The following is a 57671-nucleotide window of genomic DNA, read 5'->3' on the forward strand; positions in this document are numbered from 1 at the left end:
TCATGAACAATATGGGGAGGTACGGTAATGAGATTAAAGAATACGCTATCTTTCATCTTATGTTTTGTTCTCATTTTTTCAGGAATGACGTTGAGTGTGTCGGCCGATGAAGCCATTACAGCGAAAGCTGCAAACGGCAACACCATCAGCATTACAGCAGTGAATCGAGCCATCGGAGCTTCAGATGAAATGATTTTGTTTACGCGAGAAAACAGTAGTAAGCTCACAGATTCGAACCCTTACGCGGCTGCCGCAGTCGTGGACTATCATGAAGGTACTTACAGCGTTACGGACGTCACTTATCGTGAAGGTGCTGTACAAATACCGACGAATGGCTTTGTACTGTTTGGTCACGGATCGAGTGAACAGTGGATTAAAGACAATATGAGTCCGGGATACCCGGTTGAGATTGTTGGCTACACGCTACCTGATCCAATAGTCGGAGGCCCACAGCTCATCACAGAGCAGGGTATCATACCGATCGACGTTGTAGATCAGGATCAACCGACCAATACCATCGCGGTTTATACACGTCATTTTGGTAAGATGACAAGACCGTTCTCTGAAGATACCGTTCAATATATCATCACTAATGATGTAGTGGTTGTGAAAAGCACATATGATAATCATGGCCAAAGTGGAACCTACATTCCTGCGAACGGTTATGTCATATCGGCTTCTGGCAACGCTGCGTCATCCTTGAATTTGGTGGTGGGGCAATCTGTACAAGCGATTAACGTAGATATTCCTATTCTGCCTAGCAAATATTTGAAAGTGAATGGTATCGCGGTAGGTATTGATAAAATAAATGGACCGCGTGGAACGGGAGAAGTGGTGTTGTACCAGCCTACTTATGGCGCAACCACTAATCAGAATGCTTGGGGAATGGAGCTTACAGTTGTTGGCAATAAGGTGACCAACATCGTGGCGATTGCAAACGATCCCAACACAGGGGGCTATCTTGATAACAACTCCTCCATTCCAGCGGATGGATATGTGCTGTCGATTCAAGCGTCAAGTCCATACTATGATCAACTAGCGGGCAAAGTGAGTATCGGTACAGAGGTTGAGCTCGTGACGGATAGTTTAATTTACCAAGCGGCTAGAACCTCGTTTGATGCATTTAATCCGAAAGTAAAAGAAGATAATCCAGGAGGCTGGGACAATGTTGGCAATGTGCCTTATCCGGGCTTCCGTGGATCGGATCAGTTGATCGTCTATGATCGTAATTATGGCGAGGAGACTGGCACGAACCCATGGGGCAATGAAGTCATTGTTAATGCGGATGGATATGTGACGAACAATGGCGGGAACAACAGTAAAATTCCTGAAGGCGGCTATGTATTATCCGGTCATGGGGTTAAAAATACATGGTTAAAGAACAACGCACTGGTCGGAGCTAAATTGAGTCTGGATTTTGCTAAAAAAGAAGTGTTGGTGATTTTTACGCCGGAATCTTACTTAGATAAAGCATCGATAAGTATCGATAGCGCAGAGAAGGCGCTTCAGTCATCCAAGAATCAATTTATGGATGTGCCTTATGCCGATATTGAACAGAAGATTGTAGAAGCGAAGGCCGTTTATGAGTTGGCCAAACAACGATTAAATGAAAGCGGTACCAACGGGTTGATGGATTTATTGAATGACTTAGATCAGAAAGTGACGGAAGCAAGTTATATGAATTTTGAGTCTCCGAAAGTACAGACTCGAGGTCTCTGGATGAGGCCGAAGGAAAAGAACCTGGAGCAGGTTCGAGATCATGTGAAGAAAATCAAAGAGACCGGTATCAATGCCATCTATCTGGAAACGTGGTGGAATGGATATACCACTTGGCCAACGTCTTTGCCAGACACTGAATTAAATCCTTTGTATGAAGGCTTTGATGTACTTGGAGCATTCATTGAGGAAGGTAAGAAACAGGGGATTGAAATTCATGCCTGGGTGGAGAACTTCTTTGTCGGCGGACCGGTTGTGGTGAATCATCCCGATTGGCGTTTGATCAGCAGACAAGGTATTGATTATGAAGTGGGCATTAACAATGCCAAGTGGTATTGGCTTAATCCAGCGCTCCCGCAGGCTAGAGATTTCGTTGCTTCTGTATATAATGAGCTCATCACAAAATATGACATTGCATCACTGCATTTGGATTATGCGAGGTATCCAGATTCCAAGGATTACACGAATGACTTTGGTTATGACACGTATACCCGCAATTTGTTCAGCGAGAAATATGGCGTTGATCCGCTTGACCTTCATCCAGGAGATCGCTACTGGGATGAATGGCTACAATTCCGTGCGGACATTATCAATACCTGGGTCGTCCGGGTAGTGGACGAAGCGCATCAAATCAAACCAAAGCTACAAATTACAACTGCGGTATGGCCGAATTATGAGGAAGCACCGAAATCGCACGCACAAGAAGCGAAATACTGGTTAGATCATAATTTAATCGATCACTTGTACCATATGTCTTATGCTCCGGGTTCGGAATTAACGGTAGCTGACTTGAGAAACTCCATGGCATTAGCAGGGGACAATGCATTCGTCTCATCGGGTCTAGACACGTTCCAAGGCAATCCTACATCGGCTGTTGTGGATCAAATTACCGAAGCAACAAAGAATGATGGAGCTGGAGCTGCATTATTTGAATTCGAAGGACTATTTAATTATAAGTATGACAAGGTGCTGAAGATTGGGGTGTATCGTAATGAGGCAATTTTGCCTCAATATGATACGACCAAGCCTCTAGCGACCGTGATGGAAGAGATGATCCGTAAAATCAATGAGATTTACGTTCCTTTCCAAGGGATGAGCAGACAAGAAGGTGATACTCTTATCCGCAAAATTCAACCGGCAGTTCAGGCGTTGAATACGAATGCAGATATGAGAGCCGATACAGCAACATTCGCTAAGCAACAGATCGAAGCCCTAAGAAGCGAACTTGATGCCAACAGCTCGATTAATCCCGAAGTGAAGAACCGAATGACACTTGACCTAGATTATGGGCTCAAAATGGTCAACATCTATTTCTCCAAAGCCGCATCGAAAGCGCAATTGAGCACTCTGACGGTAAGTAAGGGGAAGCTGACCCCTTCCTTCAACCCGTCGATCTATACCTATCAGGTTGATGTAGATAATGCGGTTACTGCATTGGACATTACGGCGAGTACAAGCAACAAGACAGCTAAGATTTTTGTTGACGGGAAGAGCTACGCGAATGACTCGGCGATTCCTGTGCAGCTCAAAGTTGGATTGAATTCGGTGATCCTTCAAGTGATGTCTGAAGACGGTTTGACGATAAATTATAATCTGTCGATATACCGTGCCTCTAAGGAAGATCCGGGAAGTAGCAGTGGCAATGGAGGCAGTGGTAGTAATATCACAACACCTCCTCAAGATACTTCGACAAATGTGAAGCCCGATAGCAGTATGTTATCGCTTAAGTCGGAAAAGAAATCAAACGGACAAACGATGCTAACTGCTAAAGTGAGCGCGGATGAATTGAACAAAGCTTTCCAAAGGTTGAAGGGGAGTAAAGAGTCGCCCGGTTCTGTCACGATTGAATTGATGGGTGAAGATGATATCCAACAAGTCGGGATTCCGGCACAATCGCTCATCGATGCGTTGGCGATCGCACCGAACGCAACAATCGTAATCCAAGGAAATCACGCTGTCTTTGAAGTGCCGGTATCATTACCTAATTTGTCCACATACATCAAAGAGCTTGGGGCGGATGCCAAGGATACGGTCGTATATGTCACGATCGAACAAGTGAAAGGTAAAGATTTAGAGCAGATTCGGAGTCAAGCCAAACGGGAAAACGCCACACTAATAGATGATCGGGTGATTGATTTCTCTGTTCGAGTCGAGGCGAATGGGAAAACGAAGACCTTCTCGAATTTAGGAAATAAGTATATGAAGCGCAGTATCGTTCTAGATCAATCTATACCGTCGGATACAGCAACAGCGATTTATATCGATCCAAATAGAGGCAGGTTCTCCTTCGTACCTTCCATATTTACGACACAAGGCGGTCAGACGGTCGTGATGATAAAGCAAAATGGGACCGGTCAATACGCTGCAATTCAATCCTTCCGAACATTTAAGGATTTGAAGAATCATTGGGCAAAATCTGATATTGAGCTGCTTGCATCCAAGCGTGTGATCGAAGGGATGAGCACAGATCAATTTGCTCCGGATCAAAAGGTTACACGTGCTGAATTTGTGAGCCTATTGGTTCGTTCGTTAGACTTAAACTCGGACACAAGCCTAACGAAGTTTCATGATGTGTCTACCTCCGATTGGTTCGCTGGCGCCGTAGGTGCTGCGGCAAATGCAGGCATCGCGAAAGGCAATGAGGATGGTTCCTTCAGGCCTAATGATTCAATTACGAGAGAGCAGATGGCAGTCATGATTAGTAGAGCACTATCTTTTGTCGGCAAATCAGTACAGGCTCCTACTCCGCTTGACATGACCGTCTATCATGATGAGGGATCGATTAGTGCTTGGGCGCAAGCAGCAGTCGCGGAGACACGTGATGCGGGTATTTTGAAAGGGGTAACAAGTACGACGTTTGAACCGGATATTCATACAACACGTGCGCAAGCAGCCGTGGCTGTGAAGCGTATGCTGCAATATTTAGGCTTTATCAATTCCTAATGAATTCACGGGGTGCTGCAGATCAATTTGGCACCCCGAATGTTAAAAATCATATAGTTGAGGTGACCAAATATGAGTCTATCTATCGAAAAAGGTGCAAATGTATTGTGGGTTGATTTTATCGCGAATGGGGTTCGATTAGCGGATCGTTCAGAGATGCAGCGCCTTGTGAACAGTGCGAAGCAAGCTGGAGTAACCCACTTGGTGGTGGATGCCAAGATCCCCTATGGACATACGACATTCCCAAGTTCTTATGCGTATCATGTAAGCCGTTGGTCGGACGGACGTTATCAAGCATGGGAAGGAAGAGACTTTCTTGCAGAAATGATAGAGGAAGCGAGTGTTGTCGGGCTTCAAGTCATTGCCAATGTAGATGTATTCGCAGAAGGGACGACCCGTTCTAGAGATGGTATTGCTTATGACAAGAAGGATTGGCAGGTCATGCTGTATAATCCGAGTCTTGCTTCGGAATCGGTTGCCGCCGAAAACGCGGATGATGATACGATTTTTGTGAATCCGATTCATGAAGAAGTTCAACAGCACGAACTTGGGATTCTGAAGGAGATTGCCTCAAACTATAAAATTAGTGGTATTGTGCTAGACCGCTGCCGCTATCCGAATGTTTATGGTGATTTTAGCGAATTAAGTAGGAGTGCATTCGAACAATATATTGGGCAGCCGGTAGCACAATGGCCACAGGACATTTTTACCTTACAAGAAGGTACGAAACAACTCGAGTATGGGCACTGGTTCGCGAAATGGACGGAATGGCGTGCGCTGAACATTAAACATTTCGTGCAATCGGCTAAGCATGTGGTTAAATCCACAAATCCAAGTCTGTCCTTCAGCATTTATGTCGGATCGTGGTATCCGTTATATTACAACGAAGGTGTCAATTGGGCCAGTGAAACATATCGTTCGAACTTGCCATGGGCATCAGAAGAATATCATATTTCCGCGTATGCCGATGAATTGGATTTCATTATGACCGGTTGTTATTATCCCGAAGTGCGAATTGAAGAAGCCGTACAAAACGGCAGACCTGCAGAATGGTACAGCGTAGAAGGAGCGATCCAAATGAGCCTAGAGGCAATTAACGGGCAGATTCCAGTCATCGCGAGCTTATATTTGAAGGATTATGAAGGAAACATTGATCAATTTGAAAAAGCTGTTCGGATGTGCCAAGAACGTACGCATGGTGTCATGTTGTTCGATGTGAGCCATTTGGAAGACTATAGCTGGTGGGCGCAGTTGGATTCTGTATTATCTGTGAAGTCTTGATGAGTGGGTTTCATACCCTAAACAACGATTTTCTGTTACATCAAACAGGTCGATTATGGTCAGATACCACCATGATTGACCTGTTTTTTTCTGGAGAAAATCTGTTTCCTGACATAGGTCTGTCAGTTTAATGACCGTGACGCTGCCCGCGAAAAGTACATTCGCAGTATATGATGAAGAAGGAACGTGCATCAACTTTAGCTTTGTGAGCGGTAACAACAAAGTACAACTGCCGAAAAACGGAACGATTGTATTTGCTGGCGTGCCGAACACGGAATTTGTAATCACGTTGAAGTAGAAGTAATTCTAGGTGGATATTAACAAGAACAAGTAGGGCGCCTGAGAGGGACCACAGTCTAGACTATAGAGAACGATAACAAACGCTACATCCGGGCGATAAAAGACTTTGCCTGAAGGCGTTATACGCAACCACGCCGCATGTCGAAGGTGAAAACTATGGTTGTCGCCTGTTAAATAATACTGTAAATTATTAGGTGAAAGTGTCGTACGATTCATACTAAATAAGGTGGTGGTTAATATTAAGATTAGTGAAATTTTTAACCTAGAGAAAAGCCAGAGGGAACTGGATTTTATTGACATTGATACAGATAATGATTTGCCACTATTCGTTGATCCATATTTCTTATCGCATCGAAAAGACCCTTGGTCTGTATCTACCAATCGAACGATTCAAAGTTTTTTTCACCATGTAATAGAACTATTAGATTCAGGTTTCAAAAAAGAAGCAAGAATCCTATTTGAGAACTTAAGTGAGCCAAATGAAACGTGTCTTGGGGTATCATCTGATAGACCGAGAGGTAGAGGTGTTGGAAAAGACGAGGCAATAAAAATATTTGATAGCTTAATGGATAGTAAAGCCATAGAATCAGGCCTAATTGGTCATTTTGAAGATTTTGTGTTGTTTGTCGACGGAGTAGGCAAAGATAAGATATCAGACTTAACTACTAATCTTATTAGAGAACATCTTATTGAGTATACCCAAACCCAATGTAAACTCCATGGTATTGAGTTGACGAAAGATGTGCCATCAGGATTTTATTGGAATGATACTGAGTTAAAATGGGATACTCGCCTAACAGATATGCTTATAATAGATGGAAGAAAAATAATACTTGTCCCTAAAGGTGCGGTATCATTTAGTTATTACTATATTCCGGATAAGTATTGTCAGCACTTTGTACTTAATTTTCTTCAACATGAGCATATTCGTCTTAATTCCTCCCTTGTTAGGGTTAGAAAACAAAAGAAAGGGCCAGATATAATACTCCCGCCCTATAAGAAAACATTGATCGAGATGGAAGAGCCCTTTCGGAAGGAGTATCTTCGTGATTTTACAAAAAAGCACCCTTCTGTCTTCAGTGAGTTCAGACAAAAGGCTAAAGACCAAATGCAACCCTTAACCAATGAACAGTTAGATGGTGAGATAGACATTAACTACTTCGTTGACTATCTAATAAATAGACTTACTAATATTAATACCGGAGCAGGTAAGCAGGCAACGAAATATCATCGACATATTGTTGGAATTATGGAATTCCTGCTATATCCAAATTTGACTCGACCAGTCGTCGAAAATGATATACATGATGGTAGAAAACGTTTGGATATTTCTTTCGACAACGCTGCCACCAAAGGTTTTTTTCATCAACTTCACGACATCAAGAAGATACCTAGTCAATATGTCGTCGTAGAGTGTAAAAACTATGCTTCTGAGGTGGCAAATCCGGAGTTAGATCAACTTTCTGGTCGATTTTCTCCTAATAGAGGCATGTTTGGAATTCTTACTTGTAGATCAATAGATAACATGGAATTATTCCTGAGAAGATGTAATGACACATACCGAGACGGTAGAGGAGCTATAATTCCAATTACTGACGAGGACTTCAACACCCTTCTCAATTCACTTAAAGACGACGGCAATAACATTATTGAAGAGTTTCTATCAGAACGATTGCGAAAAGTTATTATGAACTAGTAAATTACATCTCTTCAGAAAACTTTATAAGGAGAGCGGAGCGATGGATTACGTATCGTTTACTAATTTAATTTGTTAATCGGTGGGGTAGTCTCGCTTCACTTTGGGCTACTCTCACGGGTTTCGCTTCTCTCGGCGGGCTGAATACTAACGATATCGAACTTGTTTAAGTCTTCGACGACTTACTACCAAAGAAATCAAGCAAGTATTGTTCATAAAGATTCAATAGGAATACAAGGCCTGTTCCATCGCTGGAAGCCTAAAGTAAGGCATACTGCCTCACGATGGGGTGGTGGGGATGAAAGTTTTGATCGTTCGAGCGTTTAGTTCGACCCTTCAATGTAGTCCTCAATAAATAAAAGTAGCCGCCCAGTCTGGGCTTATTGATCATTTTATAAGAATGTGAGGAATTAGGGTATGAGTAGCATTTTCTTTTCAAACTCCATTAAAAGAAATGACTTCCTAAGAAATGAAATGAATCAGTATGGAATGAACATGGAGGTAATGATTGCTGTTGCCTTCTTTACCGACGAAAAGTTTATTCAAAGATTAGTTGAAAATGGATGTATGGTAAAGCTGATTGTACGTTTAGGATTTCCAACGGATTATCGAAGTTTAGAATCAATTATTGCGAAGAAAAATGTGAATATCCGATATTTCACATCAACAAAGTTTCATCCTAAGCTGTACATATATGGGAATGACATTGCATTTTTGGGTTCATCAAATTTAACAGATGGTGGACTAATGGGAAATCAAGAATTAAATGTTTCTATTGATTCTGAAAATCCAGAATTTGATGAATTGAAGGAAATATTTTATGACTATTGGAAGGAAGCTTCGGTTTTAACAGAAGAAGTATTGCGAAAGTATAGAGAAATAACTATTGGTATTAAAAGAGACTTAGATAATATAGATAGAAAGATAATGGATATTATCGGAAAAGTAGAATATGCTAACGTCACTATTATAGATAAGAATAAGAAAAAGAATAATGTAAATGAGCGTGAGCAGGATCTACTGAAGGATTATCAAACATTCCTATCCAGCTTTGAGCAGCTTGAGGAAATATATAAATTAACTAAAAAGAGAATTGTTACAGAAGAATTACCTATACGTATTGAAATACATAGATTCTTGAATTGGGTAAGAGATTGGAAGGCAAATGGTGAGTTATATTTAAAAGCCCCATTGAGAAGCGGAGATGAATTAACTGAATTTTTAAGAGAGAACATTCAACAATATCATAGTCAATGTGAAGCGAACCAGTTTCTAAATGTAATAAATAGATATAGGATACTAAATCAGCAATTAGGCTCAAGTGAGAGAATTAAGTTGTTAAGCAAAGATGATTTGTTAGAAACTCTATCATCAGTCACTGCATTTTATGAACATACTCGACACAGCAAAGCTTTTCAATGGAAGCAAGATTTCCTAAAGAAGAATGGAGAGGAAAGAATAAAAAATACTCTTACGTATTTACTCTACGGAAAAGATGACTTTAGAAAACGAATAGCTAGATGTATTTGTGATATGGATTATTCGTTAGTCCATTTTGGAGAGAGCTGCATTAAAGAGTTATACGGGTGGGTCAATAGAGAAAATATTCCGATTTATAACGGTAGAGTTCAAAAGAGCATGCAATGGTTAGGTTTTGGAAGATTGTGAATTTATCGCAATTCATATGATCTAATGACTCTCAACTGAAATCTGATAAGAAGTTTACTTTATCTCGGCGTTCAATAATCTATATTGATACAATTATAGGTTTTTACAAAGGCGATCCCGAAATAAGAATTGCCACATCAGCAATTAATCACGTTGACGGAATTAGATCAGATGACTCGCAATCGAAGTTAACTTATTAAAAGGTAAAGTTGGATGACGGTGAAATCGGGGTTATACATGAAATCTTAATTTTATGAACGTTAGTCAAAATGGAAATTAACAAATATCTTACTTCCTTATCATGGATAAATTAGGGTATACTCTTCTTTAGAGTTCTTGTATTAATACCTAAATAGAGAGGGTCTTTTTAATATGTTATCAAATACAGAAATCCTTCCAACAGAAGATGAGGTAAATACATTAAAACATGCATTAAGAGTTCTAAATGAAAATGAAATAATAGAGGCTATCCAAGAAAAAATTGATATTCCTTCAAGTGTGAATAAAGCGCAACTATTAAAACAATTTATAATTAGTAATTATCAAAAGGGTGGATTGGAAAAGGAAATATTCGATATTTTAAGAGTAAAAGCCTTCAATCCTGAATTAGATTTAACTGATGGTTTTTATCTCAGTTTAAATCAAGATGCTGTAAAATTAACCGAAATTGAAATACATAAGATAGTAAAAGAATGGAATGAAAAAGAAGATGTTGAATATGAATCTAAAATTGAAATACTTGGTTTTAATGACAAATTGATTTCATTTCTAGTTACTAAAAAAATCGAAAAATTTGTTTATGACAGTCAGTGCCAATATAGTACCAAATACACGGATGACCATCAGGTAGTCATAGAATATCATTATAATCATGACATAGTCTTTTTCCAAACTACAAATACTGTTAAATACTCTTCTGTAAAAACGGTGATGCAAGATTTTTTTAAATTCTTACTCAATGACGAGGAAATTAAACTGAGTATTCCTAAGTTTACACCCAGAATTGAATATAAACTAAAAAAAGATGGATGGACAGTTACATCATCACCACTACATAATATTAGTCCAACTACATTAAAACTACTTGATTTATTCTCTGAATTAGATAAAGAAGAAAACAATTTTTCTCATTTCGAATGTATTGATATAAAATTTGATCATGAGAATACTGGAGATTCCTCATTATTAGCAAAAGTTAATAGTCAAAGTTATGATGGAGGAGATTTGTTAGCAACTGATGATGTTAAACAAATAATATTAAACAATAGGGTTATTCTTTTTGCTGAATTTAAGATTACATATATTGAAGAGAAAGGTGAAGATATAGTCCGATATCATTCTGTATTAGCTGGTATTCAGTACGATAGAAAAAAAAGACTAAGAATTTACATTAAAAATAATGACTTAGGGTTAAAAAGAATTGTAAAACAAGCATATTCTGATCTGAAAAAAGTTTTTATTCAAAACTATAGTGATGATAATTTGAAAAATGAAGAAAAAATCGAATCTCTTTTGGGGATACAAGATGAAAACAAAGAGGAATGAAGATGAGATTTTTATTAGAGATGTTTATCTCTACACAGTGAAGGATTTTGGTGATTTGAAAGAATGTTTTCCTGAACTAACTAATAGGGGTTCCAATGTTGCACCTCTTAGACTCGATGATTTTTTATATGCTTATTATCATATTAATCTTTTCGTTATATTTGCTAAAAGATCGAATTTATTAAGAGAACATATTAATATATTCGAAAACAAATATAAAGCTATTCTTGATCCACTTAAATTGACCCAAAAGAAATTCATAAATTATTTATTTGAAAATGATTTTAGTGAAAATTTAATGGAAATAGAAATTGAAAGAGAGGATTTATATGATTTTTTTGATACGGATTTCTTTATTGGAAGCTGTATTAACTACACATCGACCTATAAAAAAATACTGAATGATGAAGAAATTAATATTAAATTTCTAAAAATGCAACCACTAAATTCAAAATTTACTATTTCATTGATTAATTCAAATCTTATTCATTTTAGCAACGATATAGAAAAAAGTGAGGCAATTAAATTAATGGATCAGTTTCAATTACAAGTTGAGAATTATGGAGGTTTCAATGAGAACAATATTGATTTATGAAAATGCGGGTGAGCTTGAATATTCCTTTAATGGAAATGAAGATTGGCATGAGACAGATGGTATAAGTATTGATTTTTTATTTAAAAAAGGGACTCTACATAGAGAACTAATAGATAAAGTGATTAATTTATCAAAAAATATCGATTGGATTAAGATTGAAGGAAGAGATTTTTTCTTTGATTTAAAGAAGCTTAAAGCTACTTCTGAAATATTTAGTGATTGCTTATGGTTGGATGGCACAATTCACTTGTCATACACATTTGATAAAAGTATGAATGATGAAGAAATCGTTTGTTTCACATCTAGTAAAGAGGAGATTGAAATTAACATGCCGAAAAAAATATTTTTAAGCCACAGAGGTCTTGATAAACCATTGGTACGAGAATATCATAAATTACTGCTTGAATTAGGATATGAACCTTGGCTTGATGAAGAAGATATGGCTGCTGGTGCGAAGTTGCATAGAGGAATATTGCAGGGAATGAAAGACTCATGTGCGGCTGTTTTCTTTGTAACACCTAATTACATTGACGACGGTTACCTAGAAATTGAAATTGATCAAGCAGTAAATCAGAAAGTCAAGAAAAAGAATAGATTTGCAATTATTACATTGTCTCTTCCTGATGAAAATGGTAAAAGAGGTGTTGTTCCTGATCTATTGCAGGATTTTGTATGGAAGCAACCATCATCACATTTAGTAGCCTTTACGGAAATTATAAAAGCACTTCCGTTAATTAACGGAATTAAAATGTGGAAAGATTAGTTTGACTAAATATACTTTCTGAGTTCCCTTAAACATGGGAACTCTATTTTTTATCAGAAGTTTCAATCCAACGAAAACGGAATTTGTACGTTTAGTATTGTGTGAAAATATACTTGAAAAATCCGAACCGCCATCAGCCGATTTATAAAGTGTGTGAACCAAAATCCAAAGGAATCCATTGATCGGCTGTGTATAAACGTGTAATTCCTCGGTACATATCAATGAAACTTCTCATATGATTTACTAGCAAAATTGGAGAATTGTTGAAGCCGTCAGACTTGTTGTTGTTAAAGGCTTAGTGATTTAAGTGTGATAGGAATTCTAGATGTTTTTTATTGCATAGTTGGGGGATGTTAAACATGAATAAGAAGATATTACAGACTGATGCAGATTTACAGAATAGTATTTACTTTCAATGGGAGGTGGAGGTGTGGATCGGAAGGGAATTTGAAATGATTTGTATGATATCAGGTTATGATGAAAATGTAATCAAAGTAGTTGGAGGAGGGTTTTACTTGAGAGAAAATGTGTTATTAAAAATAAATTAAAATTGAAATTTGTATTATTACTATTGTATTTTGTGCATTGTAGCTAGATCAACTGATTTTTAGATAGGAAAATCAATAAATAGCTTAATCGTTCAATTTCACAAAATCTTTGTTACATAAGGCTCCGGCTCTATCTACACGATCAACATCAGCAAGTTCAGGTCGACGAACTCCAAGTTTCATTCCTATCGTGTCGGATAAACAAAGAACGAAATTGCGCCAAAGAGGATGAACAATGCGTTAAGGTATACATAATGGATTTATAAATTAGAAAGCTTATTTTACTAGAATAATAGTTAAACGAGTTTGTTAAAAGGAGGGGCCACCAAAGGCTCCTCCTTTTAGCAGGGGAAAGTTTAAAGTCAAATCCTTTATTTCAATTTGTCATTCAATTCTAGATTTAAAAAATCTTTCTGTATCCTTATCCATAAAGTAAATATAGCAACCTTTCATGCCACGTGTCAGAAGCACCCTGTACGTGTTTTTCACTAAATCAACAAACTGTTCCTTAGAACGCTTCACAACTGTATCATGAGAATGTTCCTTATGCCCTTCCCAAGATTGAGTATCAAGGTCATAGGTAAGATCTTTTCCAAATATAATGCCTACATAATCAAATTCAAATCCTTGCGCAGTATATATACATCCAACTTGGTTGATTCCATTAGGATCATATGCCCACAAGGAAGATTCGGGAATATTTCTATTCAATCGTCTGGCATTAGGTTTAGCATTCCAAGGTCTTTTAAAGTCACCTACAATTACATCTTCAACTAACGTTCCATCTGAATTTGCTTCGGACCATTTCCAGCAAAATCCTGCTGTTAATCTTGCAGAGTGACCCTCGCCAACCTTTTCTTTAATCGCATTGTCTAGATCTACTGGAGAATTAAATATCTTAAACTCAAAATCATCATTTGAATCCCAAATAACATTCGCAGTTTTTTTAATAGACAGTGTATTATTAATCCAATTTATGAATCCATCTGAACCATTACATCTGAATTGTGCATCTAGTTCTTCCATATAAATTTTGCAATTGTTTTCTAATGCATACTTAGTTATGTATGAAACAGAACCAATTTCGTCTGGTCGAACTACTTGATCATCATCAATAAAAAAAACGGATACTTTTGAAGCGTTGATGATTTCTGCAATTTGAGGTAAGTCAGTCCGCTGTTCCTTCTTCATAAATCTATTGTTACTAGTCTTTCTGATTCGATGCGCTTCATCACAAATTAAAACATCGATGTCATTAAGTTTTGCATCCATATAGCTATTAAAATATTTAAATTGAACCCCGCCGCGTCTTCCGATTATTTCACGTAATGTCTCAGTAAATGCTTTAGAACCAGTGGCATAGTGGGCATTATATCCTTTTAATAAGAGATCCGCCATTAGGTTGAGAGCAATTACGGATTTACCCGTTCCTGGACCGCCTTTAATTATAACAACTTGTTTCTGTTTGTCATGAAAACCATCTCGAGCAAAGGCAAAGATTTTATCATAGATAATTTGTTGCTTATCTAACAGGATATACTCAGAATTACCTTTTATGGTGTTACCTACATGGTCCATTAATTTCTTGCTAGGTCTGTATTTACTGTTTTCAATCTTATTGAGAATTTCCATACCATTGCCGGAGCCTACCTTAGAACTAAGATAATCCTTAAGCTTATTAACATCGTCTCCTGTAAACAAAGGGTATTTGTTTAATGATTCACTAAACTTGTCGGCGAAAATTACATCATCAGAGTAGTAGTTATAATTATGTAAATAGGCACAGGCATATAAATCAATAGGATTATCCTCATAAAAGGCAGTGAGAGTGTCTTGTAAATATAATTGGTATCGACCAACTTGTACTGAAGGATGAAGAAGATCCTTTTTTGAGCCAGCCACCCATGTAACAACCTCATTTTGTCCATCTGATTCTTCACATTGATCCCATTGCTTAAGCTCGATGATTACGGCATTCTCTGTTCCATCGGCATTTTTTCCGGTAATCATGCAGTCTAATCTTTGGGAATTAATAGGCAATTGATACTCAAGGAAAATGCCATTGTCGTTAGTTAAAGCTGAATATTGAAAAATTTGAGAAATTGCTCTCAAGGAATTCTTCCAGGATTTAACCTCAGAGTCTGAGGGGAAATATCTGAAATGAAGAAAGAAGCTAGCCTTTAGTTTTTCAGCTATTTGGTTCTGAATTGTGTCCTCAATAAACTGAGCAGATGTTCCAGAATAAAGTTTCATTTTGATGCACCTCGAATATTGTTTTTAGGCGTATAGATTATAGTATATTCGCACTAAATCCTTCTTTCGACAAAAGTTCGTATTAATCCTCCATCCATGTTTATAAGTAGTAAATTCATTGGTATGCTATAGATAAATAGTGCATCTTTAGTTGGACTTGAAGTAAGTAGATCTAATGATTTCTATTAATTATTTTTATATTCAATACCTTTGGAGGGTTCGTTAATGGATGAGCTTACATCAAAAATACTTAGTTTTAGGGATCAAAGAAACTGGGGACAGTTTCATGACGCTAAGGATTTAGCGATTTCACTATCACTTGAAGCGAGCGAACTGTTAGAGCTATTTCAATGGAAGCGAAGTGACGATGTTGTTAAGGAAAAATGGAAGATATTAAAGATGAATTTTATGTTTACTTATTCTTAATACTAAGTTGCTCAATTATGTGAGAAAGAAGATTAGAAAAAATATTATGGACAAGTTGAATTTTTTGATTTAATGATTTTTTCTGGTAACTCAAAAAAAGCTGATCGGAATCCGATCAGCTTTTTTAACTATTTCCATCGATTCGCCTAAAAATTTCAATTAGTATGTTTCGGACCATCTCAATATCTTTTGGATCACGTTGTCTCAGTAAAGAGATAACATCTTTCAAAGTCGATTCCTCTGGCAGTTCTTCCTGTTCCTTCAAATATGTAAAAAGTTCATAAACTCCAACATCTAAGGCATTAGCAATCTTCTCCAGATTTTTCATGGAAACATTACGTTCGGCTCGTTCAATAAAACCTATATAACTTATATTGAAGCCAGCCTTCTCTGCCAAGGCTTCTTGAGACAGTCCCCTTAATTTACGAAGATCCTTTATACGTGTTCCTACTAATTTTAGAATATCTGACATCGTTACACCTCTCTTTATTAGAAGTGTAGGGAATATTTTGAATTGAAATAATACATAGATAATAAGTTATTTGAAATAAATACTACTATGTAGTAATATTATTTATGTATCGTATGTTAAAATTAGATATCTATTCATCTTAAGTATTGTTTTTTTGATTCTGTTTGAAGACTGTGATACATCTATTTCTAATGCATCTGCAATTTTGGTAAGGTCAATTAAGCGAAACAATCGCAGTTGAGGAATCGCCAATAACTGCAATAGGAGCTGAAGCTTGTGAATCATTCAACCTCCATCGACGAATGCAGAGATAACATGAATAAGCTGTTAACCATTCAGGAACGAAGCCCGATTCAAGCCAAATGCATGATCAAGATGCAGCAGCTCGCGCAGATCCACATGAACTCTGCAGCCCGGATGATGCATCCGACCTCCGCCTATGTATGCATTTTGTTTAGCGATCGAGCATTAGAGTACATGCTCAAGGCATTGTATATGGAGGAGAACAACTACATGTTTCCTCCACCTTCGTTTACGCTTCAGGATGTCATCCATCTAACGGCACAGGACTCCGTCCCGGATTTGGATAGAGTGATGTTTATGCATACCATTCATTTTCTGGCCGGCTGCAATGATGTTTCCTTTCTTCGGCTGATGCGCTCCTCGCAGCTTCAGAAGATACTGAACCAAGTGGACGAAGTGTTGCTTCACCTGTCGAACAGAATCGCATCCCATCCTTCTGAGTCGTATCGCTCTATTTTTCCTAATTAAAATGTGAGCTAGTCAGTGAAGCCGAGCAAGAGGGAGACACGTCTGAGTGTTTGATTCTAGAGAAGGCAGCCGAAGGGCTGTTTCTTGGAGCGAAGTCGGCGATGGAAAGCTCGGAATGGCTGAAGTGCCATTTACCGTTTTGCAAGGAGGCGTTCCGCCATTGGCGGATCAAATCCGTGCTATCTCGCCTCTGGCAAACGATGACGAGGCTAACAGAGAACCTATATATGGGGTGATTAGTCAGGGAAAATTAAGTCTTCGCCGAATTTTAGATTGGAAAAGGAAATGAAGGTTGTTGATTTCGCAAGGGTCAAGAAAAGTGGAATAGAAAATATTGCTTATCTAACGAAAAGACCTCATTTGCTTGTTCCAGACGAGAAAAATGGCTTCATTCATGCTAACGGCCAAAAGTTATCTCCCAGCCATGCCTTGGAAACGAAACGAAGCATCTAGTATGACACATTGGAGAATCGTTTTGTTCGGTGGGTTTTGCAGCGCGTTTCTACCAAGCTAAATCAGCTTAAAGCCAAGCTATCGGACAAAAACCGTATGCAAGATCCGCTTCTCCTGAAGCGGTTGAACTTTATGCAAACACAGCTGCAGCGGCTGCTGCGATTGGATTTTCTGAACGTGGGAGAAATGAAGCAACTGTCTGTATCATTAGTATTGCAAATGGCGCCGGGATACCGAGAAGTTTATCGTAACTATCTGATGCTTATGAAGGGCTTGTCGATCCAGAGCGATTTGTTCAGGCTGTCGATGAAAGATTTGGCTCAGCTGTATGAGTATTGGTGCTTCTTGAAGATCCATGACCTGCTAAGCCGCAAATATGAATTGATTAAGCAAGACATCATCAAGGTGAATCGGACAGGCGTATTCGTGACGCTGGATAAATCGCAGAAGTCACGAATGGTATACCGCAACCGAAGTAATGGGGAAGTTTTTACGCTGTACTATAACTCGTTACCTAGAGGCGATCGCAGTGCGACGCTCGGGCAGAAGCCTGATAATGTACTCACTTTGAAGAAAAATGAAGCCGCAGTGGAATATAAGTATATTTTTGATGCCAAGTATCGATTAAATCCCGCATATGAAGGCACGTCGTATTGCTCTAAATACAAACAGCCTGGTCTGGAAGAGGACGATATCAATACGATGCACCGATACCGTGATGCGATTGTTTATGAGGATGGACAAGGACAACAAGAGTTAGAGCGAAGTATGTTCGGAGCTTTTGTTCTGTTCCCTTATCATAACGAGGAGAAATTCCGAGAGCATCGTTTTTACAAAAGCATCGAGTTAGTGAATGTGGGGGCCTTTCCATTTCTACCAGGATCGACTTCACTTATGGAAGCTTTTTTAGATGAGATTATCATGGATAGCCCAGAAAAAGCATATGAGCGTTCCATTAGGCCACGTGGCACTAAGCGTTATTACCAGGACAAATTGACCGGTAAAAACATGCTAGTAGGCTCACTAAAAGGTCCGACACAATTAAAACAAGCACTTGAATTTAGCTTTTATCATATGCTATTAAAAAATATATCCAATCACCAAATTCTTACGCAGATTGAATACATTGCACTCTATCAATCTAAGGGAAGATTCTCTGCCACAGGAGAGACAGGGGTCTACTGGTATGGTCGTATATCCGATTGGAAGGTGCTTCGCCGCAAGGAAATCACCGAACGACTGGCAACCCCAGGAACTGAAGAACAATTATATGTGAAATTTACGATCGAGAAATGGATGAAGAGAGATAAATCTATAGTTCCAGGGGGACGTGGAATCCATACCGTACTATGTACATCTAAATATATGTTTGATAGAGCGGTTGAAATAGCTGAGTTTAAATTAGAGGTTGAAGAAGATCTTATCAAGTGGCGGGAACAAAGGCGATTGGGTACTGTTAAAGTGGAATTGGATCATGAAGAGGTAGATTTAGCGAAGAGAGTATTGAGTATTCATGGTGAAAGTTTTGAGGGAGAAGTGGAAGGAGATTCAACACATTAGGATATAGAATGACGAATTCCTTTTGTGAACTTGCCGTTTTGGACAGCACGGAGAATCGTATCATAAGTAGTTCTAATTAGGATGCATTGCTTTCGTGTAAATCTATTCTATTAGATACAAATGATAATCTACGCTACTACAACAAATAACTGTTAAAATATTAATGTTGAAAGGAGTATTAATAATGAATGAAGAGATCATCAGAAAGGTTCTTTCCTTTCGTCAAAAACGTAATTGGGAGCAATTCCATAATCCAAAGGACTTGGCCATATCAATAAGCATAGAGTCATCTGAACTCCTAGAGAATTTTCAATGGAAATCATCAGAGGAAGCCTTTAGTTTGAATAAAGATAATATTGCAGACGAGTTGGCGGATGTACTCATTTATTCGATATATATGGCGGAGAGTTTAAACTTAAGCATTGAAGAGTTGATTCAAAACAAGCTAAAGAAGAATGAATTAAAGTACCCTGTAGAGAAGGCATATGGAACGAAGGATAAATATACTAACTTGTAGAGGTGCAGACAATGATTATTTATAGCAGCAGTGCTCTTGAATTTCGTGAGAAAGTTGATAGTAACTTACTTACTCTATCGATCGAAGAGGCATTTATCAGAAAGATGGGAAGCGCCCGAGTCGAGGTGAAATAAGGGTATGGAATAATTCAATGCAATTTATGGAGCGTGTCATTCGCAATTCAAGGATAGCTGACGATTGTGGAATTATGATTGAATATAATATTCCAGTTACGAGCAAGAGGGTTGATTTTATCGTAACCGGGCAAGACGATGCCGGATATAATAATTTTATTATCGTAGAGTTGAAGCAATGGGATTTCAGCAAAAGCAACAGACCGTGAGGATGTAGTGCTTGCTTATGTTGGAGGAAAAGAAAGAGAAATGACACATCCGTCCTATCAGGCATGGTCTTATCGACAGCACTTAGAGGATATGAATGAGGCTATCCAAAGTCAAAATATTCATAGTTATTCGTGTTCATACCTACATAATTATAGAACTCCACAACCAGATCCACTTCAGAGCCAACAATATCATTCAATCATCAAGAAATCACCATTATTTCTGTCAGAAGATACAATTAAGCTTACAGGAGTTTATCCACAAGCATACCGGCAAAGGAAATGGGATAAATCTACTCTATTTAATTGAAAACGGGAAAATTCGCCCTTCCAAGAAGCTAATTGAACATATTGACGGATTATTTAAAGGTAATTCTGAATTCATCTTGCTAGATGAGCAGAAAATTGCATATGAATCGATTATAAGTGAAGCTAAGGAAATAACAAGTAAGAAGACATTGATCGTAAAAGGTGGACCTGGAACAGGGAAGTCTGTCATTTCGATGAATGCATTAGGTGGTCTTTTAAAGAAAAAGCTGAATGTAAAGTTTGTTGCTCCCAATGCCTCATTCAGGACAGCTATGGTTGAGACTTTAGTTAAACAACAAACTGAAAATAAATCAAGAGCTAGAGGACTATTTGCTGGCTCAGGCCAATTTTACAATTCTCCTGCTGATTTCTTTGACGTCCTAATCGTTGATGAAGCTCATCGACTTAAGGGGAAGGGCGCATATATGTATCAAGGTGTGAATCAAATCGAGGATATTATTAAATCATCCAAAGTGAATGTATTTTTTATTGATGATAATCAGCGTATTAGACCCGATGACATTGGTACAGTTGATGAAATTAAGCGAATCGCAGAAATGAATCATTCACAAGTCTTTGAGTACACCTTGTCTGCTCAATTTAGATGTTCGGGGGCAGAAGGATTTCTGAATTGGATTGATCATATTTTCCAGATTAGAGAGACAGGAAACTTTGATGGATGGGATCAAGATGCGTTTCAGTTCTTATTGATGGATGATCCTAATTCTGTTTATGAACTAATTAAAGAGAAAGTAAGTGAAGGCTACAAAGCTCGAATGCTAGCGGGGTACGCTTGGGAATGGACGAATGCCAAAGATGGTAATCCAAATGGAGAAATCGAGGATGATATTCCAGAACATGATTTTAAGATGCCTTGGAATGGACGTGCGCTTTCTACTTGGGCGATTGACGAAAGAGGATTAGAACAAATTGGTTGTGTTCACACCTCGCAGGGGTTGGAATTTGATTATGTTGGTGTCATCATCGGTAATGATTTGAAATATGATCCTCGATCGATGCGTATTTATGCTGACTTTGAAGAGTATAAGGACAAACAAGGGAAAAAGGGACTTAAAAAGGACAATGATCAACTGACAAAGCTAATTAAAAATATATATAAGGTGTTAATCTCTAGAGGAATGAAAGGCTGTTACCTGTATTGCCGAAACCCGGAGCTGCGAAACTACATTGTGGGGCAGTTAGGTAAGGTAATATTGGTAGAAACAACTAAGGAGTATGATGCCATTGTGTCGTCTTATACGGGTTGGAACGATTAGTTTATACGAAACAATTGCTCTAAGATAGTTCTGTGGTTCAGAGTTATCTTCATTTCTTGCATTGAATAGACCATCCTATGTACAGGAAGAGTTAGAAGACGAGAGAAGAAGGTTATACTTTTCTTTGAAATCATTCATGTACTGGACCAGCATGTCCTTTTCCAGCACATCGTACTTGTATAGCTTGTTTTGCTTCTGCTGATTTAAGATTTTGAGTTAAAAAAAGCCCCAGGAATTATAATCCTTGGGCTTTTCGTATGGCTATTTTAGCAAAGACCTTATTCAACATCATAACAAATCACCAAGAAACAGTCTATACTTTTTTTGTCAAATTGCCTATATTGATCATGCAAGAAACTCAATAGAAGGAGGGCGGAACATGGACGATTGGAGTCATTTATTGCAGGGAAAGCTTAGGGTTTGGGTAGAACATATTTTTGGAAGGGGTTATTATCCGGAGGAGGCTGTGCAGTTGCGCGGCGGAGCGCAGAAAGTTGTTTATAAGGTTCGTTGTTCGAACGGCTTTTACTTTATTCTGTATATTTGGGATTTGCGGATGAACTATTTTCGGGAAGAGCTGGAGCAGGAGGAACAATCCGAATCCATATCCGGTTTCGGGGGAAAACAATTTCAAACGGTTAACGCATATCTGAGCAAGCTTCAGGTTCGTACACCGGAGATCTATCACTTTGAACCGGGAGAACTCGAGGGTAAAGCGGATTTCGCATTTGTCGAGTACATAGAAGGAAAGGAAGCCTCGGATTTCTTTCAAGCCGCACCTGAGATTCAAGATCAAGTATTCGAATCTCTTTCGGGGATGTTGTACCGAATGCATCAACAGACAAGAGCATACTGGGGGAAACTACATGAACCGATACCGGACGAGCCTTCCGGGTGCCACTTACCCATGTTAGCAAAAGTAAACCGACAACTGGAGTATTTGTCTGCATATGTTCCGGAATTTCGGAATCATCACGACAATTTTGTTCAAGTAATAGATGATTTAGCTGCAAAAATCGAAACGAGATCGTGTTACAGCTTTATCCATGCAGAGCTGGGACCGAACCATGTTCTGATAGATAATCAGTTGCGTCCGTGGTTGATCGATATCGAAGGTGCATTGTTCTTCGATCCTGAGTACGAGCACAGCTTCATGGAGTTCCGGTTCGACAACTATGGGCGCTACCTGAAGAATAGTAGACTTGACCCCAATCGGATGACTTTCTATAAGTTGTACCATCATATTTCATTCAGTGCGGGCCCCCATCGGCTGCTCCAAAGAGGATATCCTGACGCAGAAATAGTTAAACAAATCATGGTGTTTAATACGCAGAGTGCCTTTCGGATTCTTGAAGATTATTTATAAATACAACAAGATATTAGGTGATCTTAGAACGGGCCATCCATTCGGAGGGTCTCTAAACTTGCCGTTATAGATAGCGCGATGAATCAAATCACAAATAAAAGGAAACCTTTGGTATCGCAGTTCGGATGCGATAGAGGATATTATCTTTGAACAGGAATTACCAGTGTGGTCGAGTTCATATACTTATAGTGACTTGTATTCTCGAACCGCCGCCCCCGCCTACAAACCGGGGAGCGGCGGTTTTTTGCCTGCACAAACCAATTGATGTCATATTGCCGCATTTACCGCGGAAGGGATCACAAGATTGCTGCATTGAATCGGGAAGGCGTGTGCCGCTACAATACAAGTATAGCAAGTTTATCTTGCTTGGCAGTCTTTTAGATAATCGGCATTCCAAAAGTCAGCATGAAGGGAAAGGACGGAGATGGAGATGCTTACTATGCGCGAATATTTGGTGCTTCAGAAGTTGCAGGAAAGTCGGCATCCGTTGACGGTTTCCTTTTTGGCCAGTTCATTCGATGTGAACGAGCGAACGATCCGCAACGATCTTCAAGGGTTGGACGCGTGGTGCAGGAAGCAAGGGATGCAGCTTTGCCGCAAACCGAATGTGGGCGTTTGGCTCGAAACGAAAGGGCGCATCATCCATCCCGAAACGCCTCCTTCGTCTCAGGATTTCCACCGGCAAATTGTCTACAGTCCCGATGATCGTCAGAAATTGATGGCGTTCGAATTGCTGCTTCGCAACGAAGCCGTTCTGGTCAAAGAGTTCGAATTCTTGCTAGGGATCAGCAAATCGACAGCGTTGCGGGATTTGGAGACATTGGAACGAACATGGAGCAATACACCGCTTCAGTTGGTGAAACGGCCCAATTTCGGCGTTTTGGCAGTAGGTGAAGAGCGGGAAATCCGCAATGCGCTGTTCCGATTGTTGACCGACGAGTCCTTGATGAAAATTCCGGTTGCACAGAAGTATAACGATGCCGTCTACCGTTGCCTAAAAGTTGAAGGGAAACAATCCGGCGCACCGGAATCCGGAAAGCAACGAATGTTGGATGTATGGCTCGGCTTGCGCAGAGAACTGGATCGGCACGGAATGCGTCTCACGGATGAAGCTTTAGCCACTTATGCGCTGCATATGGCGATCGCTGCTTACAGGATTCGGCTGGGAGAGCAGATCTCGCTCACTGATAAGCAGAAGGAACGCATTCGCCGTCAAAATTTCCACCCATGGCTGGTTCAGCTCCTGGAGCGAATGATGCCATCACAAGATCCGTCATGGCCGGAGGAAGAAGTGCTGAATATGGCCGTACATTTGGCGGCTTCGAGCATGAGTGAATGGTTGGAGAACTCACAGGTACTTTCTGAAGGAGAGACTTCCTTGCTAGCTGCGGCGGTGCACAACATGGTCGAAATTACGGAACGGTTCCTCGGGTTGTCCTTTCAAGGGGACGGGGAGTTGTATCGGGGGCTCGCGAATCATTTGGCGCCGATGATACATCGCTTACGTTACGGAATCGCGTCAAAGCCAGCTTGCGCTCCGGCGGAAATAGACGTCAAACATGCTTATCAGTGGATTTTCTATGCCGCCCGTTCTGGAGCGAAAGTGGTAGAAGAACTGTTTGATCTCTCTGTTCCCGATTCTGAAGTAGCTCATCTTTCCCTTTACATTGGGGCGGCTGTCGAACGGAAAAAGGGAAGCGCTTCCTCCAGTGGGGTCCGGGCAGTCATCGTGTGCGGGAGCGGGGTAGGAACTTCGCAAATGCTTGAAGTTCGTTTAATGCAGGAATTTCCGGAAATTCGCGTTCGGGCCACCTGTTCCGTGTTTGCCATAGAGAAGTGGCTCGACGGGAAGACTGATTTGTTTCTTGCGACGGTGCCGTTTCAGTTGGAGGGAGCGACGGTCATCGAATGCAGCCCTTTCCTCGATTCAAAAGACGTATTCGCCATTCGCGCTTGGCTGACTGGGGGGAGTTCCTCGTTCGCTAACTTGAGAGACAAATTAACAGAGGAAATCGTCGCCGCGGCGGCGCAGTTGGGATTGCGACATCCTCGATTGTCTAAGGAGGTGAGCCAGACTATCGCGTCCTATTTCGCCAATAGCGAAAAAACGATGACACATTACTGGAAAAGGAGCGATCAAGGAAAAATGTTGGACGATTTACTAACAAAACAAACCGTTCTTTGCCATCCCGATTGTTCAACCTGGGAAGATGCTGTGAAGACGGCGGGACAGCTTATGGAACAAACCGGAGCAGTGGATGCGGAATATACAGAGGCAATGATGAATGGGTTACGCAAACATGGGCCTTACATGGTTGTGGCTCCTGGGGTGGCATTATTGCACGCTAGACCGCAAGACGGAGTCAAAGAAGTGGGAATGAGTTTGCAGATCGTACCTGATGGTGTAACTTTCGGGCATCCGAGCAGAGATCCGGTTCGTTTGGTCTTCGCTTTTGGAACGACCGATTCCCAATCGCATTTGCAGGCTTTGTCCCGGTTGATGTCATTATTCAATGACGAAGAGCGGCTATCCGCATTAATGAAGTCGTCGAGCGTGGATGAGGCGCTCACTTTATTGCATGACTGAGTCAACCTAACTTTACAAATATACAGCTAATTTTCATGTGAGAGGGGACAGGATTAACATGTTAGCGGAAGCTTATGTCAATCGAATTATGGAACTGATACAGATTGCGAAGGAAACTCAGATGGAAGCAGTTCGACAAGGGGCTAAACTGGTGGCCGATGCCGTTTCGCAAGACGGAGTGCTACATGTGTTCGGCTGCGGTCACTCGCAGATGTATGCAGAAGAAGTGTTTTACCGAGCGGGGGGATTGGTACCAGTAAACGCTATTCTGGAGCCAGCATTGTCCTTGCGTCCGGAAGCGCCGAAGAGTACCTGGTTCGAGCGAATCGAAGGTTATGCGGAAATCGTACTGGAGCATGAACGGATATCCCAGGGAGATGTGATACTGATTGCCTCTACTTCCGGACGGAATGCGGTACCGGTGGAGATGGCGTTAGAGGCCAAAAAGCGTGGCATGTATGTCATCGCTTTGACGTCGCTGCAATTCACCAACGATGTAACGTCGCGCCATCCTTCCGGGAAAAAATTAATTGATGTGGCCGATGTGGTGCTGGATAATTGCGGAGTAAGCGGCGACGCGATTATGGAGCGGGACGATCTGCCGGCTAAATTCGGTCCGTCGTCATCTGTTCTCGGCTTCACTCTGTTGCAATCGCTGATCGTACAGACCGTTGAAGAACTGTGCGAACGCGGAGTCCAACCACCGATCTGGGTCAGTTCCAATCTCGATAAGGGCGATGCGATCAACGCGGAATATATTCGCCGCTACAAAGACCGCATTAAATGTTTGTGATCGAAGCAAATAACTAGTCGGTAAGGCGATGAAATGCAAAATTCCGAATGGGAGTGTGTAAGACAATGAAAATTGTAACCGTTTGCGGCATGGGGTTCGGCACAAGTCTAATGGTGAAGATGAGCATCGATGATATTTTGAAGGAACTCGGCAAACAAGCCGATACACAAGCGATGGATATGGGATCGGTAAAGGGACTTGATGCCGACTTGTTCGTCACTTCCAAAGAGATGGAAAGCAGTTTTCCGGAAGTAGACGCGCCGGTGATTTATCTGGACAACATGACGAATAAAGCGGAGATCAAGGAGAAGGTCATTCCATTTTTAAACCGATAACCTTAAGAGAGGGGAAAATGAGCGATGCTTGATTTCCTGATTCAATTAATAACGACGCCTGCGGTCATGCTCGGATTAGTCGCTTTGGTCGGCCTTCTAATCCAGCGCAAAAACGCCGCAGACGTCACGAAAGGAACCCTGAAGACCATACTCGGCGTATTGATCTTAACGGCAGGGTCAGGTGTTATCGTTCAATATTTGGAACCGTTCGCCACGATTTTTACACAAGGATTTCAGTTGACCGGCGTTGTTCCATTCGATGAAGCCGTCATCGGGGCGTTGTCAGAAAAAGTTCCCGAAATTGCCCGCAACGGTTCGTTGATATTGGCACTAGGCTTTGTTACCAATATTATACTAGCCCGCTTCTCGCCTTACAAATATATCTTTCTTACGGGTCATATGTTGTGGATCATGTCGGGTGCGTTGGCTTGGGCTTTTTACGACCTGGGTTACTCAACCGTTCAAGCGGTGTTATGGGGATCAATGATTCAAGGCTTGGCTTGTGTGCTTTTCCCTGCGCTTGCTCAGCCAATCATGCGTAAAATAACGGGCTCCAGTGAAATCGGCTACGGTCATTTTACAACGGCCGGTGTCGTATTGTCCGCTGGTGTCGGCAAGCTGGTCGGCAATCCGAAGAAGAGCTCGGAAGATATGAAAATGCCGAAAAGTCTAGAGTTTTTCAAGGATACCGCGGTTTCCATTTCTTTCGTCATGGTCCTCATCTATCTCATTTCGGTACTGATGGCTGGTCCCGAATTTATGAAGACGATAAGCAACGGCCAGAACTGGATCGTGTTTGCAATTGTTCAAGGCTTGGGCTTTACGGCTGGTGTACTCATTTTGCTGCAAGGGGTCAGGATGTTCCTAGGAGAAATTGTCCCAGCGTTCCGCGGCATTGCGCAAAAGCTCGTTCCTGGAGCGACGCCTGCTCTGGATTGTCCCGTCGTATTTGCCTTTGCGCCAAACGCATTGATTATCGGTTTCTTAAGCAGCATTGTCGGCATGGTGATCGGCATGCTCGTCTCACGAACATTCGGTGAGATCGTCCCTCTGCCTTCCATTATCGGCGGGTTTTTCACTGGAGGGATCGCAGGTATATTCGGCAATGCGTTGGGAGGTAGACGGGGGGCGATTGTTTCCGGTGTGATCTACGGCCTTGTGTTAACGATACCTGTTGCTTTGTTCTTCCCGTTGTACGGCCTTGAAACGTATGGTGTGACGGGGATCGCTCTTCTCTTGTCCGATGCGTTGATCGTACTTTCGGGAGTGAAGCTGCTTGATTCGCTCCATATCCTGCCAATTGCCGTACCGTTGGCAATTGTGGCGGTAATTGCTCTTGGTTGGATTCGTCCGAACAAAAAGCAAGGTAAGTCAGAGTCAGTCTAATAAAAACGAAGATATTGAGAAATAAAGGTGGGAGACATATGGTAGAGAAACGAACAGCGATCCGAAACGCAAACGGTTTGCATATGCGGCCTGCAACTGAGTTTGTCGATTGCGCATCCACTTTTGCCAGCAAAATTTCGCTGGCGAAAAACGGTCTCGAGGTCGATGCCAAAAGTATGGTTGGCGTTATATCGCTGGCAGTCGCATGCGGCGAAGAAATTGTGATCGCGGCGGAGGGCCCGGATGAGGAAGAAGCGCTCGCCGCTCTGGAGCGGGTTCTTGAAGAAATGAGGGAAGAGGAATGAACGCGATTCGCGGCATTGCGGCGGCGGAAGGAATTGCGATCGGTACAGCCCTGGTGCTCCCCCGCTTTAGTTGGGGAGACGATCCGAGAACACATGTGAAAGCGGTGGAAACCCCGGAACGGGAAGTATCGAAATTGCTTCAAACGTTCGAAGAGGTTCAGCAAGAGCTGGAGGCGTTGTATGCTCAGGCGCAGGCCAAACTTGGCGAAGAGAGCGCCAAAATCGTAAAAGGTCAGATTCTGATGGCGAAGGATCGCTCCTGGATCGAAGGAATGACGCGCTTAATCGAAGAACAAGGAGTGTCTGCGGTAAGCGCGGTACAGACGAAAGTGGATGAACTGCTCCGCCTGTTCGAAGCAACGGACAATGCATACATGCGTGAAAGGGCGAGCGACGTTCGGGACCTCGGAAGCAGGCTGTTGCTGCGATTGCAAGGGGGAGTTCGCGAAGAAGTTGAAGGGATAAGCGGCCCCGTCATTTGGGTGGCCAATGATTTGCCGCCTTCGCTTACCGTAGGAATCGATTCAACGAAAGTTATGGCGTGGGTTACGGAAACGGGCGGACGAACATCTCATTCATCTATTCTTGCCCGAACATTGGGCGTTCCCGCGGTCGTGGGGGCCGGCGATTTGGGAGAGCAGATTCGAACGGGACAGACTCTGATCGTGGACGGTGGCGCCGGTCTTGTATATACGGATCCTGATTCGGAACTTCTGGACGAATACGAAGAAAAACTGCTCGCTTTAGCGGCCAAAGACAACCAATTAGCGCGTTGGAAGGATGAACCGACCGTTACGGCCGACGGGAAGAGGATCGTTCTTCAGGCCAATATCGGCCACGCCGAGGAAGCAGAGGCTGCGCTTAAGCAGGGAGCCGAGGGGATCGGGCTGTTCCGTTCCGAGTTTCTATTCATGCATCGCAACGATTTGCCGTCTGAAGAGGAGCAATTCGCCGCATATAAGAAAGCCGTTGAGGCGATGGTAGGAAAGCCAGTCACGATCCGCACCTTGGATATTGGCGGTGACAAGGAACTCCCGTATCTTCAAATGCCTCGAGAACTCAATCCGTTTCTAGGTTATCGGGCAATACGCCTTTGTCTGGACCGGCCTCATCTATTCCTTACGCAACTGCGGGCCATACTGCGCGCCAGCAATTACGGGCAAGTCCGTCTTATGCTGCCGATGATTTGTGCGGCTGAAGAAATTCGGCAGACGCATCGCCTGATAGAGCAGGCAAGGACGGAGTTGACGCAGGAGGGAATTCCGTACGATTCACAAATGAAAGTTGGCATCATGGTGGAAACTCCGGCCGCTGCTTTGCTGATGGATCAGCTGGGGGCGATGGTTGATTTTGTTAGCATCGGGACAAACGATCTGGTGCAGTATACGATGGCTTGCGACCGAATGAATGAATCAATTTCGTATCTTTATCAACCTTATCATCCATCCGTTCTTCGCCAAATTCATTATATTGTTGAACAAGCGCACCGTAATGGTATAACCGTATCTCTGTGTGGAGAGTTGGGTAGCGAAGCGTCCGCGTTTCCGTTGTTGATCGGAATGGGTGTTGACTATATCAGCATGTCGGCTTCTTCCATCCTCGCCATACGAGAAACAGCGGCATCGTTGGACAGCGGGAAGTGCGAACGATTGGCCGCTTCCGTCTTGCAATGTGCCGATCAGGAGGAAGTTCTGTCTTTGCTTAAATGAATATTTAACTTTTGAGCGTTGTGCGGATGTTTCGCCAGCGCTCTTTTTATTTCTTTTGATAGATTTCTGGTGGTTCGGTATCCTACAGCGTTTGCTATGAAGATGGAAAGATCGCTTCGTTTTGCATACTATTGCGTAAATGGTTAAAATAACATATTAAGTGCAACATGATTATGGAAAACGGGGTAGGGGGGACTCTTATTATGGAACGCATTCAAACAGAGAAACAGTACGAGGAACTGATTAATCGCGATCAATTGACTATCATTAAATACGATGCCACCTGGTGTCCAGACTGCAAGACACTGGATAAATTCATGCCAGATATTATGGCGAAACATCAGGACAAAGATTTTTATGCTCTGGACGTGGAACAGCTTGAAGAGATTACAAGCAAAAATGAAGTGCGCGGAATTCCAAGCCTTCTGGTGTATAAAAACGGGGAGAAGTTAGCTCATCTTCATAGCAAATATGCCAAAACGCCAAGTCAGATTTCCGAGTATCTAGAGACATTGGAATCGAAAAAATAAAGGGATTCTATAAATTATCACAAAAAAGCAGTCCAGGGATTAATCCCCTGGGCTGCTTTTTAATAGCGGCCAGATCCGTTTTATTTATTCTTTCCATATGAAAGAACTTGCTAATATGATATTTTAACCTTGGAAAAATATGCAGATACATCCAATCAAATGAGGTGAATCCAATGGTAAAAAAATAAAATGAGAATATCTATATGAAAACTAAATATGCATGTAGATGTTCTCTTCAAAAATGAAGAAATTATAGAGGAGAATTGACATGCTAAATAAATTAAGCAAATCTATCTATTATTTATCTAACCAAAATGATAAAGAAAGACCGACACTAGGGTTAGTTTGCGGGGATAAATATAGCTTGGTAATAGACGGTGGGAATTCGGTTCAGCATGCTAATGATTTCTTACGCGAAATTGAGAGTCTAAATGTACCACCGATCAAATATTTGGTCATCACACATGCACATTGGGATCATTTTTTGGGGATGAATGAATATAACGCTACGATTATTGTTAATAGTCTAACAAATGAAATTATTAATAAATGGCGGGGCTATTCTTATGATGATCGTTCTCTCGAAGAATATAAGAATTCCAAGAAGATGGATTCGTTGTGTGTGGACATCATTAAGAATGAAATACCAGATAGAGAGTCCTTTCAATTAAACGCTTCAGATATTATTTTTGAAGAGTCTCTTAAGCTGGATTTGGGGAATAAGGTATGTATCCTAGAGAGAATAAGAAGTACTCATACGGATGACTCAACAGTTGCTTATATACCGGATGAGAAGACCATTTTTCTAGGAGATAGCGTCTATTGCACAACTACGAATTCTTTATTTCATTTTAAACAATCTAAGCTATTACCTATGATTGAAGATATTCAGAAATATGATGCGGTTCATTTTTTACTGGGTCATGAATCCATTTGTGACTTAGATGAGATGAATTCTTATTGGAATGAGCTCGTTTCAGCTAGCAAAGCCGCAGATTCCACATCATTAGAGAGTGCATTAGAGTCCTTTGAAGCAGATCATAAACGGAAACCGAATGAAGATGAACTTTTCTTCTTAAAAGCGTTTGTTAATGATCAGATATTAAAGTCGCAGTTATAGAAGTATTAAAAAAGTCCAATTAATGCCAGAATGCAAATAACTCGCTTCCAGGCTTAGCCTAAGCGGGTTATTTCTCGTCTCTATGCACTCTACAAAACTCTTCTACGATAACAAAGAAATCACAGCCCCACCAGCCGCAGAGAACAATACAACCAGCCACGGTGGAAGCTTCCATAGCATAAGCATGCCGAAGGCAGCAAGCGCAAGGCAGAAATCGAAAGGGGTATGAATTGCTTTAGTCCACACCGGATCATACAGGGCGGCGAGTAGGATACCGATCACGGCGGCGTTAATTTCTTTGAAGATCGCTTGGAAATTGGGGCGTCGGCGAATCGTATCCCAGTATGGCAAGGTACCAATAACTAATAGAAAAGAAGGGAGGAACATCGCTAATAAAGCAACTATAGCACCAGACCATCCATCCACTACGGTCCCTAAGTAAGCTGAGAAGGTGAATAAAGGGCCTGGTACGGCTTGAGCTGCTCCGTAACCCGCTAGAAATTGGGCATCTGTCAGCCAGCCTGAAGGAACCATTTCTGCTTGAAGAATAGGTAATACAACATGACCTCCGCCAAATACTAGCGAGCCTGCGCGGTAAAAGGTATCGAACAACGCCAGCCAACGGGAATGAACGATTGTTCGCAATAGTGGCAACCCGATCAATAGTCCGAAAAATAAGATCCAGGCGATGACCGCTGCTCGGCGATGAATAGACGTATTTATATGAGTATGAGGAACTTCTTTAATTTCGGATTTTGTCAGAAATAAGCGGCCGAATAGCCCGGCAACAGCGATGAGAATAATCTGCGTGTAGGCGGAAGGCCATAATAAGGTGATGATAGCAACGAATATGGCAATGGTACCTCGAATTCGATCAGGAGCTAGGCTTCGCGCCATTCCCCAGACAGCTTGGGCTACGATGGCTACAGCAGCGATCATTAATCCGTGCAGCCAGCCAGCGCTGCCAACGTCGTAGTTATTAATTGCGTAGGCGAAGATCACTAGCGCCAGTGCAGAAGGCAAAGTGAAGCCGATCCAAGAAGCGATTCCACCAAGCAGTCCGCCGCGCATCATGCCGATGGAAATCCCGACTTGGCTGCTCGCAGGTCCCGGGAGGAACTGGCATAGAGCTACCAGATCGGCATAGCTTTTTTCATCCAGCCATTTTCTCCGTTTCACATACTCTTCGCGAAAATACCCCAAATGGGCGATAGGCCCGCCAAAGGATGTAAGCCCGAGCTTCGTAGATGCTCCGAGAATTTCGAGAATCGCACCTTTTTTCTGCTTTCTTATTGAAGATTTAGATTGCGATGTTCCCTTTGTTTGTTTGGTCATCTCTAATTCTCGACCTCATCTCAAAAGATTATGGAATTTATGTATTGCTCCTGTGAATTATAGAGCAATACTATTCCGTGATTGTTAAGTGGAGTCATCTGTTTTGTAAAAACATTGTTATCATTCTTTGAATTGTTCTTTGAGTTCCTTATACGCGGATTCTAAAAAAGGATGTACAACTTTAAGATTACTTTTATTGTCAAATAAGTATTTGATGTAGGCGTATGAAGCAGCGTCTATGGATTCTTTTAATGAATGTTCAATTCTTTTTATGTATGGAGGAGTACCATCTTGGTCCCACTCGATTTTATCTGCAACAAATAATACCTTGTCGATCTTTGAAGCATTCGATTTTAGCGTTGTGTGGCAGGTAATAGCACTTATAATCTCATCATCATGTACATTAAATATTTCTGTAGCCATTACTCCAGATATTTTTTGATGAATGATCATAGGAAAAATCTCTTCTTCTTTCAATATTTCTAATCCCAAAGCTTTTGCTACATCAATTCGCTCAGAGTTTGGAAAAATTGCACTAACATCATGAAGATATCCAGCCATTTTTGCTTTGTATGGGTCGACGCCATAGATTTTGGCCAGTTGCTCTGCTTTTTCTCCTACTTTTAAACAGTGCTCCGCTGTTTTTGGATGTCCATTTACTATCAGAAAATGATAAAAGTCAGTTTCAACATCTCCGGTCATTGAGATATTCAACATAAATTCATCGAATATTGAATTCATATCTTCGCACCCTCTTTTGTCTCAAAATTAATATAAAAATCCCCCATCCAGCACATGTGAGGGGCAATGAAGTCCTCTGGTGTATTGCTGGATGAGGGAAAAGAGTGGCTATAAAGCCTGTAACATTTCGCTAAAAAGGAGATTTTGTACTATTAACTATTCTCCAAAATTGTGTTCAGCGTCGTACGGTCAAGACCTTTGACGAGCTTGGTCAACAATTCTTTAGCAGCAGCGTAATCATCCGTGTGAATGATGGATGACGAGGTATGGATGTAGCGGGAGCAAATCCCGATGACCGTTGAAGGTACGCCGCTGCCGCTCAGGTGGACTTGACCGGCATCTGTTCCGCCTGGGGAGACGAAATATTGATATTTGATCTTATTCGTATCTGCCGTGTCCTGAATATATTCGACCATGCCACGATGGGTGAGCATCGTTGGATCGTAAATCCGCAGTAAGGCGCCTCCGCCTAGCTGTCCGAACGCTTTCTTGTCTCCGGTCGTGTCGTTGGCCGCACTGGCGTCGAGACCGAAGAAAATGTCAGGCTGGATCATATTGGCGGAAGTCCGTGCTCCGCGCAGACCCAACTCCTCTTGAACTGTAGTACCGCAGTATAATGTGTTCGGCAATTTCTCCTTATGTAGAGCCTCCATTAACTCGATTGCCAAACCTACACCGTAACGGTTATCCCAGGCTTTGGCCATGATTTTCTTCGGATTGACCATCGGTGTAAATTCGCAGATTGGTACGATTTGCTGGCCTGGGCGAACCCCTGCCGCTTCTGCCTGCTCACGACTGTCTGCACCAATATCCAGATACATCGTCTTCAGGTCCACCGGCTTGCTGCGATCCGCTTCACTTAGCAGGTGAGTTGGTGTTGAGCCGACGACACCGATAATTCTGCCCTGCGGCGTAATAATGTGCAGTCGCTGTGCCAATACGGCCTGGCTCCACCAGCCTCCAAGTGGTTGGAAGGAGACCATCCCGTGATCGCTAATTCCCGTAGTCATGAAGCCGACCTCATCTAAATGTCCAGCTACCATCACTTTAGGGCCGTTATCGTCTCCGCGCAGTACCCCAAATATACTACCCAGCCGATCCTGCAGAAATTCTGTGGTATAGGCTGACATCTTCTCTTTTACAAAGGCACGCAGTTCACGTTCAAAGCCCGGTGCCGAAGGAAATTCGGTAAGTTGCTTAAATAACTCCAGCGTTTTAGTATCCATTTCGTATCTCTCCTTGCAGATGATTTAAATGTGAAGTCCGCTTCCTGATTTACTTCATGATCCATCGCGGACTTGTTGAACAACCTCTTTTAGTGCGCGTTTAAAAAGTCCTACTTTCAGCACCGAGAAGGTTGGATGAAGCTAGGGACTGAGGAGCGGAGCGTACGTAGTTTGTACGTGAGCACCGGAAGGCCCGGCTGAATTCAAGATTCGATGTTGATTAAGCTACCCGTGCTACTTCGTGATCAAAGGGGGACTTTTTAAACAACCTCTTTAAGTATGTACCATCTTGTTAGTATTGTCTATTTGCATACGGGATAAGCCCAAGACTAGGCGAATATCGCACATGGGAAGTGTCTGGAGCATATACTGCCAAAAAGTTGATGAAATAATTGGGAGGCTAACGAAGATGGAGCGTTACTCCAAGGACTGGATCGTAATTTTCCTGCTCTTTATTCTACTCGTCATTCTTTTGCTGTATTTGTAGAAGCAGAAGGTCGGTCTAACTTTTTGCACACATATCAGACAAACAGTGTTTCTCAGGAAACTGGGGGACACTGTTTTTTGCTGTTCAGCGGATATGGATGATTTACCAAACATAACAAGTCGCTGTGTGGCAAATAATGAATATGCAGTGTGAGGAGAGGAATCAATTCGCAAGAAGGAGGGACAATAGTGCCAACGAAGACAAAATCAGGCGCCCGATTCAGGTTGAACTCCATCTCGTTGACTGAAGAGGACTATAAGCAAATTGCTGATTCCCATAAGCCGAAGACGAATATCTTCAAGAACTGCTTAAAGGCCTTTCTGGTTGGAGGCTTCATCTGCTTCATCGGTCAGTGCATTCAGCAGCTCTTCATGACCTTTGCCGGGATGTCCGCGAAGCAAGCAAGCAGCCCAACCGTTGCTGTATTGATCATCATATCCGTTATTCTGACATCGCTTGGTGTATACGATAAGATCGCACAATGGGCAGGCGCCGGTTCAGCCGTTCCGGTTACCGGATTTGCCAACTCGATGTGTTCCTCGGCGATTGAATCAAAGGCGGAAGGCCTGGTACTCGGCGTAGGTGCCAATATGTTCAAATTAGCTGGATCCGTCATTGTATTCGGTGTGGTAGCCGCTTTTATTGTAGGGATTGTACATGTGATCTTCGGCATAGGGGGGACACATTAGGATGCTGACTGGTGCACAAACCTGGGAATTCCGCAGCAAACCAACGATCATTGGGGCGGCGACCGTGGTTGGCCCAGAAGAGGGGGACGGGCCGCTCTCTTCAAGTTTTGACTTTATCTACGATAACCTGGAGATTGATGAGAAAACTTGGGAGAAGGCGGAGCGTAAACTGCTCCAACATGCCTCTTCGCTGGCGCTTATGCATGCAGGCATCACTAAGGAGCAACTCCAGTTCTTTATTGGCGGCGATCTGATGAATCAGATTATTAGCGCGACCTTTGCTGCCCGGGATATTGCCGCCCCTTACCTCGGCGTATTCGGCGCCTGCTCAACCTCGATGGAGAGCCTTGCCATTGCGGCCATGATTGTAGATGCCGGGGGCGCCAAATATGCGATGGCCGGGACGGCCAGTCATAATTGCACAGTGGAGAAGCAGTTCCGCTATCCTACGGAATACGGTTCACAGAAGCCGGCAACAGCTCAATATACGATTACAGGCTCTGGCTGCGCCGTAGTCTCCTCATCAGGGACCGGGCCTCGCATCACACATGCGACGATTGGACGCATTCAGGATATGGGGATCAAGGATCCTTTTAATATGGGAGCCGCAATGGCTCCGGCTGCAGCCGATACGATCGTAACTCATTTTCGTGATACAGGGCGAGGCCCGGAGGACTATGATTTAATCGTAACGGGTGATCTGGCCTCAGTGGGACATGCTATCGTTAAGGATGTTCTAAGTAAGGACGGACTATCCATGGATAAGACCGAATTCAATGATTGCGGGCTGATGATCTTCGATCGGGACAGACAGAATTTTGTTATGGCTGGAGGTAGTGGCTGCGGATGCTCTGCGGTCGTTACTTATGGACATATTATGAAGAAAATGAGACAAAGAGAGCTGAATCGTGTGTTGGTCGTTGCGACGGGTGCGCTGTTATCCCCGCTATCCTATCAGCAGGGGGAGAGCATTCCATGTATCGCTCATGCGGTGGCTCTGGAAAGAGAGGCAGGTTCAGCATGATTTTTCTGTGGGCTTTTATCATTGGAGGACTGTTCTGTGTAGTTGGGCAAATCATGTTCGATGTGTTCAAACTTACTCCTGCACATACGATGAGTGCCCTTGTTGTTATCGGGGCGGTAATGGATGCATTCGGACTATATGATCCGCTTGTTAAATTCGCCGGGGCGGGAGCGTCGGTTCCGATCACAAGCTTTGGCAACTCGCTGGTTCACGGCGCACTCTCCGAGCTGCAGCGAGATGGCTGGATTGGCGTCATTACCGGGATTTTCGAGGTCACCAGCGCCGGTATTTCAGCAGCGATCATTTTCTCCTTCCTGGCAGCACTTGTCGTACGTCCAAAAGGATAAGGTAAGCGGGGATACCGGATATTAAAGAGCGAACTCTAAGCCATTCGGCGGGAGATTCGCTCTCTTTCTTTGGCTATGTTAAGTTCTAATGTTGATATTTGACTATGAAAAAACCGCCGGTATAAAAAGGCGGTTTATTGAGCTATCGTTCCCGTTTCAATTGTTTTTGCTTATATGAAATAGAACATGTTTATTTAAAGGACTATCTTTCTCAACCTTCGGGTGATGGAACATTTTAATAAAACTCATGCCGATTTTTATCATTACGTTTTTTGAAGGGGTATTAACATCGGCTGTAAAACTGTAAACATCATTAAAACCTAAATTGTTAAATCCATATTGTAAACAGGCTGCCGCACCTTCTGTTGCATACCCTTTTCCCCAAGCCTCTTTTTTTAGCCTCCATCCTATTTCAATACATGGTGTGAAATCAGATTCGAATGTTGCCCTGTGAAAGCCTATAAACCCTATAAAGTCTTTATTTTCCTTTACTTCGACAGCATAAAACCCAAAACCACATTCCTTTAATTCGGCTATAATTGATTGATAAAATCCATTTGTTTCTTCAGTAGACAAGGTTTTCGGAAAATATTTCATAACTTGTTCATCTGCATTGAGTCGACTAAATGGGACTAAATCATTTTCTTCCCAGTCACGTAATAGTAATCTTGATGTTTCTAAATAGATCATTTTACCCCTCCGAAAAGTTATTTTTGGACGTTTAATATGATCGTGTAGTTCGAACGATACTGCCCGTTAGATTAGCAAGAATAAGCAGAAAGCCGAAGTCGTATCGGTCACAGTAAACAGGCACGATTTGACCAACATATCTTTCTTATTCGATGCGGTATTCTTGTTTTCCTTTCTGTCCAAGTAACGAAACCAAGCCAAGTAATTCTGCAAATACTTTGTTGCAACAACTTCGTAAGCATCCGCTTGGGCCCGGGTGAATTCAAGATTCGATGTCGAATAAGCTCTCAGTGTTACTTCGTGTTAGATATAGAATTTATACGTTATCAGCAGAGCTGATGAAATTCTATATCGCAAGAAAACCTACCTTTGTATCGCGGTCGCTCATCCTTGAACTTACCTCGATCAGGTTTTCTTATCAAAAGCGGATTATTTGAACTACCTCTATGAACTTAAGTATACTTTGCCTAGCGATATCATGTAAAATAGGGAGATACTAGGATGTACGATGATTGGGAGGGGAACAAGCTTATGCCTGTAAATGAACCAATGATTACGGCACTATCTGCCATTCGTGATAATCTGCAGAATTGTATACTAGGCAAATCATTCGAGATCGAGCTTCTATTAACGACGCTACTAGCCGGCGGGCATGTTCTGATTGAGGATGTCCCCGGAACCGGCAAGACACAGCTGATCAAGGCTCTGAGTAAATCAATCAATGGAGAATATCGCAGAATACAGTGCAATCCTGATATTTTGCCTAGTGACATTACGGGCGTCTCCGTGTTCCATCCTCATGAGGAGCGCTTTGTGTTCCGACCAGGTCCGGTTATGACGAACATTTTGCTGGTCGACGAGATTAACCGGGCAACCACGAAGACACAATCGGCATTGTTGGAAGTGATGGAGGAGCGCAGCGTTACCGCAGACGGTGTAACCTATGATCTCCCGCATCCATTTATGCTCTGCGCTACCCAGAATCCGATCGATTTCGAAGGGACCTATCATCTTCCGGAGGCCCAGCTCGATCGCTTCATGATGAAGATTCAGATCGGTTATCCCGATGCAGAGACAGAGAAGAATATGCTGTATTCTCACCAGCAAGGCCAGCCTGTAGATCAATTGAGACCGGTGACGACCATGGAAGAGATCGGGCAAATGCAGCAGCAAATCCGCGCCGTTCATGCGAGCGATATCGTGACCGACTATCTGCTTGAGATCGTACGGCGCACGAGAGAGCATGCGGACGTCCTGCTCGGCGCTTCGCCTCGGGCCTCGATTGCTTTTCTCACTGCGGTGAAGGCATTCGCATTCCTACAAGGTCGCGATTATGTCCTGCCGGATGATATCAAAATTTTAGCTCCCTATGTCCTGGGACATCGGATTTTACTGCGGCCAGAATCCAGACTCGGCAACATGAACGGAAATCAAGTGCTCTTCCAGATCCTACGGCAGACTCAAGTGCCTGTAGCTGTGGGGAGATAACGATGCGGGTCATGATGAGTGCAGTAAAATCAGGTCTTGCTTCCCGCAATTTTTGGAAAGCGGCTTCATTATGGTTCATTTGTTTGTTGTATGTATTGTTTCAGGGCGGAAAGACGTCGTTCATGCTGTTCACAATGATCAATGTGCTGGCCCTGTATTGGTTCATTTGTAGTCTTGCGGGTGTGAAGCAGGTCAGAGCAGAGCGCAGTCTATCACTGAACGGCGAATTAGCGGGGAAGCAGGCTATTCAAGCCGGAAGCCAGGTTGAGGTGAAGCTTAGGTTACAGCTACCCACCTTCATTGTGACTCCTTATTTGGTAGTCAATGAACAGTTACAGCGGCATAACGGCGATTCCTGGAAGTATGAAGATAGCATTGTCCCGCGTGTAGGGAGCCATGCGGAGCTCGTCTACCAGACGCCGCCGCTGGAACGGGGCAAATACAGCTTTCGAGCGACGGAATGCCGCTCTAAGGATATTTTCGGCCTGCTGGAGCACGAAGGAACATTTCAGACGGAAGGGGAGTTCTATGTACTCCCCCGAACGATCTTCATCCCCCGCTGGCCATTATTTAGCCGTAACTCCCGCTATTCTGGGCCGGAGACTACGATACTACAATCGCGTCGCGAGACGACGCAAATAAACGGGGTAAGAGATTATATTTACGGAGACCGAATCTCGAGAATCCACTGGAATGCCACGGCGAAGACAGGCTCCTGGAAATCGAAGGAATTCGAGCGTGAATCGATTCCGAAGACGATGATTATATTGGACGCCCATGCCGCCAATTATGTAGATCGGGAGCGGTTTGAACTGGCTGTGTCGACGGTTGCTTCCTTACTAGAGTTTGGAGGCAGAGAGAGAATTAGCGTGGGACTGTGTATTCTTGGCCGAGAGGTTTGGGGCAGTGCCCCGACGGAGAGTCAGTTCGAGCGCCAGCAAATGCTGCATCAATTAGTAGATATTAGTCCGGAAGGTACCGGTGATTATAAGGCTCAGCTTGAACAGCGCAAGGAACTGTTCCCTGCAGGGGCGTTCTTTATTATAGTAACTCCGCTAGCAGATGAGCTTCTGTTCGATATGCTGCGCTGGGCCAAGAGAAGCCAAATGATACCATTTCATATTCATATCGGCAGCGCTAGGAATGTAGATTCACGTACACGTCCTGGATCCCTATATAACCGTCAGGAAATCGCTGGAATACAGTTATCCTCTCTAACCGATTTGCCTGTATTGTTAGGGGGTGGCTACGGTTGAAGCGTTCCGATGAACCGATTTATTGGTATCGTGTCTTTAAAATGATATGGGTTATCATACTGGGTATGCAGTGGGTTAGCTTCACAGAGCCCATCTGGTTCCAGCAGACAACCGATATTGTGACCTGGACACTGATCATAGTGGCGGCGATTGATCTTCTGCCTATAGCCTCCCTAGTGCGAAATATCGGGAAGTTGCTCTCTGTTGCTATCATTTGTCGGGTAATGCTGATCAAATATGGGATTTATATGCCGTACGGACGTCTCTTCCCCGATCAGATTTTGCAAATGCTCACGGAATTTATTCCATATATCTGGTTCGCCTTGATCACCTGGCTTGTCCTGGAGCTTATATCTAGACTACTGCTCACGCGAAAATATATTTTGCTGTTTCTGGCAGCAGATTTGATCGCTTTTGCAATCTTAGATTCTTTTACACCTTATCGATTATGGCAAAATGTAGCCTGGACGGTATTTGCCGGCCTCGGCTGGCTCGTCTGCCTTCATTTGAGGGATTACCAGTTATCTTACCCCCATGGCTGGCGCAGGCTGCAGCAGTATCCATTCGAGATTATCTTCAATATTTTGCTTATTTTCGCTGGGGTACTGTTGATCGGGACGAGCGTACCTTCCGTGTCTCCTATACTTACCGACCCTTATACGGCTTGGAAGGGGAGAAGCGGAGGACAGGGGAGCGGCGGCGAGGTACAGTCTGCTATATCAAGTGCGATTACGAACAAGGACCCAGACGCACAGGAAGTTCTCTCCGGCTACAGTCGAGATGATACCGAGCTTGGCGGAGGCTTCGAATTCAATTACAGTCCGGTGATGTCGATAGACTCGCCGCTGCGCACTTATTGGCGCGGTGAGACGAGACATATCTATACCGGAAAAGGCTGGGCTGACTTTGATAAGGAGAAGCGGGATTATAAAGTCTTTCGCGGAATGACTACCCCTGTGGGCCTGACCCATGAGCAGGCTGGAAATATTGAAATGAGGGAAGTGGAGCAGACCATTACGATGGAGTCTAACGAAGCTTATCCGGTTCTGTTCGGGGGTTACTTCATTACCAAGGTGTCTTTGCTGGACGAGGACCGTGGCGGAAATCCTAAGCTAAGCTGGGCCGCACAGGAGGGGGAACTGCGCTGGGGCGGAGGCTTCCGAGGCTCACAGCCGGACTATCCGGCTAAATATAAGGTGACATCGGAAATTCCTGTCATTCCATTGACTGAACTCCGCGGAGCCAGCTATAAGCATTTATATGAGGCTCCTATCGACGAAGCGTACTTGCAGGTTCCATCTTCATTGTCTGGGCGGGTTAAGGATTTGGCGGAAGAGATTACTGCGGATGCGGATACTCCGTACAAGAAAATGGAGCTTCTCCAGGAATATTTGCGGGTTAACTATGAGTACACGAATAAACCCGATATTTCACTGCGTCGGAGCAAGGATTTCGTGGATAGCTTCTTATTTGAAATAAAGGAAGGCTACTGCGACTATTTTTCGACCGCGATGGTCATGATGGCGCGCTCGCAAGGAATTCCGGCTCGCTGGGTGAAAGGGTATGGCCCGGGGAGCCAGCCGGATACCGAGGATATGAGGGGGAGACCGGCTCTAGTGACATCAACAGCGTACCAGGTGAACAATTCTGATTCCCATTCCTGGGCTGAATTGTACTTCGGAGAATACGGCTGGATTCCGTTTGAAGCTACGCCGGGCTTTACGGCTCCGTTGTTATATGCGGATGAGTCGCCGGAGGAAGTTGCAATGGATGAACCGGAGTCACAGGAGACTGTTCAGGACAACGCTGTTGAGGAGGAGACCTCCTGGTTATCTGCCAACACCACAGCGATACGCTATGTATCAGGGAGTATTATATTGCTTGCGCTCATCTGGCTTCTGTATCAATTACGAGAGCGTATCTATTATGGCTTCGTTCGCCTGCGCCTCGGTAGGTCGCTGACCTATGCAGATAAGATCGCTTATGGAACTTTGCGCACTGTAAAGAAGCTGCAGCGGCAAGGGTTTGAACGTCATGGACATGAGACAGTTCGCGAAGCATTCGAACGGATCAGGGAGGAGCAGCCAGAGCTCTCGGTGATTCTCGACCATTTGTTACAGAAATATGAAAGTGCTATTTACAGTCCAAATACGGCCACGAATGAGGATTGGCTCAGTGTCCAACAGCTGTGTCACAGGCTGTCCCGCATCAATCTTGACAAAAAATAAACATCCGTCACATGTTTGCATTAGACTTGTCCTTGGACGCTTGCGCCGGGGACATTTTCTTTTTTAAAATATAAGGTAGTAGGGGAAAGATTATGGTATAGTGTGTCGTATGAAACCGAGGTGAACTAATTGTTTGAGAAGTTTTTGCCTGATTTGCGGGTAGACAGTGTGTTTGACATCGATTTGGATAAGCTATATGCCGATGGGTACCGCGGGATTATTACCGATTTGGATAATACCCTCGTAGGAGCGAAGGTGCCTTCGGCGACCCCAGAGTTGACCGAGTGGTTTGAGAAGGTGAAGCAGGCTGGGTTGAAGCTGGTGATTGTGTCGAACAACAATTTTGACAGGGTGTCCGTATTCGCATCCCCTTTAAATATTGAATTCGTGCATAAGGCGAGAAAACCGTTCGGGACGCCGTTCCACAGAGCGATGCAAATAATGGGACTGGCTCCGGAGCAGACGATCGTGGTCGGGGACCAACTCATGACGGATGTATTCGGGGGGAACCGACAGGGATTATATACTGTGCTGGTGCTGCCGATTTCTATAGCCGATGAAGGTCTCGGTACTCGGATTAACCGTAGAATGGAACGCATCGTGAGACGACGTCTAGGCAAGACGGGATTATGGCTTGAGGAGGACAAGAGAAAATGACAGAAGCCCAGGTAAGAGAAGACGCTCTTCATTGCAGCGGCTGCGGAGTGAAGCTGCAGGGTGAAGATTCGTCCAAACCGGGATATATTCCGACACAAGCGCTGGAGAGAGAGCCAATCATATGCCAGCGCTGTTTTCGGATTAAGAACTATAATGAAGCATCATCCGTTACAGTAGAACAGAGCGAATTCTTAAGACTGCTCGGTCAAATCGCCGAGAAGAAGGCGCTCGTGGTTCATATCGTCGATTTATTTGATTTTCAAGGGAGCGTTATTTCCGGTCTGCAGCGGTTCATCGGCAACAATCCGGTACTGCTGGCTGTGAACAAGACCGACCTGCTGCCGAAAGTGTCGAATTGGAACAAGATCCGCAACTGGGTGCAGAAGGAAGCTAAGGATATGGGGCTGAAAATAGAGGATGTCATCCTCTGCAGCGCCAAGCAGAACAGCGGCTTTGATCGTCTTCTTGATGCTGTAGTGCGGCATCGAGGCAATCGTGACGTATATGTCGTCGGGGCGACCAATGTAGGCAAATCTACGCTGATCAATCGCCTGATCCGCGAATATAGCGACTTGGATCAGGAATTGACCGTATCCCGGTATCCTGGAACAACGCTCGACATGGTGCATATTCCGCTTGATGATGGTGGAGCGATTATTGATACGCCAGGGATTGTGTACCCTTCAAGATATAGTGAACTGGTGAGTGCGCAGGATCTTGGCATCATTATGCCAGACAAGTCGCTTAAACCTGCTGTATATCAATTGAATGAAGGTCAGACGATCTTCTTCAGCGGCTTCGGCCGTTTCGATTTCATTCAGGGGGAACGCCAATCGTTCACCTGCTTCAACAGCTCGCGGATTAAGCTGCACCGGACGAAGCTGGAGCGGGCGGATGAGTTGTTCGCAGATCATGCCGGCGAATTGCTGGCACCGCCAAGCCGCGACAATCTGGAGAAGCTGCCGGAATGGACGAGACATGAGTTCAAAATTGCCAAGGGTCAGAAGGTTGATGTCTTCATCTCTGGTCTGGGCTGGGTTAAGGTGAATAACGACATGGGAGCGGTCATCGCAGTGCATGTGCCAAAAGGGATCAAGGTCATGCTGCGGCCATCGCTGATCTAAGTCGGTGATAGGGCACCACATCCATAGTTGGATTTCACACGTCTGGTTAAATTGATTGAGGAGGGGACATCATGGAGGAGACGAATCTGATACGGGAAAATAACGGTTTGCCACTATTACTGGGCGTAATGGGCGACCCGATACTCCATTCCAAATCTCCAGCGATGCATATGGCGGCTCTACAGGCAACTGGCTTGCAGGGCTCCTATCTGCCGTTTCATGTGAAACGGGGCGATCTGCGCCATGCCATTCAGGGGATTAGGGCGCTCGGCTTCCGCGGCGTGAATGTGACTGTCCCACACAAAGTAGAGGTTATGGAATATCTTGATGAGATTGATGAAGGGGCGCGCTATATCGGCGCGGTCAATACCATTGTCAATGATGAAGGCCGGCTGAAGGGCTATAATACGGATGGGATCGGCTATATTCGCTCACTGAAGGAAGAAGCTGTCTCCGATCTGTCCGGACGGAAGGTGCTTGTCATCGGTGCAGGCGGTGCTGCCCGGGGAATTATTTATGCCTTGTTACTGGAGCGTCCGGCGCAGGTGATTGTCGCCAATCGGACGAAGGAGTCGGCGATGCAGCTGGCAGCGGAATGGGCCCACCTCGGCAATATCACGGGCTGCGGGCTAGAGCAGATGGGGCAGTATATCTCGGGCGTCGATATTCTAATTAATACAACCTCTGTCGGGATGTACCCGAAGATCAATGATATTCCGCTTGACTCAGAGATGATCCCGGAGGGAATCGTCGTAAGCGATCTGATCTATAATCCGCTGCAGACAGAGATGCTGCGGCAGGCACAGCAGAAGGGCTGTACCATTCACAATGGATTTGGTATGTTTGTATATCAAGGCGCATATGCCTTTGAATACTGGACAGGAAGGCCAGCTCCAATCGAGGCGATGAAGTCGGCTGTATTGGCAAGTCTGGGCTAATGGACAAAGTAATTCATGAAATTCATGATTTTCAATAACTATTCAATAACTATAAGGGGTTTTGATTCTAGATGTTAAGTGGAAAGCAAAAGCGTTATTTACGGGGATTGGCTCATAGCCTCCAACCTATTTTTCAAGTCGGCAAAGGAGGAACGAATGATCAGCTGATCCGTCATATCTCGGAGGCGCTGGAGCGCCGCGAGCTGATCAAAGTTTCGGTCCTGAACAACAATCTGGACGATCCACGGGAGATCGCAGAGGAACTGGCAGCCGGCGCAGGGGCAGAACTTGTACAACTGATTGGACGAACTATTATATTGTACAAGGAATCGACCGAGTATAAGCAGATCGAGCTGCCCTAGAGCTGCAGGAGGAAGACCAGATGAGAAAAGTTGGTATCATGGGAGGGGCATTTGACCCGATTCACCTCGGACATTTATTGGCGGCTGAAGCCGCCCGGGAGCAGTACGCCTTGGATGAGGTCTGGTTCATGCCTTCCCATATTCCCCCGCATAAGAGCAAATCCGGGGTAAGCGGTGAGGAACGGCTTGAAATGGTGGCAGCGGCGATCCGCAGTCATGCCGATTTCAAGACGCTGGATATCGAGCTTAAGCGCGGTGGCGTATCCTACACGATAGACACGATCAGAGAGCTAAAGCAGCTGCATCCTGAGCTGGAATTTTATTTCATTATCGGTGCAGATATGGTGAATTACTTACCGAAATGGGAGGGGATCGAGGAACTGGCTTCGATGCTGCATTTTATCGGACTACAAAGGCCGGGCAGCTTCCTGGAGCTTGACCTTATGCCCTCCTTCATTCAGGATGCGGTACTCCTCGCGGATATGCCACTAGTGGATATATCGTCAAGCTTGATCCGCAAACGGAGAGCCGCGGGGCAATCGGTTCGTTACATGGTGACGGAAGAGGTATATGAATATATCGTAAGGAGCGGTTTGTATGCGGTACACTCGAGATGAGCTGTTGGACATTGTATCCGCACAAATGCCAGCGAGACGCTGGACGCATGTGGAAGGCGTAATGGCAACTTCTGTGAGCCTGGCGGAGCGCTTTGGCGCAGATCCGGTCAAGGCCGATTTAGCTGCGTTACTGCACGACCTGGCCAAGTTCTGGCCGATCGAGCGACAGGAATCGGTAATGCGTGAGCATGGACTGAATCCGGAACTGCTGGAATATGATAAGCAGCTATTGCATGCCGAGGTAGCGGCCTTTGTGGCAGAGCAAGAGTACGGGATCGATGATCCGGAGGTATTGGATGCGATACGATATCATACATCGGGAAGAGTCGGTATGACGTTGCTGGATAAGATTGTCTGCTTGGCGGATTATATAGAGCCTGGACGGAATTTTCCAGGTGTTGACCGCATGCGCGAGCTGGCTGAGCACAATCTGGAGCAGGCGCTGGTGGCCGGAATCGATTCGACGATTACGTTCTTGATCGAGAAGCAGAAGATTATTTTTCCGCTAACGGTACTGGCTCGCAATGATATAGTTAGAAGACTTGGTTATGATGATAAGTAGAAGATGGGAATAAATAATTGCAGGAGGTAGATTGGATGGCAGTATCACCTATGGAATTGATGAATGCAGCCTATAAGGCGGTGGAAGATAAGAAAGCAATGAATATCGTTGTATTGGATCTGAAGGAAGTATCCCTGATCGCTGACTATTTCATTATTTGTCACGGTAACTCGGATACCCAGGTACAGGCAATCGCTACCGAGGTGCGCAAACGCGCCCAGGATCTCGGAGCCAATATTCGGGGGATTGAAGGGGTCGATTCGGCGCGCTGGGTACTCATGGATCTTGGCGATGTCGTCGTTCATGTCTTCCATCGCGATGAGCGGGAATATTACAATATCGAACGTCTTTGGTCCGATGCCAAGGTAGTGGAGAACGTATGAATCTGATTGCAGGTACGATCTTAACGCATCCGATTGATCGGGAAGTGTCTCCTTTTGGTTATTTTCTAAAGATCGGGGATCGGGATGTACTGCTCCATTATTCGGAGCTCACGCACCCGGTTAAGCCAGGAGATACCGTTGACGTATTTCTGTTCTACGATACAGAGGATCGATTAGCGGCGACGATGAAGCGTCCTATGCTGACGCTGGGCGAGCTGGCTCTACTGGAAGTGGCCGATGTCCACCCGCGGCTCGGCTGCTTCCTCGAGATGGGATTGGGGCGCCAGCTGCTTCTACCCATCCGCGAGTTGCCGGAGCTGGGTGAACTGCATCCGCAGGTAGGGGATAAGGTCTACGTCATTATGGAGCATGACAAGCAGGGCAGACTGAAGGCGAAGCTCGCTGGGGAGCAGGAGCTTGCGCCGCATACATTCCATGCTCCGACAAGCTGGAATAATCAATGGCAGGAGGCCATCGTCTATAAGCCGCTGCAAATGGGTACCTTCGTCATCGTGGAAGGCGGGGTGCTCGGATTTGGCGCGATCGGGATGATTCATTCCTCGGAGAGAGCACGGTTGCTCCGTCTTGGGGAACGAGTTCAGGTTCGCGTAACGCATGTGCGCGAGGATGGAAGGGTTAATCTGTCCATGTCAGCACGCAAAGAGATCGGTCGTAATGAAGATGCTGATAAAATACTAGCCTATCTGGAGAGTCGTTCCACCGGAGGCATGCCTTATTCCGATTCGACGCCACCTGATTTGATTAAGCAGAAATTCGGCATTAGTAAGGCGGCTTTCAAGCGCGCGATTGGTAAGCTGATGAAGGAAGGCAAGGTAACCCAGAAAGAGAACTGGACTTATCTGAAGTCTGCGGAGCAAGAACAAGCTGATCAAGAGTAAGAGGAAGTGTTCAAAATCGGACCTTTTGAACAACCTCTAGGAGAGTCAGGTGGGAAGTATGGGAAGTTTGGCTTCATATCAAAAATTTGCTTACGTATACGATGAATTGATGGCGGACATGCCCTACTCGGATTGGCTCTCGTTCGCGCATACAGTCTGGGAGCATTCCGGCAAGCCTGAGACGGTCGTCGATCTGGGCTGTGGGACGGGGAGCATGACGATTCCGCTGGTGAATTCGGGTCTGACGGTGACAGGCATTGATCTGTCTTCGGACATGCTGTCTGTCGCTAGACAGCGCATGGAGACAACCCCACAAGGCGCTCGCCTCTATCAAGATGGCAGAGTGAATTGGGTGCAGCAGAATATGACGGAATGGGAACTACCGGAGCCGGTCGATTCTGTGATCTCCTTCTGCGACTGCATTAATTATTTGCTGGAAGAGGAAGAGGTCGTCCAGACCTTCCGCAGAACCTATGAAGGACTGAAGCCGGGCGGGACATTCCTGTTCGATGTTCATCATCCGAATACACTGCGGCAGTATGATGAAGAGCAGCCATTCATATTAGATGAGCCTTCTATTTCATATATATGGACTTGCGAGTTCGATGACGAGAGATGCGAAATTGAGCATCACTTGACGATCTTCGCACATGAAGCAGAGCCGGGCGGGGATCTATACCGCCGCTTTGAGGAGTACCATACTCAGCGGGCCTATGATCCGGCCTGGGTAGAGCGTGAGCTGCTGCAATGCGGCTTTCGTGAGGTTCACTGTTATGGCGACTTCAAGTGGGGAGAATCGGCCGAGGGGGCAGCTAGACTGTTCTATGTGGCCGTGAAATAATACATGTTTTGATGCCGTCAAAAAAGACGCTGCCTCACGCTGTTATCAACAACGGGGCAGCGTCTTTCTATATTTATTCAGCTAGCGTGTTGCTAGACAGGACAAGAGGCGAAGGATTAATGGATGAGCTCGATCCAGCCAATTTCCATGCCAGGCTTCACAAAATCTATCTTCAGTTCATAGAAGCCTTTCTCTAGCTCGAATCTGGACAGCTTCTGGGTAATCCAGTTGCCGTCAGTACCATTCGTCTGAACGGTCGTTAGAATCTCACCGTTGAGGACGAGATTACATGCAGATTGCGACAGATTGGTAGCCTTATAGCACATATTGACGACGACCCCGTATACTCCCGGTTCATCGACCTTGAGATAAGCAGGTTGATCCTTAGCATCGATGCGGACATTCGTCTCTTTTGACAGTTCTTGAACGGTTTGGCTAGATTCAGCCTCAGGAGCGTTCGCCTTGGCTTTGAACAGAATGATTTCTTCGGCCGGTTTAGGCTCTCTTGCAGATACAGGTGCATTCATAATGAATTTACAAATGTTGATGGCGCATCTTTGCAATTCCCCTACCGTCAATGTGCCATTCTTCAGCGCTTCAATCGTGTTATCCTCTCTGGAGTTGATCTCTGCGCCATTGTTATTCACGACCATGTACAAATCATTCTGAGCTCGCACCATGAACGAAGTATATTTCCAGCTCGGTTCTCCACCGTCTACTACATCATTCATGATCGCCCACCAGTCTGTCATGACAATGCCATCATAGCCCCATTCATTTCTGAGAATGGTCGTATTCAGATCATAGTTAGAAGCAGCCCAGTGTCCATTGACTGGATTGTACGAAGTCATGATGGAAGTGGCTTCTCCCAATTTGACAGTCATTTCGAAGCCCTTCAGGTAGATTTCTCTCAGCGCTCTCTCAGATACGATGGAATCTGCCTTGGAACGAGCCTTCTCTTGGTTGTTGCATGCGAAGTGCTTTACCGTTGCGCTGGAGCCACCCTTCTTGATGCCACGAGTAACAGCGGCGCCGAAGCATCCCGTCAAGTACGGGTCCTCCGAGAAATATTCAAAGTTCCGGCCATTCAGCGGATTACGGTGAATATTGATACCTGGTCCTAATAAGGTATCGATTTCATTTTGCAGCAGCTCTTGTCCTTCCATAACATACAACGATTCCACCAGTACTACGTTCCAGCTTGAAGCGAGCAATGTACCGATTGGCAGTTGGGTTGCCTTCAAGCCGCTATCCATGCGGATACCGGAAGGACCGTCAGCCGCGCAAGCTACAGGAATGCCATAATCGAGAAGACTATCGCCAACTCCGCCGAACGCGGCAGCTGTTCCGGAAGTAACCTTTGGACTGCTCATTCCTTCGCCTCTGACGATCGTAGCCAGTTCCTCATTCGTCAACTGGGCTACAAATTGTTCAAGGCTGGCTTTGCCGGCTTGTACATCCTTCAGGAGGATGCCTTGATTTCCGGTCTGCGGATAGGTTTGCGGCAAGCGTGTTTCAATTCTGTCTTTCATCGATACGGAGCGCTTAGGAACCTCATCGAAATCGATTTCATAAATGCCATTATTTTTTGCTTTTCCAGGCTTAATGCGAGTGTAGCTCTCTATGGGAGCCATTGCTTCCTCGAGTTGCTCAACGACGATAAGTTCTTCTGCAATGAACGCAGCTTGGTCGTGGATACGTAATTTCTCCACATTTCTTACGCTGTTGCCGACGTGCAACTCGTAAGCGCCTGCTTCAAGCACATAGCAAGATTTATGCCCGGTTGCTCCGCCATCATCATAAGAGGCCATGGAACGTACGGGAAGAGTGATGGTAAGCGTCTCTGTCTCACCAGGTTGCAGAGTGTTGGTCTTGGCAAAAGCGCCCAAGGCTTTGACAGGCTTGCCAAGCACGCCTTGTGGTGCTTCGTAGTATACCTGAACTACTTCTTTGCCGGCATATGTATCGCCGATGTTCTTCACAGCAACGTCCAATTGCAACTCTGTATCCAGACCTGATCCAATCTGTCTGGCTCCTGTTACTTGCATGTCAAACTCGGTATAGGAGAGGCCATAGCCAAATTCAAACTGTACTTTCTCAGGACAGAAGGTCTCGAAATACCGGTATCCGACATAGATATCTTCCTGGTACAGGTTCTTGATCTCGTTGCCAAAATTTTGAGTTGAAGGGTAATCATCAATGCTGTAGGCAATTGTATCGGTTAATTTACCGCTTGGAGATACGTCCCCGGAGAGCAGGTCAGCGACGGCATGTCCCCCGATCATTCCACCCTGCCATACGTAGATGACGGATTTGATATGATCCTCGTATACTTTGTCCTCAATCCAGCTTAAATCGATAATGTTGGATACATTCAATACAATGGCTACTTGGTCAAAATGTTTGCAGACCATCTTCAGTGCTTGCTGCTCTTCAGCTGTCAGGCGGTAACTGCCTTCTGCATCGGCATTGTCCTTATCTTCGCCAGCGGTGCGCCCGATAATGAAGATCGCTTTGTCGGAAGCTTGCTTTGCTTCTGCCACCAACTCATCGGATAACGGCATTTCCTTCTGGCACCATGGCTCTGCAGCCCAGCCGCCTCCGCCGTTGTCGAACGGGTTCTCAGTGATCCAACTCTGGTATTGCTCTGCCAGATGCTCATTAATAGTTACTTTAGGATTGCTGCGAAGCGCATCCAATGCATTAATGACATATTCCACATTCACGGCGCCGCCTGATCCTGTGCCGCTCCGGTAATAATTAATCTGGCATCTGCCGAACACGGACACGACTTCTGTTTCCTTAATAGGAAGCATCTTGTCCTCATTCTTAAGCAGTACTCCTCCTTCTACAGCGGCAATTCTGCTATATTCGGCAAATCCTTCTAGAGGAATACCAAACTTACTTGTGCTCATTCCTTCTGTTCCTCCCCAAATATATAAATTATATATCTATGATCATATAATATCCCATTTACACGATCTTTGATATCTGTTTGGTATCTGTTCAGTTGTTATTTTGCAATCTGAGGTCAAATATCACTGAATTTCATCGAAATAAGTCAAGATTGTGACCGAAAAAAAGAGCTCTTGGATGCTTGATCTGATGCATTCCCGGATAGGTTTCCTATGTTTTCGTAAAATTAAATAGTTATTACGGATATATTTATGTGTTTTATTAAAACACCGCATTTTCAAAGGGATTAAGGCATTTCTAATCATTCTGATTTACCCGCAAATTACCCGTAAAGATTCGTGTAGCTTGCTGATTTGTTTTCTAGAGTTATCCAGTTAACCGTTAATAACCCATTCGAAATCGTCGCCCATTTGTAGTTGGCGTCGTTTTGTAACGTGCAGATAGATAAGTTCAGTTGTTTTCGAATTACTCCTGTGCCCGATGCGAGCTTGAATCTCAGCCAACCCTACTTTTGGATTTTCTGCTAGTAAGGATACGTGCGTATGACGTAGGCTATGTGGAGTGAGATTGCTAGGTAAGCCAGCTTTATCTAATACTTTGCGCATTAATTCTGGCATAAATGTAATTGTAAAAATTCTTCAGTGACCCCTAGATATTCCGCTAGTTCAAACCTTCCTTTAACCCTTGCATGAAAAGCTTGTACTAAGTTAGGGAAGAGGGACGAGTTTTTCATAGCCCCATTGCCTCGCCCTTAGCTCTTGCTGCTGATTTTCTAGCTTGGATTGATCGGTAATATCACGAACGGTGAGATAGTAGTGGCCAAGTTCTTCAGCTAGAATGCATTTTCGTTCTGTATCAGTATCAATGGTTCGTTTGAGGAGTATTATATCGGCCACATTTGATTCAATAAAAATCCCCTTTAACGCCGTAGGGAGTACCGCGTTATCATCATAGATGATGGGAACTTCTTGTGTTAGATCCTCATAGCTGATCATCCGTTCATCTCCCGATTCAGTTACTTGTCATTTTTAGCAAGAGCTATTTTCATGGCGAGTTTAATCTGTCTGATACCTCCATAAGTGTTAAGCGGAGTCGTTCTGACAGTTCAACATTCATATTCAATTGATCGTCGAGGATGCTAGGCATCTCAATCCATAAAGCCTTAGCTATCGCGTTTAAAGTATCGACGAAGATCAAAAGAGAGTGGCTGCTTGAATACGAGGCTTCGCTGATTGGCGGTGATAAAAATGAGCAAAGTGCTTGATTTGCCTATTGATTTATCTGGCTTACCGAGCTCTGGAATAACCTCTCCCTCGATGATGATAAGGCCAGAGAGGAGCACCAAGCGTCGCTTGTCCGGACTGGTCGGCGGAAGAGTTATTAATCAGATCGGCCAGTGCTGTGATTTGGGCATTCGGAGAGCTACAGTTGAAGATACACCTAAGCCGCGTCAACGTAATTCAGTGCTGAAGACTGACCCGTCTGGGGAAGCTGCACAAGTAACTTATCTTAGCGCGAGTACAGGGAGGATTAATCAATGAAAGCTACAGGAATTGTGCTCCTTTGTTATCACCGACCGCAATATTGTAGTCGGTGCAAACTTATCCAACAATGCCGGTGGAAACCTTAACCAAACAGGGGCAGCATCTGCCTTTGTCAACTGGCTTAATAATGGGACGTACAGATGTCGGAGCGTTGACGGTGCAATAATTATTCACACCACACCTTACAAGATCAAAAAAATATAACGGGCCAATCCAGGCCCGTTATTGCTTTAATCTAATATTAGTGGCGTAAGTATTTTTGCAAATAGTCTTGCTCCAGATTCAGTAAGATGGGCGATGTCAAAATGAACTGGCGCTTCATCTGGAGCGGTAAGAGGACATTTATAATCCGGACAAACTACATTCATTACGGAGATGTATTCTACGTCATCCCTATTTGCAAACCGCTTAGACATAATGGTTTCGGAGATGTCCAAGAATCCTTTTTCAAGTTCGTCACTAGCTGTCATGTCATTGTTTGCTGTTTTCAATCTATCTGCAACCAATATAGGAACACTTTGCTTGTATAAAGGTGACTCTCCCAAAAGGATGACTTTTTTTATGCCGAGTTTATTAACCTCTTTTAAAGTGTTATCTAGTAAATCCATATTAGATTCTTCAATGTTCCAACTCGCAGACATAATTAAAATATCAGGCTTTTCCTTGGCAATAAGGGGAAAAGCCGTGTCATTGAATTTTTTGCACATAGGTCGAGCGGCAACGTCTACTCCTATAATTGGCGGACACGCAGACGCTGTTATCACTCCAAGATTGTAACCTCGAGACTCTAACGTCTCCTTGAAACCAGAATAAAATTGTATCGCGTGGCTGTCTCCCCAAAGAATGGCCTTGCGTCCGTTCCCATCTGGAAGGCATTTTGACAAATCAACATCATCCGGGTCTTGATCTGGATCAAGGAAGCATGTTCTCGAAAGGTATGCTGATTTAAAGTCATATTGCAAATATGATAGTACCTTCTCCGTCCTTTCATCAAGTGTTGACTGGAATCCAGATTTATAAATAACAAATCCTGAAGAAAACACCATGACACAGATAACCGATAGGGCAATACCTAAAACTTTGATTGGTTTTAGGTTCAGTTTGGCATGACGGAAACGTTGCTCAATAAAAATATAATTTAAATACGCCAAAATAAGAGAAATGGCCAAAGCAGAAAAAGAAAATATGTAAAAGTCTGCAAGCGGGAAGATTCTTCGACCGAAAACAATTACAGGCCAATGAATAAGGTATAGTGAATACGAGATTTTTCCTATAAAAACAAGAACCTTATTACCAAGTAGCAATTTTGATAATTTGTTATGATCAAGCCCGCCAAAAATAACAAAGGCAGAGCCGAGAGATGGTAAAAGGGCAGCGATACCAGGGAATCTCATGCTTTCTTTATAAAATAATATTGAACAAAAGATACAAGCTAGTCCAACAATGAAAGAAATGTTATACACATTTTTATTGGTTGGTAGTTTTTTAGGCAGTGACAGGTAACACCCTATAAGCATTTCAAAAGCGCGAAACGGCAGTAAATAAAAAGCCGCCGAAGGATCTTTTGTCAACATCCAAATTGAAGCTATTAAGGAGGTGATTAATAATGCTGCAACGACTTTGCTGAAAATTCGTCGACCCGCGAACAAAATTGCGATTAAGGGGAAAACAATATAAAATTGTTCTTCTACACCGAGAGACCACAAATGAAGCAAGGGAATTTCGTTGGCAGATGGTGAGAAGTAATTAATCGCTTCGAAAAAGTATATATTTGCTGAAAATAAAGCAGATGCCAAAGCTGACTTAGCATAAGAAACCAATTCAGATGGATAAAGCAGCCAAACAGCAAAAACAGAAGATAATACAAATACAGATGCATGCGCAGGAAGAATTCTTCTTGCACGACGAACATAAAAGTTTGTGATGGAAAATGTTTTGTTCTCTGTTTCAGTATAAATGATCTTAGATATCAGGTAGCCAGATATAACAAAGAAAATATCTACGCCAACAAAACCACCGGGAATAAAGGTAAATCCTAAGTGAAATAGCATAACACTCAGTACAGCAATTGCTCGTAGACCATCGATATCTGGTCTATAAGTTATACTCCTATTAAGCATTGTTAGCATCCTTTCAGAGACAATATAAACAGAATAAAGTATAACATATATTTCACAAACTCAAGTAAATATTTGGACGAAACTACGCAAAAAGCACACTCTTTAATTGGTGTGCTTTTTATTTTGCTCCTGGATCCGCTCCGGGGGCTATTTAATTTGAGAGGAAGTGCATCACATGGATGGCGTACAAACCGAGGTGCTTCAACGGCTGACCAGGGTTGAGACGAAGGTGGACAATATGGACGATAAGCTGGATAGAGCGATCACAGCTAATGAGACGGCGGTGGAGGCATTATCCTCGGCGCGATCGGCTCACCATCGTTTGGACAAGATCGAGGACGCCCAAAAGTGGCTATGGCGTACTATAGCGGCGTCAGTCATTACGATCGTTATCGGGGCTATTATAACGGCTATCAAGATACAAGGAGGGGCTTAACATGCAAGCACGTAAACAAGGAAATGCGCAAGGGATTGACGTTTCACACTGGAATGGAGTTATCGACTGGTCGAAGGTAGCAGCGAGCGGCATTTCATTCGCTTTTATAAAGGCTACCCAGAATAGTGTAGACAAGCGGTTTCTCGAAAACGTCAAAGGGGCAAAGACTGCTGGTCTATTGATCGGAGCATATCACTACATGGACGACTCGGTATCGACAGTGGATCAAGCCAAGGCTGCGGCACAAGTGTTTTATAAAGCGATACAGGTTGCTGGTGGAGCAGCTATCCACTATGGATTGCACGGTACAGCGCTCAAGTGCCGGCAGATGCTTCAGGTTGGACACGCTGGGACTTCTGGCAGTACAGCGATGGATCGGTAGGAGGGGTACTGCCAAGCGGCACACGTAAAGTAAACGGTATTAACGGTAACGTGGACCTGAATGAATACGACGGAACTATTGCTGATTTGAAACGATGGTATACGAACAAGCCAATAGAAAAGGGTGAGGAAATGACAGGTAAGCAGGAACGGGATATTAATGTTGTGAGCACATGGGCGGCTGATGACTGGTCCGAAGCGAAAGTTAACGATATTTCGATGGCAACGTCCGGGTGCCCCTATTACGCGAGAAGAGACGGCCATTGTAGTTAATAAGATGAGGAGAAACTTTTTGAAGTTGATCGCGGGGAACACACAACGGATCGGAGAGATTGAGAGACAGTTAAAAACAATTGAGGATGGAGGGGATCTGTAATGAACAAGAAAAGATGGCGTAACTATGCTTTGTGGATTAGTATCGTTTCTCAGGCGCTGTTGTTGATCCAACTCGTCGGACATCTTACGGGGGCATTCGATTTAACCGAGGTAATGAAGCAAGAATTATTAACTATCGTTGATGTGTTTCTGGGGCTGCTGGCTACTTTAGGTATTATCTCGAACCCTACTAAGCCCGGAGGCCAGGGATATAACTTGTAAAAGATCACAATTAGATAAATAATAGGGCTATTTCATATTCGAAATAGCCCTAAAACATTAACTTGTTTTTCTGAATTCAATTGTATAAGGTTTGCTGTAATCACTTATGCCATTGTCCATTACTCTAAAATAAATTTTCTCCCCTGGGTTAATTCCAAAACCACCTGATTCAGCAATTCCTTTTCCGTTGTAATCAATTGCTTCAATAGACAATAT

The 57671-nt window shown here is 43.8% G+C and carries 57 protein-coding genes (1 of these 57 running past the window's edge); 46 read left to right on the forward strand and 11 right to left on the reverse strand.

The features are described 5' to 3' along the window. Positions 1–27 precede the first annotated feature (27 nt). From EI981_RS07525 to EI981_RS07560, 8 genes are all read left to right on the forward strand, one after another. Positions 28–4659 (forward strand): S-layer homology domain-containing protein, encoded by a 4632-nt coding sequence (locus EI981_RS07525; protein ID WP_126996880.1) that lies wholly within the window; start codon positions 28–30, stop codon positions 4657–4659. A gap of 72 nt (positions 4660–4731) precedes the next feature. After that, positions 4732–5940, forward strand: a complete 1209-nt coding sequence (locus EI981_RS07530) for an alpha amylase family protein (protein ID WP_126996882.1) — start codon at positions 4732–4734, stop codon at positions 5938–5940. Positions 5941–6469: 529 nt separating this feature from the next. Next, the gene (locus EI981_RS07535) at positions 6470–7936 is read left to right on the forward strand and encodes a hypothetical protein (RefSeq protein ID WP_227011750.1); all 1467 of its coding nucleotides are present in this window, start codon (positions 6470–6472) and stop codon (positions 7934–7936) included. Between the two features lie 417 nt (positions 7937–8353). After that, positions 8354–9604: a phospholipase D family protein gene (locus EI981_RS07540; RefSeq protein WP_126996884.1), complete on the forward strand. Its 1251-nt coding sequence runs from the start codon at positions 8354–8356 to the stop codon at positions 9602–9604. Between the two features lie 372 nt (positions 9605–9976). Next, positions 9977–11149: a hypothetical protein gene (locus tag EI981_RS07545; RefSeq protein ID WP_126996887.1), complete on the forward strand. Its 1173-nt coding sequence runs from the start codon at positions 9977–9979 to the stop codon at positions 11147–11149. After that, positions 11130–11744 carry a hypothetical protein gene (locus EI981_RS07550; RefSeq protein ID WP_126996889.1) on the forward strand — a complete coding sequence of 205 codons (615 nt, stop codon included), beginning with the start codon at positions 11130–11132 and terminating at the stop codon, positions 11742–11744. Before EI981_RS07545 ends, EI981_RS07550 begins: the two co-directional genes overlap by 20 nt. After that, complete coding sequence (locus EI981_RS07555; protein WP_126996891.1) at positions 11722–12507, forward strand: toll/interleukin-1 receptor domain-containing protein; 786 nt, start codon at positions 11722–11724, stop codon at positions 12505–12507. Before EI981_RS07550 ends, EI981_RS07555 begins: the two co-directional genes overlap by 23 nt. A gap of 359 nt (positions 12508–12866) precedes the next feature. After that, the gene (locus EI981_RS07560) at positions 12867–13055 is read left to right on the forward strand and encodes a hypothetical protein (protein WP_126996894.1); all 189 of its coding nucleotides are present in this window, start codon (positions 12867–12869) and stop codon (positions 13053–13055) included. Positions 13056–13439: 384 nt separating this feature from the next. Here EI981_RS07560 and EI981_RS07565 read toward each other — a convergent pair whose 3' ends face one another. After that, positions 13440–15308, reverse strand: a complete 1869-nt coding sequence (locus EI981_RS07565; RefSeq protein WP_126996896.1) for a DUF2075 domain-containing protein — start codon at positions 15306–15308, stop codon at positions 13440–13442. 225 nt (positions 15309–15533) lie between these two features. On the opposite strand from EI981_RS07565, the gene EI981_RS07570 reads away from it, so the two are divergent. After that, a complete protein-coding gene (locus tag EI981_RS07570) occupies positions 15534–15734 on the forward strand; it encodes a nucleoside triphosphate pyrophosphohydrolase family protein (protein ID WP_126996898.1) in 201 nt (66 codons plus the stop codon). A 124-nt stretch (positions 15735–15858) separates the two neighbouring features. Here EI981_RS07570 and EI981_RS07575 read toward each other — a convergent pair whose 3' ends face one another. Further along, a complete protein-coding gene (locus EI981_RS07575) occupies positions 15859–16206 on the reverse strand; it encodes a helix-turn-helix domain-containing protein (protein ID WP_126996900.1) in 348 nt (115 codons plus the stop codon). Positions 16207–16482: 276 nt separating this feature from the next. On the opposite strand from EI981_RS07575, the gene EI981_RS07580 reads away from it, so the two are divergent. From EI981_RS07580 to EI981_RS07645, 16 genes are all read left to right on the forward strand, one after another. Beyond that, complete coding sequence (locus tag EI981_RS07580) at positions 16483–16977, forward strand: hypothetical protein (protein WP_126996902.1); 495 nt, start codon at positions 16483–16485, stop codon at positions 16975–16977. A gap of 50 nt (positions 16978–17027) precedes the next feature. After that, entirely contained in the window at positions 17028–17213 is a 186-nt protein-coding gene (locus EI981_RS07585; RefSeq protein ID WP_227011751.1) for a hypothetical protein, read from the forward strand. Positions 17214–17250: 37 nt separating this feature from the next. Next, positions 17251–17430: a hypothetical protein gene (locus EI981_RS29465; protein ID WP_227011752.1), complete on the forward strand. Its 180-nt coding sequence runs from the start codon at positions 17251–17253 to the stop codon at positions 17428–17430. Positions 17431–17439: 9 nt separating this feature from the next. After that, positions 17440–18990 carry a DUF2357 domain-containing protein gene (locus tag EI981_RS07590; RefSeq protein WP_227011753.1) on the forward strand — a complete coding sequence of 517 codons (1551 nt, stop codon included), beginning with the start codon at positions 17440–17442 and terminating at the stop codon, positions 18988–18990. A 184-nt stretch (positions 18991–19174) separates the two neighbouring features. Further along, on the forward strand, positions 19175–19507 hold the full coding sequence (locus EI981_RS07595) for a nucleotide pyrophosphohydrolase (protein ID WP_126996906.1): 333 nt from the start codon (positions 19175–19177) through the stop codon (positions 19505–19507). Positions 19508–19667: 160 nt separating this feature from the next. After that, positions 19668–19850 carry a hypothetical protein gene (locus EI981_RS29470; RefSeq protein WP_227011754.1) on the forward strand — a complete coding sequence of 61 codons (183 nt, stop codon included), beginning with the start codon at positions 19668–19670 and terminating at the stop codon, positions 19848–19850. 95 nt (positions 19851–19945) lie between these two features. Continuing rightward, a complete protein-coding gene (locus tag EI981_RS07600) occupies positions 19946–21436 on the forward strand; it encodes a DUF2075 domain-containing protein (RefSeq protein ID WP_227011755.1) in 1491 nt (496 codons plus the stop codon). Positions 21437–21815: 379 nt separating this feature from the next. Further along, complete coding sequence (locus tag EI981_RS07605; protein WP_126996908.1) at positions 21816–22802, forward strand: phosphotransferase; 987 nt, start codon at positions 21816–21818, stop codon at positions 22800–22802. A gap of 439 nt (positions 22803–23241) precedes the next feature. Continuing rightward, positions 23242–25389, forward strand: a complete 2148-nt coding sequence (locus EI981_RS07610) for a BglG family transcription antiterminator (protein WP_162616129.1) — start codon at positions 23242–23244, stop codon at positions 25387–25389. A gap of 58 nt (positions 25390–25447) precedes the next feature. After that, complete coding sequence (locus EI981_RS07615; protein ID WP_126996912.1) at positions 25448–26182, forward strand: sugar isomerase domain-containing protein; 735 nt, start codon at positions 25448–25450, stop codon at positions 26180–26182. Between the two features lie 65 nt (positions 26183–26247). After that, positions 26248–26517: a PTS sugar transporter subunit IIB gene (locus EI981_RS07620; RefSeq protein WP_126996914.1), complete on the forward strand. Its 270-nt coding sequence runs from the start codon at positions 26248–26250 to the stop codon at positions 26515–26517. Between the two features lie 24 nt (positions 26518–26541). Beyond that, positions 26542–27903 (forward strand): PTS ascorbate transporter subunit IIC, encoded by a 1362-nt coding sequence (locus tag EI981_RS07625; RefSeq protein WP_126996916.1) that lies wholly within the window; start codon positions 26542–26544, stop codon positions 27901–27903. 38 nt (positions 27904–27941) lie between these two features. Continuing rightward, positions 27942–28208, forward strand: a complete 267-nt coding sequence (locus tag EI981_RS07630) for an HPr family phosphocarrier protein (RefSeq protein ID WP_126996918.1) — start codon at positions 27942–27944, stop codon at positions 28206–28208. Further along, a complete protein-coding gene (gene ptsP, locus EI981_RS07635) occupies positions 28205–29917 on the forward strand; it encodes a phosphoenolpyruvate--protein phosphotransferase (RefSeq protein WP_126996920.1) in 1713 nt (570 codons plus the stop codon). The genes EI981_RS07630 and ptsP overlap by 4 nt, the downstream gene beginning before the upstream one ends. 203 nt (positions 29918–30120) lie before the next feature. Further along, complete coding sequence (locus EI981_RS07640; protein ID WP_126996922.1) at positions 30121–30447, forward strand: thioredoxin family protein; 327 nt, start codon at positions 30121–30123, stop codon at positions 30445–30447. 268 nt (positions 30448–30715) lie between these two features. Continuing rightward, positions 30716–31567: an MBL fold metallo-hydrolase gene (locus tag EI981_RS07645; protein ID WP_126996924.1), complete on the forward strand. Its 852-nt coding sequence runs from the start codon at positions 30716–30718 to the stop codon at positions 31565–31567. A 102-nt stretch (positions 31568–31669) separates the two neighbouring features. On the opposite strand, the gene EI981_RS07650 is transcribed toward EI981_RS07645, so the two are convergent. From EI981_RS07650 to EI981_RS07660, 3 genes are all read right to left on the reverse strand, one after another. Next, positions 31670–32902, reverse strand: a complete 1233-nt coding sequence (locus tag EI981_RS07650; RefSeq protein WP_126996926.1) for a chromate transporter — start codon at positions 32900–32902, stop codon at positions 31670–31672. Positions 32903–33022: 120 nt separating this feature from the next. After that, the gene (yqeK, locus tag EI981_RS07655; RefSeq protein ID WP_126996928.1) at positions 33023–33643 is read right to left on the reverse strand and encodes a bis(5'-nucleosyl)-tetraphosphatase (symmetrical) YqeK; all 621 of its coding nucleotides are present in this window, start codon (positions 33641–33643) and stop codon (positions 33023–33025) included. Between the two features lie 152 nt (positions 33644–33795). Continuing rightward, complete coding sequence (locus EI981_RS07660) at positions 33796–34869, reverse strand: M42 family metallopeptidase (protein WP_126996930.1); 1074 nt, start codon at positions 34867–34869, stop codon at positions 33796–33798. 346 nt (positions 34870–35215) lie between these two features. On the opposite strand from EI981_RS07660, the gene EI981_RS29475 reads away from it, so the two are divergent. The 4 genes from EI981_RS29475 to spoVAE all read left to right on the forward strand — a co-directional run bounded on the left by EI981_RS29475 (position 35216) and on the right by spoVAE (position 37416). Continuing rightward, complete coding sequence (locus EI981_RS29475) at positions 35216–35356, forward strand: hypothetical protein (RefSeq protein ID WP_227011756.1); 141 nt, start codon at positions 35216–35218, stop codon at positions 35354–35356. Between the two features lie 188 nt (positions 35357–35544). After that, positions 35545–36045 (forward strand): stage V sporulation protein AC, encoded by a 501-nt coding sequence (gene spoVAC / locus EI981_RS07665; RefSeq protein ID WP_126996932.1) that lies wholly within the window; start codon positions 35545–35547, stop codon positions 36043–36045. 1 nt (position 36046) lies between these two features. Beyond that, on the forward strand, positions 36047–37069 hold the full coding sequence (gene spoVAD, locus EI981_RS07670) for a stage V sporulation protein AD (RefSeq protein ID WP_126996934.1): 1023 nt from the start codon (positions 36047–36049) through the stop codon (positions 37067–37069). Next, positions 37066–37416: a stage V sporulation protein AE gene (gene spoVAE / locus EI981_RS07675; RefSeq protein ID WP_126996936.1), complete on the forward strand. Its 351-nt coding sequence runs from the start codon at positions 37066–37068 to the stop codon at positions 37414–37416. Before spoVAD ends, spoVAE begins: the two co-directional genes overlap by 4 nt. 156 nt (positions 37417–37572) lie before the next feature. On the opposite strand, the gene EI981_RS07680 is transcribed toward spoVAE, so the two are convergent. Continuing rightward, a complete protein-coding gene (locus EI981_RS07680; RefSeq protein WP_126996938.1) occupies positions 37573–38106 on the reverse strand; it encodes a GNAT family N-acetyltransferase in 534 nt (177 codons plus the stop codon). Positions 38107–38637: 531 nt separating this feature from the next. Between EI981_RS07680 and EI981_RS07690 the strand changes: the two genes are divergently transcribed. The 12 genes from EI981_RS07690 (at position 38638) to EI981_RS07745 (ending at position 49461) form a co-directional block, all read left to right on the forward strand. Continuing rightward, a complete protein-coding gene (locus tag EI981_RS07690) occupies positions 38638–39594 on the forward strand; it encodes an AAA family ATPase (protein ID WP_127004459.1) in 957 nt (318 codons plus the stop codon). A gap of 11 nt (positions 39595–39605) precedes the next feature. Beyond that, positions 39606–40850 (forward strand): DUF58 domain-containing protein, encoded by a 1245-nt coding sequence (locus EI981_RS07695; protein WP_227011757.1) that lies wholly within the window; start codon positions 39606–39608, stop codon positions 40848–40850. Next, entirely contained in the window at positions 40847–43078 is a 2232-nt protein-coding gene (locus EI981_RS07700) for a DUF4129 domain-containing transglutaminase family protein (RefSeq protein WP_126996942.1), read from the forward strand. Before EI981_RS07695 ends, EI981_RS07700 begins: the two co-directional genes overlap by 4 nt. 129 nt (positions 43079–43207) lie before the next feature. Next, positions 43208–43735, forward strand: a complete 528-nt coding sequence (locus tag EI981_RS07705) for a YqeG family HAD IIIA-type phosphatase (RefSeq protein WP_126996944.1) — start codon at positions 43208–43210, stop codon at positions 43733–43735. Further along, a complete protein-coding gene (gene yqeH / locus EI981_RS07710) occupies positions 43732–44859 on the forward strand; it encodes a ribosome biogenesis GTPase YqeH (RefSeq protein WP_126996946.1) in 1128 nt (375 codons plus the stop codon). Before EI981_RS07705 ends, yqeH begins: the two co-directional genes overlap by 4 nt. A gap of 71 nt (positions 44860–44930) precedes the next feature. Then, complete coding sequence (aroE, locus tag EI981_RS07715) at positions 44931–45797, forward strand: shikimate dehydrogenase (protein ID WP_126996948.1); 867 nt, start codon at positions 44931–44933, stop codon at positions 45795–45797. A 71-nt stretch (positions 45798–45868) separates the two neighbouring features. Beyond that, positions 45869–46159 (forward strand): ribosome assembly RNA-binding protein YhbY, encoded by a 291-nt coding sequence (gene yhbY / locus EI981_RS07720; protein WP_068782179.1) that lies wholly within the window; start codon positions 45869–45871, stop codon positions 46157–46159. 20 nt (positions 46160–46179) lie between these two features. Then, entirely contained in the window at positions 46180–46776 is a 597-nt protein-coding gene (locus EI981_RS07725) for a nicotinate-nucleotide adenylyltransferase (RefSeq protein ID WP_126996950.1), read from the forward strand. Beyond that, complete coding sequence (yqeK, locus tag EI981_RS07730) at positions 46757–47338, forward strand: bis(5'-nucleosyl)-tetraphosphatase (symmetrical) YqeK (RefSeq protein ID WP_126996952.1); 582 nt, start codon at positions 46757–46759, stop codon at positions 47336–47338. The genes EI981_RS07725 and yqeK (EI981_RS07730) overlap by 20 nt, the downstream gene beginning before the upstream one ends. Before the next feature lie 35 nt (positions 47339–47373). Then, positions 47374–47721: a ribosome silencing factor gene (gene rsfS / locus EI981_RS07735; RefSeq protein WP_126996954.1), complete on the forward strand. Its 348-nt coding sequence runs from the start codon at positions 47374–47376 to the stop codon at positions 47719–47721. Next, the gene (locus EI981_RS07740; RefSeq protein WP_126996956.1) at positions 47718–48620 is read left to right on the forward strand and encodes a CvfB family protein; all 903 of its coding nucleotides are present in this window, start codon (positions 47718–47720) and stop codon (positions 48618–48620) included. Before rsfS ends, EI981_RS07740 begins: the two co-directional genes overlap by 4 nt. Before the next feature lie 67 nt (positions 48621–48687). Beyond that, positions 48688–49461, forward strand: a complete 774-nt coding sequence (locus EI981_RS07745; RefSeq protein ID WP_127004461.1) for a class I SAM-dependent methyltransferase — start codon at positions 48688–48690, stop codon at positions 49459–49461. A gap of 116 nt (positions 49462–49577) precedes the next feature. Here the strand turns inward: EI981_RS07745 and EI981_RS07750 are convergent, their stop codons facing one another. The 3 genes from EI981_RS07750 to EI981_RS07760 form a co-directional block, all read right to left on the reverse strand. Beyond that, entirely contained in the window at positions 49578–52376 is a 2799-nt protein-coding gene (locus EI981_RS07750; RefSeq protein ID WP_126996958.1) for a glycoside hydrolase family 3 C-terminal domain-containing protein, read from the reverse strand. 375 nt (positions 52377–52751) lie between these two features. Next, entirely contained in the window at positions 52752–52994 is a 243-nt protein-coding gene (locus tag EI981_RS07755) for a tyrosine-type recombinase/integrase (RefSeq protein WP_126996960.1), read from the reverse strand. A gap of 90 nt (positions 52995–53084) precedes the next feature. Further along, positions 53085–53372: an ImmA/IrrE family metallo-endopeptidase gene (locus EI981_RS07760; RefSeq protein ID WP_227011758.1), complete on the reverse strand. Its 288-nt coding sequence runs from the start codon at positions 53370–53372 to the stop codon at positions 53085–53087. Between the two features lie 252 nt (positions 53373–53624). Between EI981_RS07760 and EI981_RS07765 the strand changes: the two genes are divergently transcribed. Continuing rightward, positions 53625–53918 (forward strand): hypothetical protein, encoded by a 294-nt coding sequence (locus tag EI981_RS07765; protein WP_126996962.1) that lies wholly within the window; start codon positions 53625–53627, stop codon positions 53916–53918. 233 nt (positions 53919–54151) lie between these two features. Here EI981_RS07765 and EI981_RS07770 read toward each other — a convergent pair whose 3' ends face one another. Continuing rightward, positions 54152–56041 carry an acyltransferase family protein gene (locus EI981_RS07770; RefSeq protein ID WP_227011759.1) on the reverse strand — a complete coding sequence of 630 codons (1890 nt, stop codon included), beginning with the start codon at positions 56039–56041 and terminating at the stop codon, positions 54152–54154. Positions 56042–56216: 175 nt separating this feature from the next. Between EI981_RS07770 and EI981_RS07775 the strand changes: the two genes are divergently transcribed. The 4 genes from EI981_RS07775 to EI981_RS07785 all read left to right on the forward strand — a co-directional run bounded on the left by EI981_RS07775 (position 56217) and on the right by EI981_RS07785 (position 57455). Further along, positions 56217–56477, forward strand: coding sequence for a hemolysin XhlA family protein (locus EI981_RS07775; protein ID WP_126996964.1), 261 nt, complete (start codon positions 56217–56219; stop codon positions 56475–56477). 1 nt (position 56478) lies between these two features. Then, complete coding sequence (locus EI981_RS29480; protein WP_227011760.1) at positions 56479–56859, forward strand: glycoside hydrolase family 25 protein; 381 nt, start codon at positions 56479–56481, stop codon at positions 56857–56859. Then, positions 56796–57131, forward strand: coding sequence for a hypothetical protein (locus tag EI981_RS29485; protein WP_237172648.1), 336 nt, complete (start codon positions 56796–56798; stop codon positions 57129–57131). The genes EI981_RS29480 and EI981_RS29485 overlap by 64 nt, the downstream gene beginning before the upstream one ends. A gap of 102 nt (positions 57132–57233) precedes the next feature. Further along, positions 57234–57455, forward strand: a complete 222-nt coding sequence (locus EI981_RS07785) for a phage holin (protein WP_126996966.1) — start codon at positions 57234–57236, stop codon at positions 57453–57455. A gap of 57 nt (positions 57456–57512) precedes the next feature. On the opposite strand, the gene EI981_RS07790 is transcribed toward EI981_RS07785, so the two are convergent. Next, a protein-coding gene (locus tag EI981_RS07790) for a hypothetical protein (RefSeq protein WP_126996968.1) crosses the window boundary here: on the reverse strand, positions 57513–57671 show its 3' portion. Its footprint extends 318 nt past the window's final position; only the last 159 of its 477 coding nucleotides appear in the window; its start codon lies off the right edge, out of view — the gene reads right to left on this strand; it ends in the stop codon at positions 57513–57515.

The sequence above is a fragment of the Paenibacillus lutimineralis genome, assembly GCF_003991425.1.
GTDB classification, from domain to species: domain Bacteria; phylum Bacillota; class Bacilli; order Paenibacillales; family Paenibacillaceae; genus Fontibacillus; species Fontibacillus lutimineralis.

Excerpts from the sequence above, each read along its gene's own strand:
- EI981_RS07525 (WP_126996880.1), top strand. The coding sequence starts at position 28 with ATGAGATTAAAGAATACGCTATCTTTCATCTTATGTTTTGTTCTCATT.
- EI981_RS07530 (WP_126996882.1), top strand. The coding sequence starts at position 4,732 with ATGAGTCTATCTATCGAAAAAGGTGCAAATGTATTGTGGGTTGATTTT.
- EI981_RS07540 (WP_126996884.1), top strand. The coding sequence starts at position 8,354 with ATGAGTAGCATTTTCTTTTCAAACTCCATTAAAAGAAATGACTTCCTA.
- EI981_RS07545 (WP_126996887.1), top strand. The coding sequence starts at position 9,977 with ATGTTATCAAATACAGAAATCCTTCCAACAGAAGATGAGGTAAATACA.
- EI981_RS07550 (WP_126996889.1), top strand. The coding sequence starts at position 11,130 with ATGAAAACAAAGAGGAATGAAGATGAGATTTTTATTAGAGATGTTTAT.
- EI981_RS07555 (WP_126996891.1), top strand. The coding sequence starts at position 11,722 with ATGAGAACAATATTGATTTATGAAAATGCGGGTGAGCTTGAATATTCC.
- EI981_RS07560 (WP_126996894.1), top strand. The coding sequence starts at position 12,867 with ATGAATAAGAAGATATTACAGACTGATGCAGATTTACAGAATAGTATT.
- EI981_RS07565 (WP_126996896.1), bottom strand. The coding sequence starts at position 15,308 with ATGAAACTTTATTCTGGAACATCTGCTCAGTTTATTGAGGACACAATT.
- EI981_RS07570 (WP_126996898.1), top strand. The coding sequence starts at position 15,534 with ATGGATGAGCTTACATCAAAAATACTTAGTTTTAGGGATCAAAGAAAC.
- EI981_RS07575 (WP_126996900.1), bottom strand. The coding sequence starts at position 16,206 with ATGTCAGATATTCTAAAATTAGTAGGAACACGTATAAAGGATCTTCGT.
- EI981_RS07595 (WP_126996906.1), top strand. The coding sequence starts at position 19,175 with ATGAATGAAGAGATCATCAGAAAGGTTCTTTCCTTTCGTCAAAAACGT.
- EI981_RS29470 (WP_227011754.1), top strand. The coding sequence starts at position 19,668 with ATGGAGCGTGTCATTCGCAATTCAAGGATAGCTGACGATTGTGGAATT.
- EI981_RS07600 (WP_227011755.1), top strand. The coding sequence starts at position 19,946 with ATGAGGCTATCCAAAGTCAAAATATTCATAGTTATTCGTGTTCATACC.
- EI981_RS07605 (WP_126996908.1), top strand. The coding sequence starts at position 21,816 with ATGGACGATTGGAGTCATTTATTGCAGGGAAAGCTTAGGGTTTGGGTA.
- EI981_RS07610 (WP_162616129.1), top strand. The coding sequence starts at position 23,242 with ATGCGCGAATATTTGGTGCTTCAGAAGTTGCAGGAAAGTCGGCATCCG.
- EI981_RS07615 (WP_126996912.1), top strand. The coding sequence starts at position 25,448 with ATGTTAGCGGAAGCTTATGTCAATCGAATTATGGAACTGATACAGATT.
- EI981_RS07620 (WP_126996914.1), top strand. The coding sequence starts at position 26,248 with ATGAAAATTGTAACCGTTTGCGGCATGGGGTTCGGCACAAGTCTAATG.
- EI981_RS07625 (WP_126996916.1), top strand. The coding sequence starts at position 26,542 with ATGCTTGATTTCCTGATTCAATTAATAACGACGCCTGCGGTCATGCTC.
- EI981_RS07630 (WP_126996918.1), top strand. The coding sequence starts at position 27,942 with ATGGTAGAGAAACGAACAGCGATCCGAAACGCAAACGGTTTGCATATG.
- ptsP (WP_126996920.1), top strand. The coding sequence starts at position 28,205 with ATGAACGCGATTCGCGGCATTGCGGCGGCGGAAGGAATTGCGATCGGT.
- EI981_RS07640 (WP_126996922.1), top strand. The coding sequence starts at position 30,121 with ATGGAACGCATTCAAACAGAGAAACAGTACGAGGAACTGATTAATCGC.
- EI981_RS07645 (WP_126996924.1), top strand. The coding sequence starts at position 30,716 with ATGCTAAATAAATTAAGCAAATCTATCTATTATTTATCTAACCAAAAT.
- EI981_RS07650 (WP_126996926.1), bottom strand. The coding sequence starts at position 32,902 with ATGACCAAACAAACAAAGGGAACATCGCAATCTAAATCTTCAATAAGA.
- yqeK (WP_126996928.1), bottom strand. The coding sequence starts at position 33,643 with ATGAATTCAATATTCGATGAATTTATGTTGAATATCTCAATGACCGGA.
- EI981_RS07660 (WP_126996930.1), bottom strand. The coding sequence starts at position 34,869 with ATGGATACTAAAACGCTGGAGTTATTTAAGCAACTTACCGAATTTCCT.
- EI981_RS29475 (WP_227011756.1), top strand. The coding sequence starts at position 35,216 with ATGGGAAGTGTCTGGAGCATATACTGCCAAAAAGTTGATGAAATAATT.
- spoVAD (WP_126996934.1), top strand. The coding sequence starts at position 36,047 with ATGCTGACTGGTGCACAAACCTGGGAATTCCGCAGCAAACCAACGATC.
- spoVAE (WP_126996936.1), top strand. The coding sequence starts at position 37,066 with ATGATTTTTCTGTGGGCTTTTATCATTGGAGGACTGTTCTGTGTAGTT.
- EI981_RS07680 (WP_126996938.1), bottom strand. The coding sequence starts at position 38,106 with ATGATCTATTTAGAAACATCAAGATTACTATTACGTGACTGGGAAGAA.
- EI981_RS07690 (WP_127004459.1), top strand. The coding sequence starts at position 38,638 with ATGCCTGTAAATGAACCAATGATTACGGCACTATCTGCCATTCGTGAT.
- EI981_RS07695 (WP_227011757.1), top strand. The coding sequence starts at position 39,606 with ATGATGAGTGCAGTAAAATCAGGTCTTGCTTCCCGCAATTTTTGGAAA.
- yqeH (WP_126996946.1), top strand. The coding sequence starts at position 43,732 with ATGACAGAAGCCCAGGTAAGAGAAGACGCTCTTCATTGCAGCGGCTGC.
- aroE (WP_126996948.1), top strand. The coding sequence starts at position 44,931 with ATGGAGGAGACGAATCTGATACGGGAAAATAACGGTTTGCCACTATTA.
- yhbY (WP_068782179.1), top strand. The coding sequence starts at position 45,869 with ATGTTAAGTGGAAAGCAAAAGCGTTATTTACGGGGATTGGCTCATAGC.
- EI981_RS07725 (WP_126996950.1), top strand. The coding sequence starts at position 46,180 with ATGAGAAAAGTTGGTATCATGGGAGGGGCATTTGACCCGATTCACCTC.
- yqeK (WP_126996952.1), top strand. The coding sequence starts at position 46,757 with ATGCGGTACACTCGAGATGAGCTGTTGGACATTGTATCCGCACAAATG.
- rsfS (WP_126996954.1), top strand. The coding sequence starts at position 47,374 with ATGGCAGTATCACCTATGGAATTGATGAATGCAGCCTATAAGGCGGTG.
- EI981_RS07740 (WP_126996956.1), top strand. The coding sequence starts at position 47,718 with ATGAATCTGATTGCAGGTACGATCTTAACGCATCCGATTGATCGGGAA.
- EI981_RS07750 (WP_126996958.1), bottom strand. The coding sequence starts at position 52,376 with ATGAGCACAAGTAAGTTTGGTATTCCTCTAGAAGGATTTGCCGAATAT.
- EI981_RS07755 (WP_126996960.1), bottom strand. The coding sequence starts at position 52,994 with ATGCCAGAATTAATGCGCAAAGTATTAGATAAAGCTGGCTTACCTAGC.
- EI981_RS07760 (WP_227011758.1), bottom strand. The coding sequence starts at position 53,372 with ATGATCAGCTATGAGGATCTAACACAAGAAGTTCCCATCATCTATGAT.
- EI981_RS07765 (WP_126996962.1), top strand. The coding sequence starts at position 53,625 with ATGAGCAAAGTGCTTGATTTGCCTATTGATTTATCTGGCTTACCGAGC.
- EI981_RS07770 (WP_227011759.1), bottom strand. The coding sequence starts at position 56,041 with ATGCTTAATAGGAGTATAACTTATAGACCAGATATCGATGGTCTACGA.
- EI981_RS07775 (WP_126996964.1), top strand. The coding sequence starts at position 56,217 with ATGGATGGCGTACAAACCGAGGTGCTTCAACGGCTGACCAGGGTTGAG.
- EI981_RS29480 (WP_227011760.1), top strand. The coding sequence starts at position 56,479 with ATGCAAGCACGTAAACAAGGAAATGCGCAAGGGATTGACGTTTCACAC.
- EI981_RS07785 (WP_126996966.1), top strand. The coding sequence starts at position 57,234 with ATGAACAAGAAAAGATGGCGTAACTATGCTTTGTGGATTAGTATCGTT.